Annotated in this window: 57 protein-coding genes and 1 pseudogene (1 of these 58 cut by a window edge); 13 read left to right on the top strand and 45 right to left on the bottom strand. The window is 44.2% G+C overall.

Going from position 1 to position 57,550, the window contains the following annotated elements; genetic code table 11:
- Positions 1-280: the end of a GGDEF domain-containing protein gene (locus tag AB4585_RS18295; protein ID WP_372170519.1), read on the top strand. It extends 962 nt beyond the left edge of the window; the window shows 280 of its 1,242 coding nt (coding positions 963-1,242); its start codon lies off the left edge, out of view; it ends in the stop codon at positions 278-280.
- 144 nt (positions 281-424) lie between these two features.
- Here the strand turns inward: AB4585_RS18295 and AB4585_RS18290 are convergent, their stop codons facing one another.
- Both AB4585_RS18290 and AB4585_RS18285 read right to left on the bottom strand, forming a co-directional pair.
- The gene (locus AB4585_RS18290; protein ID WP_372155454.1) at positions 425-1,435 is read right to left on the bottom strand and encodes a Solitary outer membrane autotransporter beta-barrel domain; all 1,011 of its coding nucleotides are present in this window, start codon (positions 1,433-1,435) and stop codon (positions 425-427) included.
- A 78-nt stretch (positions 1,436-1,513) separates the two neighbouring features.
- Positions 1,514-2,464 carry a diguanylate cyclase gene (locus AB4585_RS18285; protein ID WP_017060107.1) on the bottom strand — a complete coding sequence of 317 codons (951 nt, stop codon included), beginning with the start codon at positions 2,462-2,464 and terminating at the stop codon, positions 1,514-1,516.
- A 152-nt stretch (positions 2,465-2,616) separates the two neighbouring features.
- On the opposite strand from AB4585_RS18285, the gene AB4585_RS18280 reads away from it, so the two are divergent.
- A complete protein-coding gene (locus AB4585_RS18280; RefSeq protein ID WP_017060108.1) occupies positions 2,617-3,054 on the top strand; it encodes a DUF3069 domain-containing protein in 438 nt (145 codons plus the stop codon).
- A 311-nt stretch (positions 3,055-3,365) separates the two neighbouring features.
- Here the strand turns inward: AB4585_RS18280 and modC are convergent, their stop codons facing one another.
- From modC to AB4585_RS18260, 4 genes are read right to left on the bottom strand one after another with little or no spacing between them, the layout of a single operon-like run.
- Positions 3,366-4,472 carry a molybdenum ABC transporter ATP-binding protein ModC gene (gene modC, locus AB4585_RS18275; protein WP_017067812.1) on the bottom strand — a complete coding sequence of 369 codons (1,107 nt, stop codon included), beginning with the start codon at positions 4,470-4,472 and terminating at the stop codon, positions 3,366-3,368.
- Positions 4,469-5,167, bottom strand: coding sequence for a molybdate ABC transporter permease subunit (gene modB / locus AB4585_RS18270; RefSeq protein WP_017060110.1), 699 nt, complete (start codon positions 5,165-5,167; stop codon positions 4,469-4,471). The genes modC and modB overlap by 4 nt, the downstream gene beginning before the upstream one ends.
- Positions 5,168-5,926 (bottom strand): molybdate ABC transporter substrate-binding protein, encoded by a 759-nt coding sequence (modA, locus tag AB4585_RS18265; protein WP_017060111.1) that lies wholly within the window; start codon positions 5,924-5,926, stop codon positions 5,168-5,170.
- A gap of 56 nt (positions 5,927-5,982) precedes the next feature.
- Positions 5,983-7,449: a cobyric acid synthase gene (locus AB4585_RS18260; protein WP_372170516.1), complete on the bottom strand. Its 1,467-nt coding sequence runs from the start codon at positions 7,447-7,449 to the stop codon at positions 5,983-5,985.
- Between the two features lie 286 nt (positions 7,450-7,735).
- Here AB4585_RS18260 and AB4585_RS18255 point away from each other — a divergent pair, with 286 nt between their 5' ends.
- Together AB4585_RS18255 and AB4585_RS18250 are read left to right on the top strand one after the other, a co-directional pair.
- Complete coding sequence (locus tag AB4585_RS18255) at positions 7,736-8,113, top strand: YgiW/YdeI family stress tolerance OB fold protein (protein ID WP_048608277.1); 378 nt, start codon at positions 7,736-7,738, stop codon at positions 8,111-8,113.
- A gap of 98 nt (positions 8,114-8,211) precedes the next feature.
- Entirely contained in the window at positions 8,212-8,736 is a 525-nt protein-coding gene (locus tag AB4585_RS18250; protein ID WP_017060115.1) for a hypothetical protein, read from the top strand.
- A gap of 137 nt (positions 8,737-8,873) precedes the next feature.
- Here the strand turns inward: AB4585_RS18250 and AB4585_RS18245 are convergent, their stop codons facing one another.
- The 5 genes from AB4585_RS18245 to nrdD form a co-directional block, all read right to left on the bottom strand.
- Positions 8,874-10,481 (bottom strand): ABC-F family ATPase, encoded by a 1,608-nt coding sequence (locus AB4585_RS18245; protein ID WP_080582218.1) that lies wholly within the window; start codon positions 10,479-10,481, stop codon positions 8,874-8,876.
- 324 nt (positions 10,482-10,805) lie between these two features.
- Positions 10,806-11,492 (bottom strand): ATP-dependent zinc protease, encoded by a 687-nt coding sequence (locus tag AB4585_RS18240; RefSeq protein ID WP_017069095.1) that lies wholly within the window; start codon positions 11,490-11,492, stop codon positions 10,806-10,808.
- Positions 11,493-11,503: 11 nt separating this feature from the next.
- Positions 11,504-12,688 carry an amino acid aminotransferase gene (locus AB4585_RS18235; RefSeq protein WP_017060118.1) on the bottom strand — a complete coding sequence of 395 codons (1,185 nt, stop codon included), beginning with the start codon at positions 12,686-12,688 and terminating at the stop codon, positions 11,504-11,506.
- Positions 12,689-12,953: 265 nt separating this feature from the next.
- A complete protein-coding gene (gene nrdG, locus AB4585_RS18230; RefSeq protein ID WP_136974584.1) occupies positions 12,954-13,421 on the bottom strand; it encodes an anaerobic ribonucleoside-triphosphate reductase-activating protein in 468 nt (155 codons plus the stop codon).
- Positions 13,422-13,576: 155 nt separating this feature from the next.
- Entirely contained in the window at positions 13,577-15,697 is a 2,121-nt protein-coding gene (gene nrdD / locus AB4585_RS18225) for an anaerobic ribonucleoside-triphosphate reductase (RefSeq protein WP_017064570.1), read from the bottom strand.
- Positions 15,698-16,000: 303 nt separating this feature from the next.
- Here nrdD and AB4585_RS18220 point away from each other — a divergent pair, with 303 nt between their 5' ends.
- Positions 16,001-16,876: an endonuclease/exonuclease/phosphatase family protein gene (locus AB4585_RS18220; RefSeq protein WP_017064569.1), complete on the top strand. Its 876-nt coding sequence runs from the start codon at positions 16,001-16,003 to the stop codon at positions 16,874-16,876.
- A 163-nt stretch (positions 16,877-17,039) separates the two neighbouring features.
- Here the strand turns inward: AB4585_RS18220 and AB4585_RS18215 are convergent, their stop codons facing one another.
- From AB4585_RS18215 to AB4585_RS18195, 5 genes are all read right to left on the bottom strand, one after another.
- Positions 17,040-17,471 carry a DUF6691 family protein gene (locus AB4585_RS18215; protein WP_372170513.1) on the bottom strand — a complete coding sequence of 144 codons (432 nt, stop codon included), beginning with the start codon at positions 17,469-17,471 and terminating at the stop codon, positions 17,040-17,042.
- Positions 17,471-17,932 (bottom strand): YeeE/YedE family protein, encoded by a 462-nt coding sequence (locus AB4585_RS18210; RefSeq protein WP_010429747.1) that lies wholly within the window; start codon positions 17,930-17,932, stop codon positions 17,471-17,473. The genes AB4585_RS18215 and AB4585_RS18210 overlap by 1 nt, the downstream gene beginning before the upstream one ends.
- Positions 17,933-18,134: 202 nt before the next feature.
- Positions 18,135-19,367: a glycosyltransferase gene (locus AB4585_RS18205; RefSeq protein ID WP_102394371.1), complete on the bottom strand. Its 1,233-nt coding sequence runs from the start codon at positions 19,365-19,367 to the stop codon at positions 18,135-18,137.
- A gap of 97 nt (positions 19,368-19,464) precedes the next feature.
- Positions 19,465-19,929, bottom strand: coding sequence for a GNAT family N-acetyltransferase (locus tag AB4585_RS18200; protein ID WP_029235379.1), 465 nt, complete (start codon positions 19,927-19,929; stop codon positions 19,465-19,467).
- 22 nt (positions 19,930-19,951) lie between these two features.
- Positions 19,952-21,049, bottom strand: coding sequence for a ketoacyl-ACP synthase III (locus AB4585_RS18195; protein WP_372170525.1), 1,098 nt, complete (start codon positions 21,047-21,049; stop codon positions 19,952-19,954).
- 122 nt (positions 21,050-21,171) lie between these two features.
- Between AB4585_RS18195 and trxC the strand changes: the two genes are divergently transcribed.
- Positions 21,172-21,606, top strand: coding sequence for a thioredoxin TrxC (gene trxC, locus AB4585_RS18190; protein WP_017060125.1), 435 nt, complete (start codon positions 21,172-21,174; stop codon positions 21,604-21,606).
- 126 nt (positions 21,607-21,732) lie between these two features.
- Here the strand turns inward: trxC and AB4585_RS18185 are convergent.
- Together AB4585_RS18185 and AB4585_RS18180 are read right to left on the bottom strand one after the other, a co-directional pair.
- Positions 21,733-23,412 (bottom strand): annotated as a pseudogene (locus tag AB4585_RS18185) (GMC family oxidoreductase).
- Complete coding sequence (locus AB4585_RS18180) at positions 23,405-25,009, bottom strand: long-chain fatty acid--CoA ligase (protein WP_372170511.1); 1,605 nt, start codon at positions 25,007-25,009, stop codon at positions 23,405-23,407. Before AB4585_RS18180 ends, AB4585_RS18185 begins: the two are co-directional and overlap by 8 nt.
- Positions 25,010-25,378: 369 nt before the next feature.
- Here AB4585_RS18180 and AB4585_RS18175 point away from each other — a divergent pair, with 369 nt between their 5' ends.
- The gene (locus tag AB4585_RS18175; RefSeq protein WP_017070970.1) at positions 25,379-26,404 is read left to right on the top strand and encodes an AraC family transcriptional regulator; all 1,026 of its coding nucleotides are present in this window, start codon (positions 25,379-25,381) and stop codon (positions 26,402-26,404) included.
- 57 nt (positions 26,405-26,461) lie between these two features.
- Here the strand turns inward: AB4585_RS18175 and AB4585_RS18170 are convergent, their stop codons facing one another.
- Complete coding sequence (locus tag AB4585_RS18170; RefSeq protein ID WP_017060129.1) at positions 26,462-26,701, bottom strand: hypothetical protein; 240 nt, start codon at positions 26,699-26,701, stop codon at positions 26,462-26,464.
- Between AB4585_RS18170 and AB4585_RS18165 the strand changes: the two genes are divergently transcribed.
- On the top strand, positions 26,673-27,824 hold the full coding sequence (locus tag AB4585_RS18165; RefSeq protein ID WP_029235229.1) for an MFS transporter: 1,152 nt from the start codon (positions 26,673-26,675) through the stop codon (positions 27,822-27,824). The two genes, AB4585_RS18170 and AB4585_RS18165, sit on opposite strands and share 29 nt — an antisense overlap.
- Positions 27,825-27,958: 134 nt before the next feature.
- On the opposite strand, the gene AB4585_RS18160 is transcribed toward AB4585_RS18165, so the two are convergent.
- Positions 27,959-28,852 (bottom strand): helix-turn-helix transcriptional regulator, encoded by an 894-nt coding sequence (locus AB4585_RS18160; protein ID WP_372170510.1) that lies wholly within the window; start codon positions 28,850-28,852, stop codon positions 27,959-27,961.
- 50 nt (positions 28,853-28,902) lie between these two features.
- Between AB4585_RS18160 and AB4585_RS18155 the strand changes: the two genes are divergently transcribed.
- Positions 28,903-30,300, top strand: a complete 1,398-nt coding sequence (locus AB4585_RS18155; RefSeq protein ID WP_136978233.1) for an MATE family efflux transporter — start codon at positions 28,903-28,905, stop codon at positions 30,298-30,300.
- Between the two features lie 108 nt (positions 30,301-30,408).
- On the opposite strand, the gene AB4585_RS18150 is transcribed toward AB4585_RS18155, so the two are convergent.
- Positions 30,409-30,804, bottom strand: coding sequence for a nitrous oxide-stimulated promoter family protein (locus AB4585_RS18150; RefSeq protein WP_017060975.1), 396 nt, complete (start codon positions 30,802-30,804; stop codon positions 30,409-30,411).
- A 3-nt stretch (positions 30,805-30,807) separates the two neighbouring features.
- Positions 30,808-31,323: a GNAT family N-acetyltransferase gene (locus tag AB4585_RS18145; RefSeq protein WP_372170507.1), complete on the bottom strand. Its 516-nt coding sequence runs from the start codon at positions 31,321-31,323 to the stop codon at positions 30,808-30,810.
- Positions 31,324-31,420: 97 nt separating this feature from the next.
- Between AB4585_RS18145 and AB4585_RS18140 the strand changes: the two genes are divergently transcribed.
- On the top strand, positions 31,421-31,630 hold the full coding sequence (locus tag AB4585_RS18140) for a DUF2986 domain-containing protein (protein ID WP_017060973.1): 210 nt from the start codon (positions 31,421-31,423) through the stop codon (positions 31,628-31,630).
- Positions 31,631-31,744: 114 nt separating this feature from the next.
- Here AB4585_RS18140 and AB4585_RS18135 read toward each other — a convergent pair whose 3' ends face one another.
- From AB4585_RS18135 to AB4585_RS18095, 9 genes are all read right to left on the bottom strand, one after another.
- A complete protein-coding gene (locus AB4585_RS18135) occupies positions 31,745-32,668 on the bottom strand; it encodes an ABC transporter substrate-binding protein (RefSeq protein WP_065584939.1) in 924 nt (307 codons plus the stop codon).
- A gap of 2 nt (positions 32,669-32,670) precedes the next feature.
- Positions 32,671-33,546 (bottom strand): metal ABC transporter permease, encoded by an 876-nt coding sequence (locus AB4585_RS18130; RefSeq protein ID WP_050622353.1) that lies wholly within the window; start codon positions 33,544-33,546, stop codon positions 32,671-32,673.
- Positions 33,546-34,280 (bottom strand): metal ABC transporter ATP-binding protein, encoded by a 735-nt coding sequence (locus tag AB4585_RS18125; protein ID WP_372170505.1) that lies wholly within the window; start codon positions 34,278-34,280, stop codon positions 33,546-33,548. The genes AB4585_RS18130 and AB4585_RS18125 overlap by 1 nt, the downstream gene beginning before the upstream one ends.
- Positions 34,280-35,215, bottom strand: coding sequence for a metal ABC transporter solute-binding protein, Zn/Mn family (locus tag AB4585_RS18120; RefSeq protein ID WP_104216034.1), 936 nt, complete (start codon positions 35,213-35,215; stop codon positions 34,280-34,282). Before AB4585_RS18120 ends, AB4585_RS18125 begins: the two co-directional genes overlap by 1 nt.
- Positions 35,216-35,246: 31 nt before the next feature.
- Positions 35,247-35,810: a DUF6162 family protein gene (locus tag AB4585_RS18115; protein ID WP_372170503.1), complete on the bottom strand. Its 564-nt coding sequence runs from the start codon at positions 35,808-35,810 to the stop codon at positions 35,247-35,249.
- Entirely contained in the window at positions 35,807-36,142 is a 336-nt protein-coding gene (locus AB4585_RS18110; protein ID WP_372170501.1) for a hypothetical protein, read from the bottom strand. Before AB4585_RS18110 ends, AB4585_RS18115 begins: the two co-directional genes overlap by 4 nt.
- A 116-nt stretch (positions 36,143-36,258) precedes the next feature.
- The gene (locus AB4585_RS18105) at positions 36,259-37,095 is read right to left on the bottom strand and encodes a DUF4198 domain-containing protein (protein WP_017062544.1); all 837 of its coding nucleotides are present in this window, start codon (positions 37,093-37,095) and stop codon (positions 36,259-36,261) included.
- A 118-nt stretch (positions 37,096-37,213) separates the two neighbouring features.
- Entirely contained in the window at positions 37,214-37,732 is a 519-nt protein-coding gene (locus AB4585_RS18100) for a DUF2271 domain-containing protein (RefSeq protein ID WP_017062545.1), read from the bottom strand.
- Between the two features lie 71 nt (positions 37,733-37,803).
- Entirely contained in the window at positions 37,804-38,433 is a 630-nt protein-coding gene (locus AB4585_RS18095) for a PepSY-associated TM helix domain-containing protein (RefSeq protein ID WP_017062546.1), read from the bottom strand.
- A gap of 343 nt (positions 38,434-38,776) precedes the next feature.
- On the opposite strand from AB4585_RS18095, the gene AB4585_RS18090 reads away from it, so the two are divergent.
- Positions 38,777-39,097: a hypothetical protein gene (locus tag AB4585_RS18090; protein ID WP_017067850.1), complete on the top strand. Its 321-nt coding sequence runs from the start codon at positions 38,777-38,779 to the stop codon at positions 39,095-39,097.
- Positions 39,098-39,226: 129 nt separating this feature from the next.
- Here the strand turns inward: AB4585_RS18090 and AB4585_RS18085 are convergent, their stop codons facing one another.
- From AB4585_RS18085 to AB4585_RS18055, 7 genes are all read right to left on the bottom strand, one after another.
- Positions 39,227-40,405, bottom strand: a complete 1,179-nt coding sequence (locus AB4585_RS18085) for a lipopolysaccharide assembly protein LapB (protein ID WP_102320786.1) — start codon at positions 40,403-40,405, stop codon at positions 39,227-39,229.
- The gene (locus AB4585_RS18080; RefSeq protein WP_008219721.1) at positions 40,402-41,022 is read right to left on the bottom strand and encodes an energy transducer TonB; all 621 of its coding nucleotides are present in this window, start codon (positions 41,020-41,022) and stop codon (positions 40,402-40,404) included. Before AB4585_RS18080 ends, AB4585_RS18085 begins: the two co-directional genes overlap by 4 nt.
- 19 nt (positions 41,023-41,041) lie before the next feature.
- Positions 41,042-41,446, bottom strand: coding sequence for a biopolymer transporter ExbD (locus tag AB4585_RS18075; RefSeq protein WP_004739212.1), 405 nt, complete (start codon positions 41,444-41,446; stop codon positions 41,042-41,044).
- Positions 41,443-42,003, bottom strand: a complete 561-nt coding sequence (locus AB4585_RS18070) for a MotA/TolQ/ExbB proton channel family protein (RefSeq protein ID WP_010429842.1) — start codon at positions 42,001-42,003, stop codon at positions 41,443-41,445. The genes AB4585_RS18075 and AB4585_RS18070 overlap by 4 nt, the downstream gene beginning before the upstream one ends.
- Positions 42,003-43,379 (bottom strand): MotA/TolQ/ExbB proton channel family protein, encoded by a 1,377-nt coding sequence (locus AB4585_RS18065; RefSeq protein WP_017062549.1) that lies wholly within the window; start codon positions 43,377-43,379, stop codon positions 42,003-42,005. The genes AB4585_RS18070 and AB4585_RS18065 overlap by 1 nt, the downstream gene beginning before the upstream one ends.
- The gene (locus AB4585_RS18060) at positions 43,379-44,146 is read right to left on the bottom strand and encodes a DUF3450 domain-containing protein (protein WP_017062550.1); all 768 of its coding nucleotides are present in this window, start codon (positions 44,144-44,146) and stop codon (positions 43,379-43,381) included. The genes AB4585_RS18065 and AB4585_RS18060 overlap by 1 nt, the downstream gene beginning before the upstream one ends.
- Positions 44,147-44,339: 193 nt before the next feature.
- Positions 44,340-46,436 carry a TonB-dependent siderophore receptor gene (locus tag AB4585_RS18055; protein WP_372170498.1) on the bottom strand — a complete coding sequence of 699 codons (2,097 nt, stop codon included), beginning with the start codon at positions 46,434-46,436 and terminating at the stop codon, positions 44,340-44,342.
- 559 nt (positions 46,437-46,995) lie between these two features.
- On the opposite strand from AB4585_RS18055, the gene AB4585_RS18050 reads away from it, so the two are divergent.
- Positions 46,996-48,300 carry a dicarboxylate/amino acid:cation symporter gene (locus tag AB4585_RS18050; RefSeq protein WP_017062553.1) on the top strand — a complete coding sequence of 435 codons (1,305 nt, stop codon included), beginning with the start codon at positions 46,996-46,998 and terminating at the stop codon, positions 48,298-48,300.
- A 184-nt stretch (positions 48,301-48,484) separates the two neighbouring features.
- Here the strand turns inward: AB4585_RS18050 and AB4585_RS18045 are convergent, their stop codons facing one another.
- The 3 genes from AB4585_RS18045 to AB4585_RS18035 form a co-directional block, all read right to left on the bottom strand.
- Positions 48,485-49,870 (bottom strand): sensor histidine kinase, encoded by a 1,386-nt coding sequence (locus tag AB4585_RS18045; RefSeq protein WP_017064547.1) that lies wholly within the window; start codon positions 49,868-49,870, stop codon positions 48,485-48,487.
- On the bottom strand, positions 49,867-50,532 hold the full coding sequence (locus AB4585_RS18040; RefSeq protein WP_017062555.1) for a response regulator transcription factor: 666 nt from the start codon (positions 50,530-50,532) through the stop codon (positions 49,867-49,869). Before AB4585_RS18040 ends, AB4585_RS18045 begins: the two co-directional genes overlap by 4 nt.
- Before the next feature lie 80 nt (positions 50,533-50,612).
- Positions 50,613-51,086, bottom strand: a complete 474-nt coding sequence (locus AB4585_RS18035) for an NYN domain-containing protein (RefSeq protein ID WP_010429860.1) — start codon at positions 51,084-51,086, stop codon at positions 50,613-50,615.
- 323 nt (positions 51,087-51,409) lie between these two features.
- Between AB4585_RS18035 and AB4585_RS18030 the strand changes: the two genes are divergently transcribed.
- On the top strand, positions 51,410-51,907 hold the full coding sequence (locus AB4585_RS18030; protein ID WP_050546503.1) for a DUF4174 domain-containing protein: 498 nt from the start codon (positions 51,410-51,412) through the stop codon (positions 51,905-51,907).
- Between the two features lie 51 nt (positions 51,908-51,958).
- Here the strand turns inward: AB4585_RS18030 and cobA are convergent, their stop codons facing one another.
- The 4 genes from cobA to nirB form a co-directional block, all read right to left on the bottom strand.
- On the bottom strand, positions 51,959-52,735 hold the full coding sequence (cobA, locus tag AB4585_RS18025; protein WP_017069122.1) for a uroporphyrinogen-III C-methyltransferase: 777 nt from the start codon (positions 52,733-52,735) through the stop codon (positions 51,959-51,961).
- 328 nt (positions 52,736-53,063) lie between these two features.
- Positions 53,064-53,879 (bottom strand): formate/nitrite transporter family protein, encoded by an 816-nt coding sequence (locus AB4585_RS18020; protein ID WP_017062558.1) that lies wholly within the window; start codon positions 53,877-53,879, stop codon positions 53,064-53,066.
- Between the two features lie 123 nt (positions 53,880-54,002).
- On the bottom strand, positions 54,003-54,326 hold the full coding sequence (nirD, locus tag AB4585_RS18015; protein WP_017069123.1) for a nitrite reductase small subunit NirD: 324 nt from the start codon (positions 54,324-54,326) through the stop codon (positions 54,003-54,005).
- A gap of 14 nt (positions 54,327-54,340) precedes the next feature.
- Positions 54,341-56,914 carry a nitrite reductase large subunit NirB gene (gene nirB, locus AB4585_RS18010; RefSeq protein WP_017062560.1) on the bottom strand — a complete coding sequence of 858 codons (2,574 nt, stop codon included), beginning with the start codon at positions 56,912-56,914 and terminating at the stop codon, positions 54,341-54,343.
- Positions 56,915-57,550: the final 636 nt, after the last annotated feature.

The following is a 57,550-nucleotide window of genomic DNA, read 5'->3' as shown; positions in this document are numbered from 1 at the left end:
TTCGGAACAAGTTAAAGAGCACCTTCAAGCTCTGATTTCCGAAGTTCAAAACTACGACATGACGATTCGGAATAGCCATGAGCGCCCCGACGATCATGAAGTGGGTATGAAAAAGCGTGGCAAGAACGGTAAACCATCGGAAGTGGTGAATGTGACGGTGAGTATTGGATTGTCTGATAGCACAACCACCAGACATCCTGAAGAGGTGTTGAAGCTTGCTGACCAAGCGCTGTATAAAGCGAAAGAAACCGGTCGAAACAAACTGTGTATTGACCGTTAACAATAGTTGATAGCGAAAGATATTGAGTGCTAGAGATCTAAATAGCTTAAGCCATTAATAGCGATCTGCTTCAATAACTATCACTTCCAAGTTCAACGAGCCTCATTGATTTGAGGCCGTATGGGCTTAACTGGAAAAAAGAGCTTAATCTTGGTTGAAGAATATAACCAAGCTGCCACCTTTTAAGCTACTTCCGTAGTTAATCGTAAAACCTATTCCCACGTTATCGACCCACTCATTAAACAGGTTTGGGTTAAGCAACCAACCAACACTGCCCTCGTAGTAAGATGTGGTGCCCATAGATGCCACGGTGTCACCACCAATATCAATTCGTCTTATACTCGAGTACATCGAAGTGATGTTCTTATCCCAACGCACGAGATCATAGAAAACCTTGGCTTCATTGGCGATATACCACCCTTCAGGATGACCGACATTGCCATTATTCGCCTCGCCCCAGCCGATGCCATTAAAGTAATGCCAACTGGTGCTCAATTTATACTTTCCCCAGTCATTCTTATCTTCGTACATCAGCTTGATTTTAGGCTCGATGATGTAAGCCCAAGCATCAGTATTGAGATATACGCCATCCAGTTGGTCTTGAATAGGCTTTAGCAACGAAGCGCGATATTCATAATCATTGCGGTAGTAAGAGATGTGGTTACCGATTGCAGAGCTGAAGCTCCAATATTCGTCTAGCTTGGACACATTCGCGAATTCGACGTAGCCAGACACTACCGACTCTTTTTGAAAATCGTTTCTGTTTGCTGCCGCGTACTCGACATCGTTCTCGATTCGCAATGCAGACAAGCGTAGCGTCACCTCTTGATGGTTGTCTTCGATGTAACTTGGTAATTCAAATGTGTAAGGCAAACTCAGGGAGGTGATGTTTTGGCGACGACTTACCGAATCATTCGAACCGATGTCTTCATTGTCCAAACTAAACACTTTATTGGGGTCAAAGTTATTGATACCAAAAGTGAAAACATCGGTGTCGTTGAGCAATACACTGGTGGCAAAGCTCTGCTCTAGATCCTTTCGAAAAAGATCAGATAGCGTATTGGCATTAACAGTGGTCGCCAAAGCGGTAAAAAATAGAGGAACCGCAAGCGTCCAAGATGTGTTAGTCATAGAAAATGACTTCGAATGTGGCATTTCTTTTATCACTTAAAGCACTTCCTAGCTCAAACGCTATTAGAAGTATAAATTCAAATATCTAAAAGAGCTCGCCAACTAACGCGCAAGCTCCAAAATGTTACGTTGTACAAAGGTATTTCTACCACTTTGCTTCGCTTGATAAAGCGCTTGATCGACCTTTTCGTAAATAGACGCAATAGATTCGCCACCTTCTGGCACAAATGACAACACACCTTGTGACGCTGTCACTCTATCCGATACCGTTGAGTGTTCATGAGCGTAGTTCATCTCATGCAATGCCTCTTTAACTCGAGTCGCGTGTACCTTAGCGCCTTCACTGTCTGTATCGCTAAGAATCAGAACAAACTCTTCACCGCCATAACGACCTACAAATTCTCCCGCACGAACAAACAGCTGTTTCAAGGTATTAGCAAGCCCTTGTAAGCACTTATCCCCTTGAATATGACCATAATTATCGTTGTAAGGCTTAAAGAAGTCTACATCTAGAAGTATGACTGTCATGGATATATTACGTCTTCCGTGCCACGCTATGCTCTCTTCAAGCTTAGTATCCATATATCGACGGTTATACAATTTGGTCAGGCCATCTTCGTTGGCTTGTTGCTGCAGAAGGATGTTCAGTTCTTCGAGTTTGGCTGTGCTTTGTTTTAGCTCTCGTCTCATGTGCGCGATACGTTGCATCGCAATCAGCTTAGAATTCAAAACAACCTTGTTTACTGGCTTGATCAGGTAATCATCGCCACCAGCGTCAATCGCTTTTGCGATCATCTCAGGTTCTTCGTGACCACTAAGAAAGATGATGGGAACCCATTCTGGGAATCGGCTTCGAACCTCATTCGCCACTTCAAAACCATCCATATCAGGCATGCTGATATCAAGTAACACGAGTTCAGGATCAAAATCAGAATAAACACTCAGGGCTTCTTTTCCGCTACCGACAGCTTCTACAATATGACCCAGTTGCTTGAGTCGGATAGCAAGTTGCATCCTGTCTAGTTGAACGTCATCAACCAGCAATATGCGCATTGAAGATCCCTTTTCTATCATCACATCACCTTTATCTAGTGTTGAATATTCAAAGTAGCTCAAATTTGGGCTTAAATCATGCCCTAATCTCTATATTATATTGACTTTTTTACAGATCTTTTTAGCATTGTTTCTTTTTAAAGAGAAATACTATGTCAGACGCTACAAACAACGAACAACAAGAAATCGATTTAACCACCATCTCACCAGAACTTCGTCAAGTTATCGAATTTGATGGCGTACCAAAAGAGATGCACTTTATGGTTACTTCTATTCACGAAGTGTCTGAAGAAGCAGTACGCGAAGCTTGGGATAGTCTTCCAGCAAGCGCACAAAATGTTTTAGACAACTTCGAGCAGTTCCACGCTCTAATCTCAGTTAGCCAAGCTTTCGCTGGTGTTAACGTGATGGAAGAGTTCCCTACTCTTAAACTTCCAGAAGACATGTCTGACGAAGAAAAAGAAGAGTACCGTGCTCAACTGCTAGACCAAGTTCTACACAACTGTGTAAAAGACATGGTTAAACAAATCAAGAAAGCTCGTCGTGATGCAATCTTGAAGCGTGATTTCAAAGAAGTTTTTACTAAGTAAGTCGCTAGTCGCCTAAACTAGGCTAAGCGCTAACAGTACTACTTAGAATTAAGCCGCATGTTTCTTTAAACACGCGGCTTTTTTATATCCGCTATTTTCTGTTCGTCGATCGTTACGTCTGTATGTTCTTGTTGCTAATGTTCATATGATTCGACAAATCATATGCTTTAACACTCATATAGTGTGGCGCAAAACTGGCAGTTATACCGTATAAAAATGACGCATGTATCCATTCATGGAATCAAGATCGAATTTTCAGAACCTATAACAGGCAGTATCGCGGCAATATCGAAAAACTGACCTTGTCAGGTTTAATGCGTTACCGCGATATCTCTTTGAGCGACACTCACACCTTTAATTTGAGCGTAAACACGCTGCCCGATTTCTAGATTTAACTCATCCAGCGCCCACAATGTAATGGTTGCCCATAGGTAGCACCCAGACTCTAACTCTAGCTCGACCGCGACACTCTGCTTATTTGTGCCTTGTTGGTGCGTCTCTACGCTTTTAATGGTGACAGGAAGGATGTTACGTATAGAAGTCCCTTTCGGCCGTTCTAGCGTGATAGAGACATCATTTGCCCTAACTTGCAGCCTCACTGTCGTACCAAGCTCACTCGATACTTTCTGAACCCATAACGACGTCGACTTTCCTAGCATCAGGCGAGACAGCGCATAATCGTCATTGTGTTCCGCTAATGTCGCTTCAAACAACGAGCTTTGCTCTGAGAAAGATTGCCAAGGTTGCATGGCTCTCGATGCCCAAACCTCTTCCGTCACACCCGACGAAATCACTTTGCCTTGGTCAATAATCACAAGGTGATTTGCCAAGCGTAAAATTTCATTGAGGCTATGAGTGACATAGATGATCGGTATTTGGACGGTTTCGGATAAGTTTTCCAGAAATGGCATCACTTCGCGCTTACGAGGCAAGTCGAGAGACGCTAAAGGCTCATCCATCAACAAAATGCTCGGCTTTGATAACAAAGCGCGGCCAATCGCCACACGTTGCTTCTCACCGCCAGACAAACGAGCTGGGTATCGGTCAAGCAATGAACCCAAAGACAACAGCGAGACTATTTGCTCAAAGTGCGCTTGATCGACGCTTTTCATACCGTATTTAAGGTTCGCTGCCACCTTCATATGTGGAAACAATCGCGACTCTTGGAACACATAACCGACGTTGCGTTTGTGAGTCGGCAAATTAATGCCATTTTCACTATCGAACAGTGTGGTTCCAGATACGCTGATCAGACCTTTATCGGGCTGTTTAAGGCCACTGATTGCATTGATAAGTGAGGTTTTACCCGCGCCAGAACGACCAAAAATTGCCGTAATGCCGCTACTTGGTAATTCCAAGTCGATATCAAAGAACGTTTCACCAAGTTGTTGTTGATATTGGAGGATCAAAGCACTCATGCATTGCCTCCCAAGCGTTGTGCTGACTTTTTGTTGAGCCACTCAGATAGCATCAATGAACCCAGCGCTATCACAATAGAAATGACACACAAACGCGCGGCTTCCATTTCAGCGCCAGGGGTTTCAATAAAGGTATACATAGCCAAAGGAATGGTTTGAGTTTCACCGGGAATATTTGAAACGAAGCTGATGGTCGCGCCAAACTCCCCTAGGCTTCTTGCGAATGAAAGCATGGTGCCGGTAATGACCCCTGGGATCATCAAGGGTAAAGTGATCGTGAAAAACACACGAAGAGGTGAAGCGCCTAATGTAGCAGCCGCCTCTTCAAGCTTACTGTCTACGGTTTCTAGGCTCAATCTAATAGAGCGAACCATCAGCGGCAACGCCACAACCACACAAGCGAGTGCCGCGCCCTTCCAGCTAAAGCTGAATACAATACCAAACACGTCATTGAGCCACGAACCTATGATACCTTGCCTGCCCATCATCACTAGCAGTAAATAGCCAATAACCACAGGTGGAAGTACCAAAGGTAAATGGACAATACTCTCAACAATGCTCTTACCTACAAATTGTTTCTTAGCAAGTAGCCATGCTAAGCCAATACCGATAGGGATAAGCCATAAGATTGCAAACCCAGCGACTTTTAAGCTCAGCATTAAGGCTTGGTATTCGTATTCCGATAAATACATCATTTAACGCACTTCAAATCCAAAACTGTTCAAGGTGTCTTTCGCTTTTTCGCTCTTTAGGAAAGTATAGAACTCTTCTGCCACAACTTTATCACTCAACTTCGCTACAGGGTAACGTATTGGTGTGTGCAGATCTGATGGGAAGGTCGACACTAGGTTTACTTCTTTAGAAAGCAACGCATCCGTTTTGTAGACAATGCCAAGCTTAGCTTCACTGCGCTCGACTAAGGCTAAGGCCATACGAACATTGTTACTTGGTGCCAATCGAGTTTTCACATCGTCCCATACACCTAACGTTTCTAACGCTTCTTTTGCATAGATACCAGCAGGAACCGACATGGTGTTACCCACTGCAAGCCTTTCATTAGTAAGAAGTTTAGCCCATTGTTCACCTTTTGATAGGTCTAACGTTACCGATGTCTCTTTAGGAGCAATCAGCACCAGTTCGTTTTCACATAGGTTTGTGACATTGTCACTATAAACCAATTTACGATCGACTAAATGCGTCATCCATTTCTCATTTGCCGAGATAAAAATGTCTGCTGGTGCTCCTCTTTCGATTTGTCGCACCAAAGACGATGTACTCGCGTACACAGGAATCACATCGACAGAATGGTCTTTCTCAAACTCTTCAACCAACAGATTAACCGCATTGGTCATCGACGATGCAGCGTAAACTCGTAGCTTTTCCGCAGCAAAAAGATGACTAGAACTCAATGCCGAAGTTAAAGCCATGGTTAAAAGGAAGACTCGCTTTTTCATTGTTATCACTTATCTATTGTTCGTTTAAGTTCTTTAGCTAACTTCTAAATGGCGGCTTAAGCTGTTAACTCTGGCCAAAGCAGATCAAGATTTAAGTACTCTTCGATGGCATCAGCGATTCGATTAATACCCAGCTCTTTAAGCTGTTCGTGGTCAATCGCGGTCACATCGTTGGCTCCTGCCCATTCGCAAATAAGCGACAACGCATCACTGTTGTCGAATACGCCATGCAAGTAAGTACCAAAAATCGAGTTATCTTGATTCACAGCGCCATCTAGGCTGCCAGATTCTAACTGAACCGGTAAGGCTGTTTCTTTGACATCAGTCCTACCTACGTGGATTTCATACCCTTTTACTTGTGCTGTTTTGCCATCCAGCGTCATGGTGCCGCGTACGTTGGTTAAGGTTTTCTGCTGTGTAAGGGTCGTTTCAGTATCCAGATACCCTAACCCTTCGCTGCTGCCGGGTTCCCCTTCAACGCCATCAGGATCGTGGATGATGCTACCTAACATTTGGTAGCCACCGCAGATACCCATCACTTTGCCGCCTAAGCGCAGGTGGCGTTGAATATCTTTATCCCAGCCTTGTTCTTTTAGGTAATCCAAATCTGCTCTTACCGACTTTGTACCCGGCAAGATAATTAAATCAGCATTGTTTACACGTTCGCCTTTACCGACATAACGTAAATCAATCGAAGGATTCAATCTTAACGCGTCAAAGTCTGTATGGTTGCTGATTCGGGTTAGCACTGGCACCGCCACCTTAAGCTTAGCTTCTCCGTAAGACTCTTGAGCAGAGGTAATGGCATCTTCCGCTTCTAAGTTAAAACCATGCAGATATGGCAACACACCAATCACAGGCTTGCCGGTTTTTTCCTCTAGCCAATCTAGGCCAGATTGAAGCAGTGCGATATCGCCTCTAAAACGATTTATCACAAAGCCTTTTACACGAGCTTGTTCAGATTCAGACAATAGAGCTAATGTCCCGTAGAGATGCGCAAAAACGCCACCACGGTCAATATCAGCAACGATGATCACAGGGATGTCCGCTTTCTCAGCAAATCCCATGTTAGCGATATCATTTTCACGAAGATTGATTTCGGCTGGGCTCCCCGCACCTTCAATCATCACGCTTTCATATTCTTCAGAAAGTCGGTCAAACGAATCGATAACTGTATCCATCGCCACTTTCTTGTAATCATGATAACCCGTCGCTTCCATGTTGCTCAGCGCTCGGCCTTGCAAAATCACTTGCGCGCCGGTATCTGAGTTGGGCTTTAGCAATACAGGGTTCATGTGAACGGTTGGCTCTATATTACAAGCTTGCGCCTGAACCGCTTGAGCACGGCCAATTTCGCCACCATCTTTTGTCACAGCACTGTTCAACGCCATGTTTTGTGGCTTAAAAGGTGCCACTTTGATTCCTTTCCTTGCCAAAACACGGCATAAACCTGCCACCAAAACACTTTTTCCGGCATCTGACGTTGTCCCTTGAACCATAAGGGCACTTAATGGTGCTCGCATTTGTACTTAAATCCTTAATTTCTTAATTTCTTAATTTTCAATTTATAGCTGTGGGCAATATTTCTCTGCGACCATCTTAACGTCATTGCCGAGTAGATGCTCAATAAAATGAATGGAAAATGAATGTGTTACTCACTCTGGATTCAACCCCAGTGTTGTTTAATAGCTCCATCGAAACGAAGCTTGTGAACGATAACAGGCGCTTCAACAAAAAACGTACTAACGAAAAGAAACGTTTCAAATTCAGAAAAACGTTTCTACTAAAAACAACATTAAGGGATTCACCATGAAAAAAACTGTATTAGCTATCGCATCTACTATTATCCTTGCTCCTACTTTCGCAATGGCTAGTGACCACAACAGCAACAAGCACGAAAGCGCTATTGCTTATACTGGCCCAATTGAAACCGTTTCTGTTGCGACACTACTTGCCGACACAAGCATGTTCGCAGAGCAAGAAGCAATTGTGGATGGCAAGATCGTTCGTCAACTTAAGAATGACACGTTTGTCTTCTCTGATGGCCAGAGTGAAATTCAAATCGAACTTGATGATGATATCCGCCTAGCACAACCACTGACCGCTGATACAAAAGTTCGTATCTTCGGTGAATATGAAGGTGGTAAGACACCTGAAATCGAAGTGGACCACATCCAGGTTCTATAAGCGATTAATATAAAAATACCGACTTCAAATAATTGGCCTGCATATTGCAGGCTTTTTTGTATTATACTGCCGCAAAATACAATTTATATGGAGTCACCATGCTAGGTTGCACGAATAAGACTGTCCTTTTAGGACTCGCTGCACTGTGTTCATTCTCTGCGTCTGCAAACAACTTTAACTACAACACATTCGAGCTGCGCATGGGTACTAGCCCAAGTACTTTCGGTGGTGAAGTCACAACAATGTTCACTCAGAACTCTCATTTTGTTGCTCGTATCGATTCAGAATTTGAAAGTGATTGGGATGCAGCGGTAGGTATGGGATTCAACGGCCCAATCAGTCAATTTGCTGACGTTACTGGCCAAATGTTACTGCACAACATTGAACGGAATGACGATAACCACATCAAAACAGAAATTAACCTTGGCTTGAGAGCTTGGTTAATGGCAAACGTTGAAGTTAACGCACGCCTTGGTCAACTGATCGACAACGATGACACTCGTTCAATTTTGGGTATCGGTGCTCGTTTCCATTCAACTGATCAACTGTCTGTTGGTCTTGATATGCGCAATAACGGCACATATGGCCACCAAATCTTAATGTCGGCTCGATTCGGATTCTAATCTAGATTTCAATTACTGAGTAATAAATAGCTAAACGTATTACATAGAAAAGCCCCGAACATATTAATGTTCGGGGCTTTTTTGTTTGTTAGTTTCGCTGGCTTTTAGTCGTTCACGACCTGAGCCAGCGACTTGCTTTATAAGCTAACCATCAGCATCTTTTTCTGGTGATCTAAGTACTCTTCATAAGTACCTTGGAAGCTCACTAGCTGTTGATCTTTTACATCGATGATGTGTGTTGCTAATGAAGAAACGAACTCTCGGTCATGGCTTACGAAGATAAGCGTGCCAGTGTAAACCTTCAACGCGTCGTTCAGGGCTTGGATTGCTTCCATGTCCATGTGGTTGGTTGGTTCGTCCATTACAAGCACGTTGATGTCTTGCATCATTAGCTTGCCGAATAACAGACGGTTCTTCTCACCACCAGAACAGTTACGCGCTTTTTTGTTCGCATCGTCAGCAGTAAACAATAGGCGACCTAGAATGCCACGTACCATAAGGTCATCGTGCTTCACTGTGCGCCATTGTGAGATCCAATCGAAGATGCTCAGGTCGTTATCAAAGTCAGACGTACTATCTTGTGGGCAGTAGCCTACAGATGCGTTTTCAGACCATTTTACGATACCTTCGTTTTGCTCTAGCTCTTGAACTAGGCAACGTAGCAGCGTGGTTTTACCTACACCGTTCTCACCGATAACCGCAAGACGAGTACCCGCTTCAAGCAGCAAGTTACCACCGGCAAACAATGTTTCGCCATCGAAGCCGTGACCAAGGTCTTGAAGTTCAAGCGCTTGACGGTGTAGTTTCTTACCTTCGCCAAAATCAATAGATGGGCTCATACGGCTCGATGATTTCACTTCATCAAGCGTGATCTTATCCATTTTCTTGGCACGAGAGCTTGCTTGTTTTGCTTTAGATGCGTTAGCACCAAAACGGTTTACGAAATCTTGAAGCTCGCTGATTTCAGCCGCTTTCTTAGCGTTGCTTGCTAAAAGCTGTTCACGAATCAAGCCAGATGCTTCTAGGAAGTACTCGTAGTTACCAGGGTAGACACGTAGCTCACCGTAGTCGATGTCTGCCATGTGTGTACACACAGAGTTCAGGAAGTGTCTATCGTGCGAAATGATGATCATTGTACATTTACGCTGGTTTAGCTCTTCAGCAAGCCAGTTGATCGTGTGAATGTCCAAGTTGTTGGTTGGTTCATCAAGAAGCAGGATATCTGGGTTTGCAAACAGAGCTTGTGCCAATAGCACACGCAGTTTCCAACCTGGAGCTACTTGCTGCATCAAGCCGAAATGGAACTCTTCTTCAATACCCGCTTGAATTAGGATGTCGCCAGCACGGCTTTCTGCTGTGTAGCCATCCATTTCCGCGAATTCGCTTTCAAGCTCAGCGACTTTCATGCCATCGTCTTCGCTCATTTCTGGCAAAGAGTAAATGCGGTCACGTTCTTGTTTTACTTCCCACAGCTTTCTGTCACCCATGATCACAACGTCGATAACGCTGTACTGTTCGAAAGCGAACTGATCTTGGCTTAGCACACCCAGCTTTTCTCCTGGAGTGATAGAAACGTTGCCCGAGCTTGGCGTTAATGCGCCACTTAGGATTTTCATGAACGTTGATTTGCCGCAACCATTAGCGCCGATCAAACCATAACGGTTGCCGTTACCAAATTTAGCAGAGATGTTTTCAAACAGCGGCTCTGCGCCAAATTGCATTGTGATGTTCGCGGTAGATATCAAAGAACTAATTCCTAAGCGTGTACTGACAGATAATTATTAGGCTATTTCAAGAACCTAAATAAGAAGTACGAAAGTATGGATTAAACAAAAATCGAAGCGCGGATTATATAGAGATCTCGATCACGTTGTCGAGGCTAAACAGTAAACGAATAGTAAACATAGACCATTTAGATGCTTTTCATACGTTATGGGGTGTAAATAAAAAAATCCCCACCAGCAGAACTGGTAGGGATTTCATTTATCAACACTAAAAGTCTTTTAAGCCCGTCACCTTTGAAACTATAGCTCTTCAAAACGAAAAGCTTTGATGACGAGCAGAACTTGTTATTTAGTAATTTTCTTCTGAACGTATTTTTTGCTCACGTCGACAACCGCAACATCTCTAAAGAAGCTTCTACCCAACAGAAGTGGGAAAGAAAGATGCGTTCGGTCGGCTAGCGTAAATTCAGTTTTGTCTTTTAGATCGCCAATTTGAATCGAAGCTACAACCACAGCGCGTCGTTGTGTGCCTTCTGCGCTTGATTGCTTGATCTTAACCCAGCGTTCTACTGGTAAGCTGATCTCTTCAGTTGTAATTCCGTCGTGTTCAATCTTGAACTTAACCCAGTCTTTGCCGTCACGTTCAAAATCAACAATATCAACTGCACTGATTGAAGAGGTTGTTGCACCGGTATCGACACGTGCTTTAAACGCTTCTTTTAAACCAGGAACAAACACCCACTCTTCTTCACCAAGAATCAGTTTGCCGTCACTTGTTTTTCTAACCTTCTCTACTGGTTTTTCAACAGGTGCAGGTTTTACTTCCGGCTCAGTTGGTTTTACTTCTTCAGGCTTCTCAGTAGGTTCCGTTACTTTCTCGCCTTCTGTTGCGTCAGTTTTTGAAGAGTCATCCACAACAGGTTGTTCGATTTGAGGCTTTTGCTCTGGCTCAACAGGAGCTTGAGTTGTAGCCGAACAAGCAAACAGGCCACCACTTAGCATTAAAACTACAATCGCTTTCCAATTATACATTCAGTCACCTTCTATTTTGAAACGTTTGCTATCGCTTTTGCTACATAAGGAATATGAGATTCGGAAAGGCCTGCGATATTGATGCGTCCATCACCAACACCATAGACTCCATATTCTTCACGTAATTGATTCATTTGAGTTTCTTTAAAGCCTAGTACACTAAACATGCCTTTATGGCTTTCAATGAAGTCAAATTGTGACGTGTTATAAGTATTTCGCAATTCATCACATAAACTTTGGCGCAGATTTAACAAACGTTGCTGCATTTCACTCAATTCTTGCTTCCAAATCGAGGTTAGCTCTTGATTCTGAAGAATTGTTTTAACCAAAGCTGCACCATGATCTGGCGGCATTGTGTAAGTTGAACGAGCAAGCGTTAGAAGCTTACCTTTAGCATTGCCAACGTGTTCGCTGTTTTTGCCAATCACGATAGCGGCACCCGTTCTTTCACGGTATAAACCGAAGTTCTTCGAGCAAGATGTCGTAATCAACATCTCTTCGACGTTGTTAGCCATGTGTTGAAGACCTTTTGCGTCTTCTTCTAAGCCATCACCAAAGCCTTGGTAAGCAATATCAACGAACGGCAAGAAGCCATTTTTCTGCGATAGTTTGGTAATTTCCTGCCACGCCTCAAAGTCGATATCCGCACCCGTTGGGTTATGACAGCAACCGTGCAGTAGTACCACATCTGATGGACCCGCTTTTGAAAGGTCATCCAACATTCTTGCAGTATCAACTTGCTTCGTTTCAGGACTGAAGTAATTGTAATATCGAACTTTTAAGCCTGCCGCTTCCATCACCGGTTTGTGGTTAACGTAGCTTGGGTTTGAAATCCAAACCGTGGTGTCTGGTTGAGAAACTTTCATTAAGTCACCCAACATGCGAAGTGCACCACTTGCACCCGGTGTTTGAATCGCAGCAACGCGATCCATTGCAGAAGTCCCTTTAAGCAGCAGATCAACCATGCTCTGGTTGAACTCTTCACAGCCTGCCAGGCCAACGTAAGCTTTGGTTTTCTGCGTTTCAACAACGATATCTTGAGCCATAGAAACGGCTTTCATGATCGGAGTTTCGCCTTGATCGTTTTTGTAAACGCCAATGCCTAAGTCGACTTTATCAGTACGAGTATCGCCGCGGTAAGCAACAGAAAGAGATAGAATTGGATCTAAAGTTGGTTTTGGTAGATGTGAAAACATGAAAGTCACAACCCTTTGAAATTCAAGTAATGACCTCCAAGTTATCATTTTATTTACAATTTAAGAAACAGAAATTCATCAAAGTTTTGATTTTTAGGAGATAACTCTAGTTGAATCCAGTACATCCTAGCAATCCCTACTCCAGATAGTTCAATATTCCATCAATTTACAAATTTAACTACGTCATAAAATAAAAAAGCCTCAGCAGAGGGCTGAGGCTAACTATTTGTACTAGTGTAGTATGTCGTAAATTTACGTTAGTCCACTAAAGCTGGAACCGATGGATGATTTGGTTTGAGCTACCACGCCAATCTAACATTGGATCCGCTTTATCTTGTTCGAAACGACCGTCAATCAGGGTATCAACGTATTCCAATACTTGCTTCTGTTTATCATCCAGCTCATCGAGCTCATAGCCAGTCCACATCCAGATGTCTTTGCCTTCACATTCTGCTTTTACACGCTGAACAAGCTTAAGCACTTCAGATACATTTGCAGGATGAAGAGGATCACCACCTGAAAGCGACAAGCCACGACGCTTGATTCGTGGATCATTGAGATCAGCGATAATGTGGTCTTGCAGCTCTTGAGTAAACAAATGCCCGGAGTCCAACCTTTGCGTTGATTGGTTATAACACCCGCGACACTGGTGTACACAACCCGACACAAACAAAGTGCAGCGTGTTCCAGGGCCATTTACAACGTCGATTGGGTGATATTGGTGATAATTCATAAGGCAGTATTGAAAACTCGTGATGGCTTAATGGTTTAACTCGAAAAGTAGCGAGAGTTGAAACAAATGAATTGGTATCGACATAGCGCCGATACCAAACATATTTCTTGAAACGTAGCTCTTCTAAGTAAGCTAGCTAATAATCTTAGAGCTTACTAAAGATGCTTCACGCGGCGTTTAACTTCTTCTTGCTTACCGAAGTTAAATGGTCGTGCATCTGGGCTACCAAGGTAACCACAAACACGGCGCGTCACCGATACTTTGGTTGAGTCATGGTTGCCACATTTAGGACACGTAAAGCCCTTACTTGTACAGTCGAACTCACCGTTGTAACCACATTCGTAACACTCATCAATCGGCGTGTTGGTGCCGTAGTAAGGAACACGTGTGTAGCTGTAGTCCCAAACGTTTTCTAGCGCTTCGATGTTCTTCTGCATGTTCGGGAATTCGCCGTAACAGATGAAACCACCGCTAGAGATTTCTGGATAAGGCATCTCGAAATCGATCTTGTCGTATGGGTTCACTTTCTTCTGCACGTCTAAGTGGAAGCTGTTGGTGTAATAACCACGGTCTGTTACGCCATCAATCACACCAAACTCTTTGGTATCAATGCTGCAGAAACGGCTGCATAGGTTTTCACTTGGTGTGCCGTATAGGCTGAATGCGTAACCTGTCTCTTTCGTCCAAGATTCCACTTCACGCTTCATGTACTCCACCAACTCAAGCGCTTTAGCACGCATTTCGCCATCGTCGTACAGGTGAACGTCAGTACCGTAAAGTGCTGTCATCGCTTCGTGGATACCAATGTAACCAAGAGAAACAGACGCGCGGCCGTTCTTGAAGATATCGGCAATAGAGTCGTCTGCTTTCAAGCGAACGCCACATGCACCTTCCATGTATAGGATTGGAGCAACACGTGCTTTCACGTTTTCTAGACGAGAAATACGAGTTTCTAATGCACGACGAGCCAGCTTGAGTTTATCATCAAGCAGTTCGTAGAACTTAGCCATATCTTGTTTTGCGTTAATCGCAATACGTGGCAAGTTCAAGCTAACAACACCTAAGTTGTTACGGCCTTCGTGAATCAACTCACCATTTTCTTCATAAGTATTCAAGAAGCTACGACAACCCATAGGAGTTTTAAATGACCCTGTCACTTCTACTACTTTGTCGTAGTTAAGAATGTCTGGGTACATACGCTTAGACGCACACTCTAGCGCTAATTGCTTGATGTCGTAGTTTGGATCTTGCTTCTGGTGGTTCAAACCATCTTTGATCGCAAATACCAGTTTAGGGAACACGGCTGTTTTACGGTTCTTACCCAAACCTGCAATGCGGTTTTTCAAGATTGATTGCTGAATCAATTTCGAGCCCCAGCTTTCACCTAAACCAAAACCAAACGTCACGAATGGTGTTTGACCATTAGCGGTGTGCAGCGTGTTTACTTCGTACTCCAGAGATTGGAACGCGTCGTAACACTCTTTCTCTGTGCGAGAGATAGCAAAAGCTTCTGGGCTATGAATGTCCCACTCTTTCGCTAGCGATAAGTGCTTCTCGTAGCTCGCCATAACGTAAGGTTCAAGAACCTCATCGATGCGGTTAATCGTTGTGCCGCCGTAGATGTGACTCGCCACTTGCGCGATGATCTGCGCGGTTACCGCTGTCGCCGTAGAAATAGACTTAGGTGTGTCGATTTCCGCGTTACCCATCTTGAAGCCATGCGTTAACATGCCTTTCAGATCGATAAGCATGCAGTTAAACATTGGGAAGAACGGTGCGTAGTCTAGATCGTGGTAGTGAATATCACCACATTCGTGAGCATGTACGATATCACGTGGCAAAATGTGAGTTTTCGCATAGTGTTTAGCCACGATACCCGCCAGCAGGTCACGCTGAGTTGGGATTACTTTGCCATCTTTGTTCGCGTTTTCATTGATTAGATCAACGTTGCTTTCTTCGATCAAACCTTCGATCTCACGAGTTAAAGCGCTTTGCTTCTCACGGGCGATGTCGCGGTCATGACGATATTCAATGTAGGCACGAGCCAGAGACTTGTATGGTCCCTGCATTAGCTCGTTCTCGACCATGGTTTGAATTTCAGAGATATGAACTTCATCGTAGTCTTCGAGCTTCAACTCAACTGCTAATGCCACATTCAGTGCATAAATAGCAATTTCCTTATCGGCTTTGTCTGATGCTGCTTCCACTGCAGCTTGGATGCGATCTCTACTGAATGGAGCTCTTGAGCCATCACGCTTGATTACGATTGATTTCACCACTTCTCCTTACTCTTGAGGTATTCACAGACTTATCCACAAACACACTATATAGAGCGATTTATCGTTTAACTAACACTAGATATTGTGGCGTATTTAACGAGAACCACCAACTTTGAGTATTGATTTGGATCAATAAAAAGAGAACGCTGACTAAGATCAATTCAATATTATTACGCTAGTTCTCAAGTCGAAAAGAAACAATGTAACAATAAAAAAACTCCTAAAAAGAGTTGAATTTTTGGTAAGTGTTGTAGGATAACGGCTCATCAATATTGGCAGACAAAATTAGGGATATTTGGCATGAAACGACTTCAAAACTGGATAATGTTAGGCTGCTTACTCAGTAGCCAGACATTTGCTGAACCTTTGACCATATCCAGTTGGAATATCGAATGGTTATCAACCAACGAGGCTGTGAATAAGTTTTCTGACAAACGTGATCAAGCTGATTTCGACAAACTCGCAACTTATTTTCAATCCTTAGACGCAGACGTGGTTGCGTTTCAAGAAGTCGATAACGTAAATGCCATTCAGCGTGTGGCTGGTGATCAATACAAGATATTGATGTCTGACCGGGCGCTATCTAAGAACAGCAACCGCCAATTTAAAGAAGTGAACCAATACACGGGATTTGCAGTTCGTAAAGGAGTAGCCCTCACCGACTACGCTGACTTTCCGCTTGAAACCACATCCAACAGTAAACTTAGGTTTGCCAGCTATATCGTTGTAGAAACAAACTTTAAACCCATTCACATGTTGTCTGTGCATTTAAAGGCAGGTTGTAGCGGAGCGTATAAGTCCAACCGCGATTGCTCTCGTTTAAAAGAGCAAGCTCAGCAACTGAACAAGTGGATAAAGCAAAGAGAGCGCAATAACGAAGACTACGCCATTCTTGGCGACTTTAACCATAACCTCGCTTACTCACGAGATTGGATGTGGAAAGAGTTATCACAATATACTGATGCGCAGTTAGCGACACGAAAGACCCGTGCAGATTGTAAGGTACGCTCTAACCGCAACAATTATCGCACACATCAGTTCCGCTCTGTTATTGATCATATTGTGGTGAGTGAGTCGCTAAATGCTTCTCCTGCAAAGCAGAAGGTATTTGAAACACAAGATGTTCTGGACTACAAACTCAGCGACCACTGTCCAGTTTCAACGACTATTAAATAGTAGATTTTAGATAACAGCAGATTGTAGATAACTGAAAATAATAGAAACAGTAAATATAGAAAGAGGCTGACTGACTTTCGTGCTGAAAGCGAGTCAACCTCTATGCTTGGTCAGCTCAGAACGGATAACGTCAAAGCCAATGTAATCAGCTATAAGCTTGCTACTAACACGTTTTTTTCATACGATCCGCCAGCCACATTCCCACCAGCATGCTTATCATAAACACCCACACCGTCGGGTTGCCGCCACTTAGGCTGGTTACCGCAGGGCCTGGGCAAAAGCCTGCAATCCCCCAGCCTAAGCCAAACGCTGTAGATCCAAGAATCAGCTTTCTGTCTATCAACGGATTGTTACGGCTATCTAACGGCTCGCCATTGATGGCTTTAGCGCGCTTTTTAATGACCAGATGATAAAACGGTGCAAAGACCAATAGCGCGCCACCCATGACGAATGCCAAACTAATGTCCCAGTTACCGGTAATGTCTAAGAAGCCGAGTACCTTCTCAGGATCAACCATCCCTGAGATGATCATGCCAGAGCCAAAAAGAATACCTGCGACCAAACCGATAACGATAGTAAATGAAGCGTTTTTCATTATGCCCCCAAGCCAGTCAGATTCTTGATAAACACGGTTACGATTGCCACACCCATAAATACACAGGTCGCAACAATAGAACGTTTAGATAAACGCGCCATTCCGACAATGCCATGCCCGCTAGTACAACCGTTCGCTGTTTTAGTACCAAAGCCCACCAGAAGGCCAGCAATAATCACTAAAGCGAGATTCATCTCTTCTAACTGCGGAAGTTGGTAGCCCGTCGGAATTAATAGCCAACCACTTGCGACCATTCCCACAACAAAGGCGATACGCCAGTGTTTTTCGGTGTTTGCTGTATCCGCATCTTTACGTTCTTTGTTGCTGGTGCCAGTTGGCAATAATCGGCTGACAATGCCACTAATGCCAGCAACTCGACCAATCCCCAACATTAAAACAATGGCCGACACGCCTAACAACATGCCGCCGAAAAAAGCATCCCAAGGAATCAAACTAAGCACAAACCTCTCCTATCCACAAACATCATAAACTCATAACAACCTATAAATTAGAGTTTACTAATAAATATAAATTAGTCAATGCTAATGTACTGCGAGTATGTGTCGTTTTGTAAGTCTGGAATTAACAAGCGCCCTGCATGAAAAAAGCCCCTAGGTGTTAACCTAAGGGCTTAAGATTTATTCTGTCTTTGGTAAAGAACAGCTATTTGACCTTGTTCTTCTCAGCAATCCATTGCGACATGTACTTAGTGCTCGCCATACTATGGTGCTTAAGCATTGAACCAAAGAAATTATTCAGTCGATGCGCATCAAGCTCAGAACCTAGCGCAGTCAGTCGCTCGATCAATTTGTCGCCCAGTTGATTCTGTTCATAGTGCGCTTCAAGAATTGAATGACATTGGCTTTGAGCTTTAAGCCATTTCTTTTCATCTTTATAAAGAGCGACAGCTTGTTCAACAAACTCATCAATATCATCTGACACTGCGCCCGGCCATTGCAGTTCACCTTGCGGTAGCATGCCTTCACTGCCGATCTCGCTGGTTACATTCGGAGTTTGCAGCTTCATCGCATCAAGTAACTTGCCTTTAATGCCAGCGCCAAAACGTAATGGCGCAACACAAACACGTGCATCTTCCATCACTTCTTGAGCATCTTTAGCCCAACCTTTGATATGGAAACCGGTTTTTGGATTATGCAAAGCGGTTGCTTTCGGCGGCGGATAAGATCCGTAAATATGAAGTTCACTATCAGGCAACTGCTTACGAATCTTCGGCCAAATCTTCTGTAACTGAAGCACTGCATCCCAGTTAGGCGCATGTCTAAAATTACCTATCGTCATGAAATGCTTACGTTCTTCAAAGCTTTTCGTGCTTTCAGGCAACGTGTTGAGATCAACCATGAACGGCAGGTGATGTAATAGTTTTGGATCGATATTGAACTCAGATTGGAGCAATTCCATCTCGTAACTTGAGATGATCAACGAAAGATCACAGCGCAGGATTGCAGCGATTTCACGTTTCGCCAAGTCACTGTACAGGTGCTCTTTCGTTAACTCTGTCTCTTTCTTAACAGCTTCATGTCGAGCATTGCGTAGGAATTGTAAATCTTCAGTATCCAGTAGCTTAAAGGCATTGGGACATACCTTCTCGACGCGCCAGCCGAATTGCTCTTCCATCATAAAACGGTCAAACATCACAACATCGGGCTGCAGCTCTTCAATGTAATCGTCAAAGCTATCGCAATTTAACTGTATAGATTGGCTTGTGATGCCCTCTTCAGAGAGATCAATCATGTGCTCGGTTTCTTGAGCGGGTGTTGCAAATTCAACTGACCAACCTTGTCTCTTAAATAGACGTAAAAGAGACATCATATGGCTGCCAGCCGCCGATGAATTCGGTTCTGGCCAAACGTAGCCAATTGCTAAAACTTTCTTCAAAATACTTCCTAAGAAATAACAAAAGGGCCACAGAAGCCCCTAATAAAACGTTAATCGAGTTATGCCGCTGATAATAATGGTTCTAAGAACTCAGCGATCAGATTCGTTCACCTACATTGCGAGCTATCATAAGCACTTCATCGGCTGAGTAAAAGTTTGAAATCGTGGTTTCGACTTGAGCGCCCAATGTCGACTGATAGAGCTTTTGTGCAAAGTTATCTGCTCTGGTGGTCACTAATACATGTTTTAGTGTCGAGCCCTGCTCTGATAGCTTCTGCTTCACTTGAGGCAAAGAGTCTAGAATCAGCTTTTTGCCCAATCCTTGCCCCTGAGCACTCGGTAACACAGCAAGTTGTTCTAGCTCCAAAACAGCTTCAGGCCTAAACCCACTCTTTTGAACCCAAATAATGTAGCCGACAATCTCGCCATCGCTTTCAGCAACAAAGTTAAGAAAGCGTGGCGCAGCATTTAAGTTACATTGTAACCAATTTTTTGAGTTTTGCTGTCGAACAAAAGTAGCTTGGTGAACTAAAGCCGCTCCATCGAGGTCGGCTTCTGTCATAAAACGAACTTGCGCCATGCTGCTACTCATTCTCAGAATTAGGACGCGTTTTACAGTGTAAAATGGCTCTCTCTAGAAGTTCTAATGCCGAGCTATCTGCTTCTGGAAGCTTAGCGTCCGATTGACCTAACGGATCAACACGGCTACCCCACTTAATATGGCCTGCCCCCCAAGTTAAACCGGCACCGAATGCCGCCACAAGGATGTTTGAGTTCGGTTTAACAAAGCCTTGCTCTAACGTTTCACACAATGCAATTGGCACAGTCGCAGCCGACGTGTTGCCATAGTTTTGAATGTTCACAAACGCTTTCTCACGTTCAATGCCCGCCATATCACACAGAGTTTGAATAATTCGGATGTTCGCTTGGTGCGGAATCACAACATCGATGTTTTCAGTTGAGATGCCAGTGCGACTCAATACTGTATGTGCTGCAGCGCCCATTCCTTTCACTGCACGCTTGAAGATCTCTTTACCAACGAAATCAAAATCCCAGTAACCGTTATCAGCAGCAAAGCGGTCCATAGACGTACCGAATTTTGGTACTGCTAGAATGTCACGGCCCTCTGCGTCACAACCGATTTGAGCTTCTTGTAAACCCACTTGTTCTTCAGTACGCGATAAAACCACAGCGCCAGCGCCATCACCGAATAGAACCGCAGTATCACGCTTGGTCCAGTCGATGAAGAATGAAAGACGCTCTGCACCCACAACGATCGCATTGCGGTAGTTGCCCGCTTGAATCAATCGAGTTGCTGTTTCAACACCGTAGATAAAGCCTGTACACGCTGCATTAAGGTCAAAAGCTGCTGCGCTCTTGATGCCTAAGTTCTGTTGAACTTTAGACGCGGTATTTGGAATAAGAGAGTCTGGACTGCACGTCGCTACGATCACAAGATCGATATCTTCGGCTGTTAAACCAGCACACGCCATTGCATGTTGAGCAGCAACGGTCGCTAGCTCAGAGGTATTTACATGACTGATACGGCGATTTTCGATACCAGTTCGAGTACGAATCCACTCGTCAGACGTATCAATGAAAGTGCTTAAATCATCATTGGATAGCACGGCTGGTGGCAGACACTTTCCCCAGCCCGTAATTTCAGCGTAAAATTTTGTCATCATTTACCTGTTTATTGTTTGTTTTTATTTGAGTATCTTATTCTTGTTTTAAACAGTATAAGCGTTCCGTACATGATTCGTAAATCGCGTTAGGCACGGAGACGCAATAAAAAGAGAAAGTTATGTCTACATTCAACACACGTTGCCCTTCTTGCGGTGGCGTAAACCGAGTTCCTTCAGAAAGAATTTCAGAAAGCCCTACTTGTGGTAAGTGCAAAAACGCACTTCTAGACGGTGCACCAATCGAAGGTACGTCACTGAATTTCCAATCAATTTTGAACAGTTCACAGCCTGTCGTTGTCGATTTTTGGGCGACATGGTGCAACCCATGTGTAGGTTTCGCACCTGTATTTAGCGATGTCGCTAAAGAGCGCGCTGGCGATGTTCGATTTGTTAAAATTGATACCGAAGCTCAACAGCAACTGGCGGCTATGTATCAAATCAGAAGCATCCCAACGGTGATGGTGTTCAAGAACGGTCAACGTGTTGATACGATTAACGGTGCACTGCCAAAAGGTCAATTTGATCAGTGGCTTAATCAAGCACTAACTAAGTAATACTATTGGTTAAGCTATTGATTAAGCTATTGATTAAGCTATTGATTTAGCATTACTTAATTCTAAGTAAGCACACAAAAATAGGTTAGAGAGTCTTACCAAATCAAGACTATCTAACCTACTGTTTTATTTATGGTTATCACTTAACTTCTTGAATAAAACTACAGCTTCGCCTTTCGCTTGAATATTAGATTCTTGCTTGCCAAACCCGTATTGCTGTTTGATTTGATCTGCGACTTTCTCAGCAATCATAATGGTTGGTGCATTGGTGTTTGCCCCAATCAGTGTCGGCATCACAGAAGCATCAATGACTCTCAAATTATCCAATCCATAAACTTTGAGATCTTTATCTACCACAGCTAAAGAATCGCTACTAGGTCCCATTTTACAGGTCCCGATCGGGTGATACTGAGTGTCTGCACGATTGCGAATATCTTGCTCGATAGCCTTGTCATCACTGGCGTCCACAGGGTAGAAAGCATTGCCTCGGATATCATCAAACGCGGAACTCTCTAACATTTGATACTGCTTCTTCCAGCCCTTAATCATGATCTCCATGTCTTCAGGATGACTGAAAAACGCAGGATCGATCTTAGGCGGATCATAGGGATCATTACTATTGAGCGTTACGGTGCCGTAGCTCTTCGGTCGCAATAAGGTGACATGAGAGGTAAAGCCATGACTGGTATGAATTTTTCTAGCATGGTCATCTACAACAGCGACCACAAATACAAACTCTAAATCCGGTACAGCGATATGATCTTCGGAACAGAGAAAGCCTATTCCCTCTGCAAAATTACTGCTCATTTTACCGCGGCGTTCTTTGTGCCATAGTGGTAAGGCTTTGGTCATTTCAGAGGCCATTTACAGCGAGATACCAAAAGTTTCACGCTTTTCACTGCATTTATACGAATGTACTAAGTCGATATGATCTTGAAGGTTCTTGCCCACTCCAGGTAATTCATGAACCTGTTCGATTCCATGTGTCTCTAGTTCAGTTTGAGCACCGACACCAGACAGTAACAGCAATTGGGGAGAACCAAACGCGCCAGCGGAAAGAATCACTTCTTTGTTGCATCGTATCTGATAACGCTTTCCGCTAGAACCATATTCAACACCAATCGCCTTCTTGCCTTCAAACAAAACCTTATGTGTGGTGGCTTTAGTCACGACCTTGAGATTCGATCGTGAAAGGTTTGGCGTTAAGTAAGCCTTGGCAGCACTGCATCGTTCACCATTCAGCTGTGTTACCTGCGTCGGCATCGCCCCAAACTGAGCAGCGCCGTTAATATCCTCATTGCGAGGTACACCTATCGATTCACACGCCGTTAAATAACGTTCCAACATAGGGCTTGGCGATCTAAGATTGGCCACATTAAGAGGACCACCTTGGCCATGGAACTCATCTTGGTGGACTTCGTTGTTTTCTGCTTTCTTAAAGTAAGGCAAACAGGATTCATAGTTCCAGCCAGCATTGCCCAAGCTTTCCCATCTATCGTAGTCATAGCGATGTCCACGAGCGTACATCATGGCATTGATAGAGCTAGAACCGCCAAGTGTCTTACCTCTAGGCTGATAGCCTTTACGACCGTTCAAACCCGGCTGTTCAACCGTTTCGAATGCCCAATTATTGAGTTTGGTTGGCATCATCGCCACCACGCCAACGGGTGTGTGAATGAATGGGCTGGTGTCTTTACCACCCGCTTCTAACAAGCAAACCGTCACATCCGGATCTTCCGACAGCCGAGAAGCCATCACACACCCAGCTGAACCACCGCCAACAATAATAAAATCATAACTATCCATTTGCCATCTCCGCTATTTCTAGTGGGTGTAACTCACGCTTCAAGATTTTTCCGGTTGCTGTCATGGGTAAGGCTTTACGAATGAATACCTTACGCGGGTATTTGTAGTCGGCGAGTTGCTCACGACACCATGCTATCAAGGCGGCACTATCACATTGCGTATGTTCGTGAAGAACCACATGCGCGTGGATCTCCTCGCCTAAATGTTCATGATGCTCGCCTACCACCGCGACCATTTCGACATCGGGGTGACACATCAACACTTCTTCGACTTCACGTGGATAAACGTTGTACCCACCACGAATAATCATGTCTTTAACACGGTCAACAATGAACAAATTGCCATGCTCATCGACGCGACCGATATCTCCCGTTAAGAACCAACCATCACGAATAGATTCAGCTGTCGCCTCTGGCCTTTGATAATAGCCTTTCATCACACTTGGGCTTTTAATGCAGACTTCGCCGAGTTCACCCATAGCGACAGAGTTGCCTTGTATATCAGTAATCTTGATGAGGTGGCCACATAAAGGCTGACCGACACTACCCGATAAACGATCGCCATCAATATGATTAAAGGTCGCAACCGGCGCCGTTTCCGAGAGCCCATAACCTTCTAAGACTGGTAATTCAAAACGAGATTCAAACTGTCGTATAACCTCAAGCGGCATAGAAGCACCGCCAGAAACACCTAACCTCAAGCTGTGTTTAACCTGTTCAGAGCGTTTGCTTGTGTTTTCTAAACTATCAGAAGACTCTTCTCCCGCCTTTAATAGCGCGATATACATAGTAGGAACACCCGCAAACACGCTGACTTTATGGCTAATGATCTGTTCAATAACCAATGACGGTTCAAAACGAGAAATCAACACCATGGTGGACCCTGTTAGCACACTCGCGTTCATCATCACCGTCTGACCGAAGCTATGGAATAAAGGCAGTGTAGCCATTGTGGTGTCGCTGTACTCCAATCTCATTAGATACTGTGACGACATCGCATTGGTTTGCATGTTGGTGTGGGAAAGCTCAGCCCCTTTTGGTTGACCCGTCGTGCCAGAGGTATAAAGGATCACAGCGGTATCATCGCCATGACAAGCCACAGACTCAAAAGGAGTAAAAGGTTGTGCCAACCAATCAGCGATTGATTCATGCTCCTCATTACTTTCTAAAGTAGTGTCTGTGTTTGTTGGGATAGGCATCTCGACAAAGTGTTCACAGTGGTTTGCCTGCTCAAAACCTTGTAAACCATAGCGACCAATGGGAAGCTCTTCACTGCCGTCAAAACATAAATAGGCCTTCGCGTTAGAGTCATTAAGGTGATAAGCGATCTCTCTGGCCTTGAATAGCACGTTCAAAGGTACGACTACACAACCCGCTTTTAGAATCCCGTAATAGGCTATCGGAAAGTAAGTCACGTTCGGGCATGACAACGCTACCTTATCTCCGTTCTGCAACCCAAGTCTTTTCAAGTTAGCAGCCACGTTTCCAGAAAGTTGTTCTAACTGAGAAAAACTGATTTCATCCGATCCCATACGCAGAGCGGCTTTAGTTGGAAAAAGCGAAGCGCTACGCTCCAAATTAACAGCAAGATTGTGCATCCATGATCTCCTTGTGCGGCTTAGACTTGTTTGTGACGGTCACCGTAGACGTTCTAATCGTTGTAATAAGTCTCTTTCTTGTCATCACGAGCCTGCACATTGGTGTGTCATGTAGATAAGAGTCGTTATTGAGCAAAATGTTTGAGACGCTCCAATGTGCAGCCCAATAAATTACAACATTTCGATAACATTTCGAACGAGTTTCAAAAAGACAAAAACCGGTGATACTCGGACACAGCCTGCGCTAGCACAATAAAACCTTGCACACATAAACCAAAATTTGGAACAAGCTTGCGAAAGTGAGAACAAGCAACAGGCGTAAATGTTAAAAGTTCGGTTAAGATATCGATATTCAACAAGAGGCAGCTTATGGAATACACCGCAGTTTACGAACCCGACATGCAAGCATTCGGCATTCTGGATCTTCAGTTGCTGCATCGTTACCTGTCGCCTGTTCTCAGTATCGAAGAGTTGCTCGAAGGAAGTAACATCGATGCTCTCCAACTCAACACACCCGATACACACATCACTTTGGCGCAAAAGCTTGCTGTGTTCAGTAATGCGTTAGCGAATTCCAACGAAGACGGATTGGGGCTTAAAGTTGGCCAACAAGCGAGGTTCAGCGATTTCGGCGTGCTCGGTTATGCGGTGTTTAGCAGCGAAACACTACTCGATGCCTTTTTAATCGGGTTTAAGTATCTGCAACTTGCTGGCCCTGTCCTCAGGAAAACCATGTCTGTAGAAGACAACATTGGTTACTTTCGCGCAGAGCAACTTATCGAACTCGATTCTTTACTGCCCTTTTGTTGTGAATACTGGTTCTCGGCGATACACAGTTTGTGCGAAGAGGTCTTACAGCAGCCCTTTCCTTCTCAAGTGATCCGCTTCCCCTATCCAAAACCTGAATACGGCGATCTATACACAGAGATTTTCCGCTGCCCGGTTGAATTCAATAGTGACCGGCTTGAATGGGAGTTCGACGCAACCACCTTGTATTCATCTCTTCCTACCGCCAACCCCATCACTTTACAGATGTGCTTAAAATCGTGTGATGACATGTTGGCAAAAGTCAGTGCACCCAGTAGCCTCAAAGAGAAAGTCTCTCAGATGCTGATTGAAAGGCCAGGATGTTACCCTTCTATAGAATCCATTTCTTCAGAACTGGGCATGTCTTCTCGAACTCTGCGTCGTCACCTGAAAGCAGCCGATACCAGCTACCAGAAGATACTGGACCACGTTCGTTTTCACCTTTCTCGACACTACCTTTCTTCAACTCGAATGAGTATTGAAGAGATATCTGAACGAGTTGGCTTTTCTGATAGCGCTAACTTTCGTCATGCCTTTCGTAAGTGGAGTGGTAACTCGCCACGTCAATACCGTAAAGAAACGGTCTAACACTTAAAATCCCACTCAATCCAAATCATAAAAAGACAATCACGCTGCAATCTTTTTCTAAATTAAACCACCAATGAACAACGGCTTAACGACTTTTTGCCCGCATAAAATCTCGCCAAACCACCAAATATCGCAACCGTATTTTAGTTTAGTTGGTCGATAAATTTCTTTTATCTTAACGACCATTTTTATTTGTTTTACCCAATTCAGTTTCTCCCCCATAGTCGCGGAAAATTCATCGTTTCTTTTACTATCAGAGGCTCCTGCATTGGACAACATCCAACCAACAACTCGCATAACTGTTCCTGTTATTGCATTGTCTTTTTACGCGATCGCTTCAGGCTACTTAATGAGTTCATTACCATTAATGCTGTCTGAGTATGGCTTAGACAAAGATCTATCGAGTTGGTTAGCGAGTGCATTCTATGCAGGTCTACTGGCTGGTACATTATTGATTGAACGTGCCATTGCGCGTGTTGGCCACAAAGATGCGTTCGTCATCGCATTGAGTGTGTTCATCGCAACGATCCTTGTATTGCCATTGATCCCACACCAAGCAGTATGGCTACTAGCTCGCTTTGTGGCTGGTGTGGCGGTTGCAGGTATCTTCGTGATTGTAGAGTCTTGGCTAATGAGCGGTGACGAGTCACAACGCGCAAAACGTCTCGCTATCTACATGTGTTCACTGTACGGCGGTTCTGCAGTTGGTCAGCTTGGTATCGGTTACCTAGGTATTACTGGTGGCGTACCTTTCATCGCAATGTTCACCCTTCTGTTTGGTGCGATCATTGTGCTGATGTACGGACAAGCAACTCCACCACAGATCCACGATGCGCAATCTTTGTCTTTAAAGCAGATCAGCAAATTAAGCCACAGCGCGCTAATTGGCTGCATTGTTTCCGGATTAACGCTAGGTGCGATTTACGGCTTGATGCCAGTTGAACTTGCTCAACGTAACATTGCACACGAAGACATTGGTGGTTTGATGGCTTTGGTTATCATGGGTGGTATGGCTGTACAGCCGATGGTGACTTGGTTATCTCACCACGTAGGACAAGTGTTATTAATGGCTTTGTTCTGCCTGTTAGGGGTTGCAAGCATTGGTGTGCTGACTATCAATCACGATTTCTACGTACTAGGCATGAGCTTGTTCGTATTAGGCATGGCCACATTTGCGCTATACCCAATCGCGATTAACTTAGGTTGCCGTAACCTTGACCCAAGCTACTTGGTGTCAGTGACTCAAATCATGCTACTTTGCTACAGCATCGGTTCTGTTGCGGGACCAATCGTTGCAGACAGCTTTATGGATTCACAAGCAGGATTGTTCACTTACCTGTTCGCGTCTCTACTTGCTACAACGATCTACATGTTGATTGCTAGCCTAAAGCGCTCTCACCTACAGATTGCAGGCGAGTAAGCTTAAATAGACAGACACTAGATGCGTGTCATTAGGGCTCCGAGTTCAGACTTTATGTCTAAGCGAAGGGCTCTTTTCAACTCATGCCTATATGTAACCTTCTTCTCCCACACTTCTCATTTCATCGTGCAAGGCTAACCAAGAAGTCGATGGCTCTTTCGATATTGACTGGGTGACAAACCGAAATGCTTTTTGAAACGATGCGAAAAGTTATAAGGATCTTTGTAGCCTAAGCGATTAGCAATCATAGAAACTGACCAATCTTGATATTTCAGTAGACTGGTGGCTTTGTCCATACGTAATTGAATCAATTTACTGCGTGGTGAGAGGTTGAATAGCGTCTTGGTGACTCTATTGAGTTGCTCTTCACTGATAAACACTCTTTCAGCCATCCCTGCCACTGTCCATGGCTGATGCAGACTACTTTCAATTTCGTTATAGAGCGCTTGAACACGTGCAGTGGTGCTGGTCGACTTAGGCTCAAACCCCGTCAATGTTCGGATAATTTCACTCAAGAGTAACTTACGGTAACTGGCTCTACCGCCTATCTCAAAGTAAACCAAGTTCATTAATGACCAGATCTGCTCACACTCTCCAAAAGGCACAATCCCCTGTCCTAAACTTGCTATGTGCTGCCATTGCTTGGTGTCAGGCGTCAGCATCCACGCCATTTTCCAATAATTATATTGAGGATCGAGTTCAAAACGAAATGGGGTTTCAGCAGGAAGCACCACGAGTGTATAAGGTGTAATCGCTTGGACCGATTTTGCGGTTGTTAGAATGCCGCCACCTTCCATAGTGAAAATCAACGTATGAACATTAACGGATTCGCGCTCAACCCAGTAGCCATCATATAGCTTCGCCATGCCGCCCATATAGACACCAAAGCTTTTCATCTCTGGAATATCTTCAACGGTCAAAAAACGTTCTTTGCACTGTTCAGCGAGAAAAACATCATCATGCCAAGTTGATTTTGGTCTCATTGAATCAATGACGGATTCGCACAGGTTTTGTTGTTTTTTAAACATGTTGTTACTTCGCTCAAATCACTATAGTTCTGCCATAAATCGGAGAGCTTATGACAACTAACATCAACCCTAACTCATCTATGAATAACAAGCCAGAGAGCATCTTACCTCGTATCGTTAAACTGGGTTTACCTGTTGCTTTACAAAGTGCGCTTGTCGCTATTCTTGCCCTTGCTGACGTATTAATGGTCAGTGATTATGGTATGGAAGCAGCTGCGGCTGTGGGAATTGCATCAAAATGGCACTTCGTTGCTATTATGATTATGGCAGGGTTGGCCTCAGCAAACGGAACATTAGTCGCTCAATACTGGGGAAAGAACGACCGAAAAAGCGCGCGAACGGTATCATCTATCGCAATGGTGTTTGGCTTAAAAGTTCTGCTGCCTGTTACTGCAATCATCACTCTTGGTTCTCAGTTTTTAATGATGTTGCAAACCAGCGATCAAACCGTGATTGAACTTGGCGCGACTTACCTATGGTATGGCTTCCCCGTTCTACTGCTGACTCACATTGTCGTCGTGGTAGAAGCAAGCATGCGCTCATCAGGTGACACCGTAACCCCGCTGCTATTAGGCGCGGTGACCATTGCACTCAACATTGCGCTTAACTTCGTTCTAATCAAAGGTGCCTTTGGTATTCCCGCTATGGGCGTAGCAGGTGCAGCACTAGCGACGACACTCGCTCGCGCAATTCAAGTCGGCTTGATGTATAGCTACATGCGCATGCGTAAACATTGGTTGTTAACCACGCCTAGCTCACCACATCGTCCATCATTGTGGCTATCTTACCGTCGTATTGCTTTGCCACTAACGATGAATGCCGTGTTATGGGCAATGGGTACTATGGCATACCAAATGATCTTCGGTCACATGGGCACAACGGAACTTGCTGTGTTCTCTATGCTCGCGCCTTTTGAGTCGCTGTGTTACTCGATATTCTTTGGTATTTCTGTAGCGTGTTCCGTGTTGCTTGGTCACTCACTCGGTCGTGATGAGTTTGATGACGCTATGAGTATGGGTCTGACGTTCATCAAAGCCGTGGTTGGTTTTGGTGCGGTTGTAGGCTTGCTATTGTTTATGGGTAAAGAGCACGTTCTGTCATGGCTAAACCTGACCAAAGACGCTTTATACCCGCTTGCTTCACCTGCGATGATGATCATGTGCTTTGCGGTCGTGATTCGCATGCTCAACATGGTGATCATTAACGGTATTATTCGTGCTGGTGGTGATAATGCGTTCTGCCTTCGCATGGATTTCATCGCGATGTGGATGGTGGGCATTCCAGTATGTGTTTACGGCGCGTTTGTCGCTGAATGGGACTTTAAATACATCTATGGTCTAATGTTGGTAGAAGAAGTCGTGAAATTGACCATCTGTTCACACCGTTACTTGAGCCGACGCTGGATCAACAACCTAACGGTGACCTACGAAGAGCCTCAAGCGGCGTAAGTTTCAGTTACCTGGCTATATTCAAACTTAGATAAAACGTATCTACATAAAAAAGGTCTGAGAAATCAGACCTTTTGCATTTCTTTAGAAATTACTTTAAAGCGCCACTTACTTCTTGTTCATTCGGATATGGCGGTTCGACACATTCGGCAACGGCTTTTCAGGCACTTTCCGTTTCTCATGAATCAGATGTCGAATCGCTAATATCGGATGCTTAAGTAGCATTCTTGGCCCGGCATAGCGCATCACCAATCGCATTTGCTCTTTCGGGTCTGGTTTATAGCAATGAATCGGACACTTATTACAGGTCGGTTTTGCTTCGCCATAAGGACATCTATCCAGTCGTGTTTCGGCGTAACGCAACAGTTGCTCACACTCCTCACATAACGCGTTATTCTGACGAACTTCACCGTGGTGATCTTTGCAATAGATGTGCACCATCGCAATAACGGTTTTGTACTCCGTTGCGAGCTCACCTTGTAGAATATTGTTATGTTGGAACATGTTTTAATTACCTAATGAGAAACCGTACAGGTTGAGATTAACGCTTTCGCTTATCACATCTTCAACTCGCTCGAACACAAAGCCTAACTTAGTCAGTAGTGTGATACTTCGAATGTTATCAGAGGTAGTGATGGCAACTAAATGATCGATATCAGCATTCTGCTTAGCTTGTTCAATTATCGCCTCCGCGGCTTCTTGGGCAAAGCCTTGACCATAAAACTCAGGAGCAAACCCGTAGCCAATATCATGCGACGCTAAGGTGTCTCTTTTTATTAATCCGCAGATACCAATTGGCGTTGAAGTTTCTTTGATTTCAACCATCAACAAACAGACACCCTTCTCTTCATGCATCTTAAGAATGTTGTTTTCAATGTACTCGACAGCCTTTTCAGTGTCGTTGATTTCCATATCACCAATGTAACGCAGGAAATCTTCTGAGCTGTATAGTCGTTGAATAAACGCCGCATCTTGAGGTGTGATCATTCTTAATCTTAAACGTTCGGTCTCGACTGACTGCATAGTGATATTTTCCTTGCTGAATACCATGTAAATATTGAGTTCTAGAGCTAAAATGATTATCCTCCACCGCCTAAACTAAATACAAGGCTATGCAGCAATGAACCGTAAGAAAAAAATCAATCAAATTCTAAAAAAGAAGCAGAAACAGGCGAATTCTAAACTGCATAGTAGCAACAAGCCTCGCTACATCTCTAAAGCTGACCGTGCAAAAATGGAAGCTGAAGAACAAGCGAAAGCAGCTCAAGAGCAAGCTGAAGGTTCAGTAGAAGCAACTGTTGAAGCTGAAGAGACAAAAGCTGCAGAGTAAGTTTATACTCGCAGTCCTCTTGTCTGACACTCTTTTCAGAGCCAACAGACAAGAACAAAAAAGCAGCCTCAAATTGGGCTGCTTTTTTGATCCTACCATTTTTAATCGCGCTGGTTAGCCTTTGAATGGCTGCACTTCCCAACGGGCAAACGGTGCTTTTGCGTTGATTCCCGCTCTGCCCCAACGATCAACAGAATCCACTACCAAGATACGCTCATTCGGTACCAATGATTTAATCAAGTTGCTTGGCTTTTTCGCTGTAACTAACCATAGAGCATCATCTTCCGAAAACATCTCTTTAAGCTTGGCTTTGTCCTGCTCTGTCCATTCCAGTTCAGCTTTGAACATGCGTTCTTCAACAAACAGTTGGCTGCCAGAGGCGAAATCTTCCAAGCTTTCTGAAAGCAACAATACTGAATCTACGTCATTGTCGAGCAATACTGCTTGCTGCTTGTTGATCAGTTCACGAACATCTAACATCACACGTTGTAAGTTGCTATCAATCGTTTCAGCTTGCGCAGGCCACAACAACTTAAAGTCATCAGCCACAATTGCCGCCATACGCGTTAGATTGGTTGGGTTTAACCACGCGTATTTAGACACTTCACCATTTGATAACGTCAGCGCAGCTACACCTTGCGCGCGCGGTGTAATCGCTTGAGCCGCATCCACTTCAACCAAACGGATATTGCCCTGTCTTGCGTATACAAATGTAGGATCAGCTTGCCAAATAGATGACAGCGTTAATGCTACGGTCGCCTTTTCGCCGGATTGAAGGACTTTGCTTGCGCCTTTAGTACCAAACCAGTTTGGCAGACGATCAATGCCGTAGCGCTTTGGTGGCAGATATTCGGTGGTAATGTCTGTGCCTTTGGTTAGCTCTGTCGCCAAAGCATAAGTCACAGGCGTACTGGTAAGGATATCCTCGGCATTAGCACTGATAGACACCATTGAGCCGGCCAACCATAGGCTGCTAACGGCACCAACTTTAGTAATAGCCTTCACTGTTCTTGAGATACGATTAATTAAAGAGGTCATGATTATGCCTTTCTTATAATCCGGTATAGCGTTGCCGCTAGGAAAAATGTCGCTGAAACGATGATGATCGAAGCGCCCGAAGGTACTGGTAGTTTCAATTCCATAGGTAAGACGGTTCCAACTAAACACGCGACTGTTGCCAGTAATGCCGACAGCAATACAAAGCTGCCCATGCGTTTAGTTAACAAGCGAGCTGTCGCACCTGGGATCAGCAATAATGCACCAACCAGAACAGCACCTACGATCTTCACCGCTGCAATCGTCACTAAGGTGATCATCATGACAAACAAGTAGTCGTAGAAACTGGTGTTATAACCACGAACCTTGGCAATATCAGGGCTGATACAGGTTAGAAGAATACGGTTGAACGTCGGTATCAAGAGCAAAATAATGATCGCGCAGCTGCCTGCGAGAATCGCTAAGTCTTGGTCTGTTACCGTCAAAATCGAACCAAATAGTACGTTCTCAAGCATGTGGATGTTGATCTTACGCGCCACGTACATCAGCAATGCCGCACCCACTGCCAGTGCTAAAGCAAGGAAAACGCCAACTAAAGTATCGTATGGCACATTGGTTCTGTTTCTTACAAAGTGAAGAAGCAGCGCGAAGATCATACAGAAGCTAAACAGACCAATAATTGGGTTTTCTGGTGGCTCGCCAAGCAACACACCTATAGCGATACCGGTTAATGCCGCGTGGCCTACCGCTTCAGAGAAGAAAGCCAAACGCTTAGCAATCACCAAAGTACCCAGGCCACCTAGTAACGGGCCCAGTAACAATGCAGCAACCAGTGCATTGACCATGAACGCATACATGAAGCTGTCAGATAACCAACCCGCTTCAACACCACTTACGGCAAGTTGTCGTAGCCAATCCATTACGCAACCTCCTTCGATTTGGTCATCGCAGAGCCACTGCTGTAGTGCTGGAACAGGCTCTCGATTTTACTTGGGTGTAAGACTTGTTCGTGTGGGCCACTATCAACCAAGAATCGATTCACAACATGTACGTTCGCTTCGAGTCGACGCACTGCCGTGACATCGTGGTGTACCGCAAGGATCGTACGACCTTCACTAACACATTCACGAATTAACGATTCAAGATAACGAACGCCCTGCTCGTCCATACCCGTGGTTGGTTCATCCAACACCAGTAGACTTGGGTTATCTAATAGCGCTTGGGAAAACAGCACGCGTTGCTGCTCACCACCCGATAACTGTCCCATGCGGCGGTCGCTACGAGTAGCCATACCAACGCGATCTAATTGTGCGAGTGCAAGATCCAATTGCTTAGACTTACGACGCCAAAATAGCGGAATTCGAGTTTGGTTAAGCAACACGAAATCCATGACCGTCAAAGGCAAGCTCGATTCGAAGGTCGCTTTTTGTGGAACATAACCGATACTTGGCTTTTCTGGCCAATGAATATTGATTTGCCCAGAGAAAGGCGTCAAACCAAGAACAGAGCGTAGCAGAGAGGTTTTACCACCGCCGTTTGGCCCCATGATTACATGGCACTCACCCGCTTTAAGTTCTAGTGAGATATCGTCAAGAATGACGTTGTTGTCATATTGCAGACCGAGTTGATTGATTGAAATCGATGGACCTAACATTATGCGTTCCCGCTTTTAGCTTGGTTCGCCGCCGCAAATTTCATTGCTTCGATTAATGTCTCGAGATTCTTCTGCATCTCAACTTCGACTTTGTCGTCTTCATATTCGCCATGCGTCATGTGAGAGAAACGGTAAAGCTGAACACCCGTTTCCGCTTCAATCGTGTCAACAAAACGGTTTGGCATGTTTAGCTCGTAGAACAACACGTCAATGCCCGATGCGCGGATCTTTTCGATCGTTTCTTGCAACTGGCTCGCACTTGGTTCAACACCGTGTGCAGGCTCAATCACCGCCGCAACATCCACACCAAATTCTTGAAGGATGTAGCCATACGCATTGTGCGTGGTCGCCACCTTCATACCTGAAGTATCTAACTCACCTAATGACAACATCGCATCGCGCTTCATAAAGCGAAATTGCTTTGCGTATTTACGTGCATTCTTACGATAAAAAGCCGCGTTGTCAGGGTCGAGCTTAGAGACCTCACTCGCGATGGTGTAAACCTTTTGAATTGTTGTCGAAAGCCCAACAAAGGTATGTGGGTTAACGGCACCTTGACCAACAGACTGACCAAGAGCAGGAAGTAGAGGCACTTCTTTGTTTGCTTCGATCACGACTAGGTCATCACGTTGCGCGGCTGAAATCACTTTAAGCGCGAAGTCATCGTGACCAATACCGTTTACCACGATGGCGTCCATCTGGCTCAATCTCTTCAAGTCGTTCGGTTGTGGCAAGTAGTTATGCGGATTAAAGCCGGCATCAACCAAAGGAAGGATGTTCACTTTGTCGCCTACTACTGCTTTTACGTAGCTGTAGTAAGGTTGAAGCGTGATACCAATCGTCAGCTTGTTGCTGTCGATCTTATATTCTTTTGCCAATGCATTGGGTGCCATGAACACCGCTAATAACGACATGAACAGAGTCATAATTCGCATAGTAATTCTCTTATTATTAGTGAGCATCGCTTTAATGATGCTGTTCAATTTCTGATTCGTTCACGACCATTTTCCAACCCGTAGACTCTAGCGTGTGTTGGTCAAAAGTAGCGGGCTGTTTCGCTACACCGCCCAAGAAGATCCAGATTTCAGGAGAAACGCTGTTCGCATTTAAAATAAAGGAATCCGCAAAACCATGATCGGTAGGCGTAGCTTGTTCACTTGGAGTAGAAAAGTAATAACCACGCTCGTCCAGTACCCAAGCATGAGAACCTTTGCGCTTCCAACTCTGATCTTCTACAAACGGGGCAACCCATTCATCTTTAAGTGATGCAACACTCGGCCATTCACCATCTGAGTCCATGCGCAGGTCACGGATTTCTTCATGCGCTAAACGCAGCTCTGATAGCATCGCCAAGTTTTCTTGTTCAACATCAGTCACTAGAATTTGATGATCAAGCACTGCTTTAACGTGGGATTCAGCCTGATGAAATGGGATTGCGACAGTTGCAAAGCAAAGGATGAACACAATGATCAGTCCTACCCATTTGCCCTCTCTGCCGCCCGTATCAGCACGTACGCTTTGAATCATCATTTTTCACTGATCTCTACAACATCAACTTCAACTGGAAACTCATGACCTGAATCGAACACAAGGTAGAACTCAGTGTCAGGATGTGGGAATTCAACGATAGAACGTTTATCTGTCATCTCTTTTGCAATCAAGTTGTCTTCGTAATCGTACATCTCAACTGCGTAATCAATCGCTTTGCTGCCATCCGAATAACCCGCTTCACAAGCAACAGTCTTACCTTCAAACCAGCAGCTCATCAGTGGAAAGTGTGCTTGCGCAGGTAATGCAGCGAAACCAAGTCTCAATGCTAAGCAAGGAGTCATTAAAGCGTTAAGTTTTGTTTTTATTGTCATGGTTCGTACCCTAGCCACAGTGCAAATTCTCAGAAGTAAACTGAGCGATAAAGGGCTCAAATGAGCCCTTAAGTTTTTTTGATTCTTAATCAGGGATCTAGCCCCGATATCACAGACTATTGAAGCAGCGCTTCGAACGTTAGGTGAACATTCGCGCTTGCTTTGTCTGCCAGTGGGTTGTCAATCAACTCACCTTTGTAGTTCGCTTTCATTACGTAACGACCTGCTACGTCTGGAGTAAACGTGATTTCACCGTTCTCATCACTCACCACATCAATCTGCTCTTGGTGGTTGCGGTAAAGCGTACCTTCACGAGTAATCTCCGCTTTCACGTCTTTCTGGATTTCACCGTTGTAGAAGAACTGGAATGTCACAGGTTCGCCTTCAACGATATCTGAAGGGTGTGTCACAGGCTTCATTTCTAGAAGCTTGCCTTCAATTTTGAACACTGAATCCGTTGGCTTACCTACCGTGATGTAGCTTTCTGCACGAGTGAAGCTGATCTGCGTTACCACGTCACGTGATTTTTCAGGTAGAACTGAGTCACGCTCAGCTTTGTTTGCTTTAATCCACTTCACCGTGTCACGGCGACCCGCTTTGTATTGCGTGTAGTAAGACGGCTGGTTGTTGATCGCCACTTTGTGTGTACCTTCTTCTTCAAAATAGAAGTCGAAGATTGAACGACGCTTGCCACGAATAACGAAGTTAGGACGCTCGCTGCGGCCATCTGGCATGATGACATGAGCATTTTCGCTGCCAGCAGGCTTATCAAAAACAAACGTACCGTGAGACGCAGTAACATCGAACGTTAGCCAATCACCACCTTCTTTAGATACAGTAAAGTGAGATGGCAAAATCCAACGTGGGTGAGCTTGTGCCGTTGTCGTTGCTGCTAGGCCGAATGCCATCACACCCGCTAGAGCAAGTGCTTTGATTTTTGTCTGTTTCATCATGTTCAATTCCATTATTCATAATTGTTAGCCGTGTCGCTCTATCTGAGCCTACGATGACCACTGTCTATTCTGTTCAGCTTGGTTTTAGTTCGTACTTACTAGTTACTGTTCGCACTTACTATTTAGCGATGTAGTTCAGGGTGATTTCACCCGTCTCTTCCGTTGCTTTTAATTCGTAAGATATGTTTGAATCTGCGAGTGATACTTTTTGGCGAAGGTAATTACGGCCACCGTGTTCACGAACCACTTCGATATGAACCGTGTACTCGCCTTGTTCTAACGTTTCACCGCTGTCGCTCTTACCATCCCACACGAAACGGTACTGGCCAGCAGGACGTGTTGCAGACGTCACAGCATCAACCAGTTCACGATCGTAACGGCCAACCTTTCTCCACCAGCTGCGCAGATCCTTAAGCCATTCGTCTTTACCGACCCAAAGCTCGATGGTTTTCACTGACTTTCGTTCGCTATTCTCTACCCACACCGCCACATAAGGACGTGCATACATAGAGGTATCAATCTTTGGAAGCTCAAAGCTGACATCCAGTTTTGCCGTATCAGGAATCGCTTGTGCCATACCTAGGCTTGGCAAAAGAGATAAAGCAAGAAGCGCCTTGCTCCAGTTCATTTTTTTCATTTTTAACAACCTTTTAAATCCGTTTAACCTTAAGTTCGCTCTTCAATCCGATTCATCAATCGAATCAAGCGTTAAGGCACGGCGACAAAATAGATAACCAATGAGATTGCAGACCCAAACACCGTCCATTTGATGGAAGTATTAAGCGTCTTTTTCTTAGGTAACAGTAAGCACACGCCAGTAAGCACAAAGAAGATCATCAATAGCGCAGTGATATCGATAAACCATTTCCATACTTCACCGCTGTTACGACCTTTATGCAGATCGTTCAACAATGCGATAACGCCGTAATTAGTGGTTTCGACTTCTACAAACTCAGACGTAACGTCAACAAAAACGGAAGCGTTGTAGCCGGGTCCTTTGAAGTCCATAGATACCTCACCGATGAGCAACTCACCATCTTCAATCTCTGCATAGATGTCCAAACCAGAAGGAACGCCGGAGAGGTTGGCTTCTTCGAACAGAAACGTTTCAAAGGCTGTCTCGTCAGCTTTTAAACGTCCGTCTTGAACCGTAAATAAACTTGTAGGAAGCGTTAGCGTAGAGCGTTGGATATTGGGTTGGCTTGATTCAAATAACTCAGGTCGGTTCAGGGTGATACCGGTTACTGAGAAAAAAAGAACCACGAACAGAAGCGCCATAGAAATATAAACATGAAGTCGACGAGCCCATGACTGAACCGCCCTACTTTTTAACGACATACAAACCAATACCTATAAATTTTATGGCGACAATTTAGTTGATAATCATTCGTATTGGCATTCAATTTACATTGTTTACGTTTGCCGAGTGGCGTAAGGAAATTTACATAACATTACATGGGAAGTAATCGAACTGTATGCATATTCTTGCTAACGTGTACTAAAGGGATTTGATTCGTTTTATTAGAGGTTATTGATAACAGGGTCAAAGCTCAAAAAAGCTCAATCTCAACATGCTTGATTGAGATGGGTTTAAGGTAACAGTCGTAGCTTTAAGGATAGAAAGTTGGGACTATTTGATCACTGGTTTGATGATAGCTAATGAAGCTTAAAAGGATTTGAAATGCGTATTTTTGTTTTGGCTTTTGCTGCGCTAGTGACGGCGTGCACCAGCCAAATAATCAGCACGGAAGAACATATTCAAGAATACATCGGTTCAGACATAACCGATGTACAAGAACGTTATCTCACCGAACGGTCACGCCCTATCAGTTTTTGGGCGTCTCGAAACTATGCTTGGATTGAAACCAAGAAACCGTTAGACAATGGTTATACAGTACACGCATTCAAAAACCCTTATCGTGACTGCACCATTAATTGGGTTGCTGATACCAGCGGCGTGATTCAAAGTGCTACGTCCAGCGGCACGATGTGCGAGCCTTAACTGCCGCATTGGAACGATAAAGTTCAAAAAGCTTTAACCGCCAAAATTAAAAAGGGTGTCATTTGAACCATCAAATGACACCCTTTTCTCTATATTACTTTCTCTTGTCTTCTGTTGTGCTATTCGCAGTTAGACGTTGCCGTTATCACTCACTGTTCTTAGCTGAGTCAGATATTTAATCCAACCTTTTGCCTCAGAAGAAGGCTCAATGTTGTTCGCACGTTTCGCTTGAGCAAGAGCATTATCAAGATTCTTTAGCTTGTACCATGAACGTACTTTCGCTAAAGCAACATCAGCTTGCTTGTTCTTGTCTTTCACTTTATCCAAAACAACCAGAGCACGATCGTAGTAACCTTGTTGAACCAGTAACTGAGCCACATTCCAATGATATTGCGTGTCTTTTCTAGACGCTAACGTCCACACTTCAATAGCACTGTCCCACTCTTTCGCTAACTGCCAGTAGGTTGCTTGCTCAGCCAGAAGTTGAACATCGCTGTTCGCATCATCTAACTTACTAATTTCTTGTGCTGCGCGCTCTGGAATGCCACGTTTCGCGTAAAGCTGCGCTAACAAGCGGCGATCTGAGTTCTTCAGCTCAACACCTTGTAGATCAGCCAGTGCTAACGTGTTCAATGCATCACGATTACGATCTAACCTAAGTTGAATACCAACCAGTTGACGCCACCAGTTATCTTTCTCGGGTTGAAGTTCAATCAAGCTTTCCAGTGTAGGAATCGACTGTTTCCACTGCTTTAACTGAAGCTGTGCGCCCAGTTTTAGCGATAGAGGTGATAACTCTGGTTTTGAATTGAACTTGTCGTGATTACCGATGGCCACTAGGACTTTCGACCAGTTTTCGATTTGGTATTCCGCTTGTGCAATTCGCATCCAAAGCACGTCTTTCTTTTCTGCCTCTGGCGCTGTTTTTACTAACTCGTAGTAATGTGGAAGCGCGTTTTTGAACTGTTGATCGTTTAATAACAGATCCGCAAGCATACGCTTCGTTATCCAAGCTTGTTCATCCACCAGCAAATTGGTATCGACGGCGTATGTAAGCTGCTTAATCGCCTTATCGGTTTTGCCATCTTGCCAGTAAAAAACACCTAGCATACGAGCTACGTACGCTTTGTCGTAGCCCTTAGAAAGCTCTAAACCTGCTAGTACGTCAATGGCCTGTTTAACCTGTTCATCTTGAGCAAGCTTATGCGCCTTTTGAACACGAATGGCAGTATATTGGGTTAGCTCTTGTGCCTGTGTTGTAAGGGGCATTAACAACAAGCCCACTAATATCCATATATGTTTCATCATTTTGCCAACTTAAACTCTAGTTTCACGGTTTGACCAACCTGAGCTATCGCTTTTCCATCGACGACTTTCGGTTGATATTTCCATTTTTTAAGTGCTCTCATCGCTTCACGTTCAAACATACGACGTGGGTTTGCGTCAGTGACTTGAATGTCAATTGGACGTCCCGTTTCATCGATAGTAAAAGACATAATCACATGGCCTTCAGCTCCACGCTTAAGCGCTTTCGCAGGGTAACGAGGTTCTACTCGATACAAAGGCATAGCCTGTTGGTTTGACCCAAAATCAGAGAATGTCGGTGCGTTAATCGCTAGGCCATCAATGGATGTATTCAAATCCAATGAAGGCAGAGAAGACATCGAATTCAGAGGCGTAACTTCAGCTTGTGACTGAGATGTTTGCGCTTCCGGTGGCGGCTCTGGCATTTCTGGTTTTTCCGGAACTGCACGTTGTCTTCTTTGAACTTCTTGTTCTTGTTCCACCATCACCATGTTGAAACTTAACGTCTCGCTATCGTCTGGTGAACGTTGGTGGCCATTATCGACCATCCAAGCCATGAAAGAAAACAGCGCTAAGCCCAACGCACCCGCTAGCGGTAAAGCAAGAAATAGGCGAATCATTTATGAAGATCCTCCAAGATCATCGCTTATCAGCAGCAAGCGCAATGTTTTTAACACCAGCACCTTTCGCGGCATCCATCACTTTAACAACAGTGCCGTTGTAAGCGTGTTCATCCGCTTGAATAACCAAAGAAGCATCAGGTTGTTCTAGCAACAAGTGCTCTAACGTCGCTTGGACACGTTCAACATCTACGACACGCTTGTCGATGAAAATGTCGTTTGCAGAAGTAATCGCAACAAAGATGCCTGCATCCTTTTGGCTTACTACGTTAGAAGCTTGTGGGCGATTGACTTCCACCCCTGATTCACGAACAAATGAACTGGTCACAATAAAGAAAATAAGCATGATAAAGACAATATCAAGCATCGAAGTAAGGTCTATTTGAGCCTCTTCGTTTTTAGAATGACGTCGACCGAGTCTCATCGTTGACTCCTTAAAGATTTTTCTAATTTCAATTCTAAGCGGTTACATACTTTCGCTAAGCGAGCGTGAACGAACATGCCCGCTAACGCTGCAACCATGCCTGCCATGGTTGGCAGTGTTGCTAACGAGATACCTGAAGCCATCAATTTAGGGTCACTGCTGCCTTGTGTCGCCATAACATCAAAAACAGAGATCATACCGGTTACAGTGCCTAGCAAGCCCAACATCGGGCAAATAGCGACTAACAGCTTAATAAAATTCAAGTTTTGGTTAAGCAAGATACTCGCTTGCCCTAACCAACCTTCACGAATAGCTTTGGCATGCCAAGAAGAGTGATCTTCTCTTTCATGCCATTTCGCTATCCAAGCTTGGCGTTGCTTAGGAAAGTAGAACGCAAGATAAAGCACACGTTCTACCACAAGCACCCAATACACTAGGACGACAGCCGCTAGCCACCACAGGACGAAACCGCCCTGCTCCATAAAGCTTGATAAAGACAGCAGCCAGTCACTCGTTAACCAACTCGCTGGTAATAGAGAACCCGACAAAATATCCATTACGCAGCAGTCCCAACTGGTGAAACAACAGCGTTTGATTCAACGGTCTTTTCAGCCTGCTCAGCAACAAGACCAATACCTTGCTTCTCAAGAATATTGCGAATGTTTTCTGCTTGAGTGCTAAGAATGTTGTGTGCCAGTAGAAGAGGCATTGCCGCAACCAGACCAAGTACCGTAGTTACAAGCGCCATCGAGATACCACCCGCCATAACTTTAGGGTCGCCATTACCAAACTGAGTGATCACTTGGAATGTTTCGATCATGCCGGTTACTGTACCTAAAAGGCCCAACATTGGTGCTAGTGCCGCCAATAGCTTAAGCATCGATAGACCTTTCTCTAGGTGAGTCTGCTCATCAACTACCGCTTCTAAAAGTCGCAACTCTAACGCTTCAACCGTTTGGTTTTGTTCCTTGTTGTACATCGCAAGAACACGACCTAGTGGGTTATCACCCGCTTGCTCAGGGTTCTTAAGTTGCGCGCGAATTTTCTGGCGTGCGATAGCAAGAGAGACACCACGAACTAATGCGATGATTAGACCAATAGCTAGTAGGCCAAGAATCACTTTACCAACCACACCACCCGCTTGTAGACGGTCAGTTAAACTTGGCGTAAGTGCTAATTGCTCTAGCATAAACCCGCGAGAAGGATCGACAACCACGTTAGATACTTCACCATTCGCTAACGAAGAAAGTGACGCTAACGTTGGACCATTTTGTGGTTGCTTAAGGTAAGCGATCGCATCTTCACGCTGAGTGTTCCAGCTAACATAGCCTTGCTCTGTCACAAGACCAATCGAACCTAGTCGGTAAGCGTCAACCTTGTTTGTATTGCCTTCACCATTAATGAATGCAATTTGAGATTTGCTAAGCTCAGAACTCGCTTGGATCTGTTCAACCATGCTCATCCACAAACCGGTCAGCTGTGGCATTGAAGGCAGTGATTTAGCATCAATGATTTGATCAACAGTTGCAGTGTGTTCAGCACGATCAACACTATTCACGGTTGAGCTAAGCTCTGCGCCGAGTTCTTTTGCGTTTTGACGAACGACACCGAACAGCTCGCCTAAGCTACCGGTTTCTAAACGCAGCTTCTCTTCTAAGCGAGCAAGCTTGTTTTCGTTATCACTGAACGTTTGAGTCAGAACATCTGTCGCACCTTGGATAGACGTACGCTTCGCTTCAAGCTGAGCTTTGATCGCTTTCAGTTCTTGTTCTGTCTTTTTGAAATCAGCTTCACGCACTACGTTGTGAGAAGCTTGAGTTCGACTCTCTGATTTTGCTTTATTAACTAGCTGAGCCGTCGTATCTGATGCAGAGAAAGCTGAAAATGAAAGTGATGTAATGCAAAGCAATGCTGCTAATGGCTTTAAGTTCATTACTTAACCTCCGCAACAGTTAAAGAAACAGGTAAAGTAATTAGGCTTGGCGCCGCTTGTTGGCTTGCAATGTCGTAAGCTTTATCTAGCTCAGATTTCATTGAAGAATCTAGCTCTTGCCACTGATTTTGTGTTTGATTCCAAGACCAATATTGGCTGCCATTTAGGTTACGAGCCACCAAAGAGATACGACCTAGGTGCAACACGTCAGCTTCAATCGTTCTGTCGTTGCTCAATGCAACGCGGCCTTGGTAAGCACCGAGCTTGATGCCGTAGTCCATCTCGATTTGGTAAGCTTCCAGGATACGACGATACTTCTCAGCATCACTCACATCAGCACGAGTCATCATTGCTTGTAGCTTTTCTACTCTTTCTAGACGCTGTTCTTTCTTAATCGGCACGTCTTTCTCTACCAACTGTTCAAGACCATCGATCATTTGATACATCAATGGCACAACACCTTGGCGTGTGTATTTGATTTCTTCGATCTGCTCTTCAATGCTTTGAGCTTCTTGGTTTTGGCTCTCAACTAATGCAGCAAGGTGATCGTGATAGATTTCTAGGTTTTTAACTTCTTCTTGCAGACGCTCAATCTCAGCTTGCAGCATTAAAGTCGCTTGTGAGCTTTTATCAATAACCTTTTGGCTCGAAGCCGACGCGTTATTGGTCTTGTTTTGAATTGATTGAGCTTGATCCAAGCTGTTTGCCATAGAAGACGTTGCAACCAAACTGATGGCAAGCGCTAGGCTAGTTTTTAAAAGATTCATAATTGTAGTCATTTACTATAGAAGAAGGTCAAATACATTTTATTGATAAATACTATTATTGATAAGCACTCTCATTATCATTAAAAGTCACTCGCATTACTAGGGATATTTTACTGAATAGCAGAATCACGAAAGGAGAAAGCCGAAACTTTCCCCTTAGTATTTAGGCTAACAATAGTACCCTACTAACAAATTAGTATTTTACCTGTAAAGTCGCCATGTAGTTACGGCCTTCGCCGATTACTACGTCTTCAGCAAATTGGTGGTTTGAAGATGTTGAACCGCCACCCGCTAGGTATTCTTTATCAAATACGTTCTCGACTGTTAGACGCGCTACGAAATCAAGAGAATCGTCGTACTTAAGCGTGTATGCAGCACCCATATCTACACGTGCGTAGCCGTCTTTCTTGAATATGTTCGCGCTATCGCCGTAACGAGAACCTTCGTAGATAAGACCCAGGTTCACATCAACTTCGTTTGTTGCTGCATAGGTAGACCAAACGCTTGCTGCAAACTCAGGTACGTCTACTGGACGGTTACCTTCATATGTTTCATGGTTCGTGATTTCAGCATCTAAGTACATTGCAGAACCAGACATTGAGAAGCGCTCTGAAATAAAGCCTTGTGCGGCTAGCTCAGCACCACGGTGAACTTGTTCGCCACCTTGTGTCTTCGTCCAATCGCCTGATGAAGTGTCTTCTACATCCATTGAAATGTTTTCTTGGGTAATATCGAATACCGCACCAGAAACGAATAGACGTTCGTCCATCAGTTCCCACTTAGTACCGACTTCGTAAGACACGCCCGTTGCTGCGTCAAGAAGTTCGCCATCGTTGGTGTAGTTGCGGTTTCCGCTAGACACAACACCTTGTGGTTCGAAACTTTCAGAGTAAGAAGCGTAGATACTACCGTTTGATGCTGGGTGGTAAATCAGGCCAAGCTTAGGCGCTACATTTTCTTCTGCTACGCCATCACTTACTTTACGGTCGAAACGAGCACCCGCAAGAACTTGCCATTCATCATTAATAGTAATCAAATCTTGGATGTAGAAGCCCCAAGTATCGTAAGTACTCATCTTACCTAGCGATGTTGGACCCACTGACGGCGCTGGTACTGTTGCACCTGGTGCGTATTCAGCGCTGCTGAAGCGATCCATACCACGGTAATAGCTGTAGCCTAACCAGTTAGCACCGAATAATAGTTGGTGCTCTGTGCCCGCAAGATCAGCGGTTGTTGTTAGATCAACGTAAGCCGTTCTGAAACGCCATTTATCATGACGGTAGTTACCGCCTTGAGTCACGGTGCCCGTACCATCAGGATTCATATTTGAAAAGCTTGGGTAGCTTTCCATATCAATACGTTCGAAATCTTGGTAGTTGAAACCTGTTTTTAATGACCATGTATCAGTCAGGTTAGCAGCAATATCAAAACCAACGTTCTCAACATCATTCTCGATCTGTGACCACTGTGCATCCCAGATGTGCTTGTCGCTACCTACTCGGTTGCCGTCTAGCGTGTATAAAGCGCCAGAATCTACGCTACCTTCGTCGTTAGTTTTGTCGTAATGAACAGAAACTGTCACGTCTTCAGTTACATCGTAATCAACGAATACACCACCAACAAAACGTTCTGTTTGTGGTTCAGTTCCGTCACCATAAGTTCTCCAAGAGCCGTAGCTTTCTTTAGATAGAATCGCGCGACCACGTAGAGTTTCAGCGTCGTTCAAAGCGCCACTTACATCTACCGTTGTACGAGAATGGTCATTAGAACCAATATCTTGGCTAACACTTACTTGCGTATCGTAAGTTGGCTTTTTGCTTACCATGTTGATCAAACCACCTGGTGCAGAAATACCGTAAAGAAGACCAGAAGGTCCTTTTAGTACTTCAACACGCTCTAGCAGTTCGATTGGTTGACGGTAGTGAGACCAATGTTGCTGGCCATTTTTAAGGAAGCCCGAAGAGCTTTCTACCGAGAAACCACGTAGAGAGAAACGTTCACGGTTACGGCTTGTACCGCCAGCACTTACACTCGCGTCATTCTTAAGCACGTCACCAAGCGTTGTTGCACGCTGTTCATCGATGATTTGCTCATCGATTACTAAAACTTGTCCCGGAGTCTCTAATTGAGTCGCCTCCATGCGCATTGCTGTTGTGTTCGTGTCGGCTTTATAACCGTAGTCACGACCTTCAACAACCATATGCTCGTCTGTTTTTACTGTTTCTGCCAATACTGCTGGTGAAGCTAATACTGCGCCGATCACTAAAGCCAATGGGCTCTTTGAAAACATGTCCTTTACTCCGCTTTTATTCTTTTAGACGAACACTTTGTTATTTATTCGATGTGTTCGCTGAACCGTTGCCGGTACCACTGAATTATTTCGGGAGTGAATATAAGTGATAATTATTACCATTTGCATTAAATTTACATTCTTTGCATTCGTAAAGTTTTGTAAAGGCCTGTCGGTGAGTCATATTTGAGGAGTTCAACAAAACCATTCAATACAAATAGTTAAGGCTCATGGACGTAAATCGACTGGTTATCTTCACCGAATTTTTTGAAACAACGGTATTTGTTCAGTCAATTGAAGACGTGAAGATTGATAAGAAAATCATCTCTTCTTATTTACTACCTTTGAAACGACAAATTTATGTATAAAACCCTCGATAGATGTAAATTAATAGTGAATTATTTTGTTTTTATTTGTTTAATTTACACAATTATCAGTGATTTTGATCACATCTATAATTCCAAACTCATTTTTTGTTTTTCGAATTGATTATCCGACTGCTAATCTCCTGCTCACTTTGAAAAGGTATCAAAGTTATAAATAATAAGGAGTGTTCTAAATGAATACCAAGAAACCTATGTCTCTGACTGGTCGAGTAATCCTCGGTATGGTCGTAGGTATATTAACGGGATTCGCCATTCAATCCCTTTTTGCAGACAACGGATTTGTTAACAACTACATCGTTAACGGACTCTTTGAAGTGGGCGGACAAATCTTTGTCGCCAGTTTAAAAATGCTTGTTGTGCCTCTAGTCTTCGTTTCACTAGTGTGCGGTACAAGTTCTCTTAAAGACTTATCAACTCTTGGCCGTATGGGTGGCAAAACGCTTGCACTTTATATCGGTACTACTGCCGTTGCCATCACTCTAGCATTAACTATCGGTAACCTGTTCCAACCTGGAGCTGGTGCGGATCTTACTGCTGCGAGCTCTTTCAAATCAGCGGATGCCCCTTCTCTGGGCCAAGTAATCATCGACATGTTCCCAACCAACCCTATTCAGGCGATGGCTGAGGGCAAAACGTTACAAGTTATCGTATTTGCAGTGTTGTTTGGTATCGCAATCAGTGCAGCGGGCAAACCCGGTGAACGTATCGCTGCAGTTTTCTCTGATCTAAACGAAGTGATCATGAAGCTAGTTGCGCTACTAATGAACCTTGCTCCTTACGGCGTATTCTTCTTGATGGCGAAACTGTTCTCTGGCCTTGGCTTAGGTGCAATTTGGAACCTAGCAGAATACTTCTTAGTGCTTGCTGGTACCCTGCTGTTGCATGGCTTGGTGACTTACAGTGCGATGCTTAAAGGATTCACAGGTCTTAGTCCGATTACGTTCCTACGTAAGATGGAAGATGCAATCATGTTTGCATTCTCAACAGCATCTTCGAACGCAACAATTCCAGTAACTATGGAAACGGCTAAGAACCGTATGGGCGTAGACAACAAAGTCGCTTCTTTCACAGTACCACTAGGTGCAACTGTGAACATGGACGGCACTGCAATCATGCAAGGTGTTGCGACGGCGTTTATCGCGCAAGCGTACAACATCGACCTTTCAATGGGTGATTACCTAATGGTTATCCTAACGGCGACACTGGCGTCTGTTGGTACTGCAGGTGTCCCTGGTGTTGGTCTTGTTATGCTAGCGATGGTATTGAACCAAGTTGGCCTGCCGCTTGAAGGTATTGCTCTAATCATGGGTGTTGACCGCCTTCTTGATATGATTCGTACCGCTGTAAACATCACAGGTGATAGTGCCGTATCTATCATCGTTGCTAAGTCTGAAGGCGCTCTAGACGAGTCTCGCTTCAACGACCCAGCAGCAGGTGAGAAAGAAGAAGAAGTTAAGCTAGCTCGCCAACAGGCATAGTCTCGCTTATCTTATGCTCTTGTCTTCAAGCTCAGGCGTAATTAATGGCTACGCCTAGCCCATACCAAAGCGCATAAAGAAAAACGCCACTGCAGATGCAGTGGCGTTTTTATTGGGTATCGCTTAAGTCAGTACTACTGAGTTGGGACAGTTATCAATTTAAGGTAATTATCAATAGGGAAAGCTAATCACCGATTGGGAACATCAAGTTCACTCTCAGCCCCCCACCTTCTCTATTCTCAGCAGTTACATGTCCATTCATCACACCCATCGCTTCTTTAACAATCGCAAGGCCCAGACCGTAGCCACCAGACCGTTTGTCTCTTGCTGATTCAATACGAGTAAACGGGTCGAATATACCTGCAATCTTGTTATCAGGAATACCATCACCGTCATCTTCTACAGATATTACACTGTAACGTCTATCCATTACCTGTTCGTATGTCGTCACGACCACATGAGCGTTCTCACCCGCGTATTTAATGGCATTCCCGACCAAGTTACCAATGACTCGAAGCAGTAGCCTCTCATCAACGTTCACCATTGATATCGGCGTCTCTAGGGAACCAATCAAAGTTTGATTCGGTTTTAAATCGTTTTGCATCTGCGCGATCAACATTGAACAATAGTGCTCAAGGTGCATTAAACTTAACTTGGAGTCATAGCGAGAGGTTTCTAAGCGGCTAAATTCAAGTATCTCACCCACCAGCTTATTCATCTCTTCTGTTTCATTTTCCATTCGTTCTAGCAAACCAATGCTTTTATCATCAACCTTGCTGCGCAGCAGGTGTAGTGCGAGGTTTTGCCTTGCTAATGGTGTTCTTAACTCGTGTGAGACATCACGAATCAAACAACGTTGCTTTTCAGCCAGAGATTTAATCTCAAAGGTCATATAATCAAAATCGTGTGCAAGCTCGTTGAATTCACGCGTGGTGGAGTTCAACTCCGACACCACACTGACCGTGAAGTCACCTTGAGCCAGTCTGCGGCTCGCTTCTCTCAATCTATCCAACGGTTGCTGAAGGCTTTTGGCCATGATAATCGAGAACAGAGACAATACGACCAATGCAATCAATGCTTTAAGCATATAGGAATATGGGGCAAAAGATTTAGCGGGATGAAACTGGTGCGGTAGTTGGATAACCAGTGTTTTCCCGTTATCCAGTGGCAGACCGAAGATCGGCTTACTCACTCGATCACTAAGTTGGTGATCTAACGTTCTTAAATATTTGAGCTTAAATTCAAAATGTGGGTGCATGTGACGATGCGTGATCGGACGATTGTCTTTGTCGATGACGAACAGATAATACTGCTGAGCATTACCCCAGTCCGCGAGTTCATCCATGTCCCCTTCTTCAATCAACACATTCGCTTGGTAAGCAAGGTCGAGCATCTCCGCTTTAACCGATTCTGGCACTTTAAGCAGCGCTTTCATCAAGGCTCTTTCTGCGACACCTTGCAGAATCAAAATACTCACCAAAATGACGGTCAGGTAACTGAACAGTTGGAAAGTGAGTCCGTCTTTACGCTTAGCAATAAAATCAGGGCAACGCAGCAGTTTTTTACTCATGCTCCGACCGACTCTAGGTAACTGTAACCTTTACCACGAACGGTTTTTATATGTTGTTTAGACAAACCTGCCTGAACGAGCTTTCTACGTATATTGCTGATATGCATATCTAAATTACGATCGAAGGGACACAATTCTTTCTTGAGTACATGGATTTGCAGATCAGATTTTGAGACGACAATACCGTCATTTTTGACCAAATAATCAAGCAAGTCTTTTTCAGTGCCAGTTAATGGCAAACGAGAGAGTTGTTCACACAAGCCGTGATTAGAGGAAGCTAAAGATTGTCTTTGGCGTTCAAAACCCACTCGGCGCAAGATCACCTTAATACGGGTTAAGAGTTCAGGAACATTGAAAGGTTTAGCGATGTACTGGTCGGCGCCTGCTTGGTAGCCATCGAGCATTGAGGCATCGTCGTTAAGCGCGGTTAGCATAAGAATGGGAGTAGCAAAACGCTGACAAATACGTCTTGCTACTTGAATGCCGCTTAGGTTCGGAAGCATTACATCGAGTAGAACCAAATCGACAGGGTGAGATTGAATAAACTCAAGCGCGGATTCACCGCAATGAACAGTATCAACGTGATACCCCTCATTTTCTAACACTTCACCCAGTAATTCACACAACTGAATATCATCATCAACAACTAAAACGCGAGACATTACACATACCGATAAATAAGAACTGTTTGCATTCTAATTATCGTTATTATTGATTTCAATTATAAAGTGCCCGATTTCCTCTATAGAAGAAAATCTTTTTCAATCGGTACAAATTTTGATGCAGAATCGATAAGATTTTGAGCAGTTAACCCGGGAACACCATACACTTCAACAGGCTTGCCAAAGCGCTCTTTGATTCGCTCTACAAGGATTTCGAAATCACCGTCTCCTGATACCAAAACAATCGTATCAACCGTCTCAGCAAGTTCTATCGCGTCTAACGCAATACCCACATCCCAATCGCCTTTTGCACTGCCATCTCGACGCTGAATAAACGGCTTTAACTTCACATTAAAGCCCACACCACGAAGGATATGATGAAATTGACGCTGCTTTGGATCTTGGCTTGAGATTGCGTAAGCATTAGCTGCAATAACGTTACGCCCTTCCGTGGCAACATACCAAAACTGGTTATAGTCGAAGTTAGAACGGTATTTGTCGCGCGTCGTGTAGTAAACGTTCTGAACGTCGACCAAAATTGCTATGTTTTCCATAAATTCATACCTTTAGATTTTCCGTATACCCTATTCTATTCAATTGTAAAATGCGAGTCGCTTTACTCAATAAAAATGAACCTGCCAGCTATCGTTAACGTAAATCTAATATCTTTAGCGTAAAGCTAAGTGTCTTTACGTAATCCTAACTATGCTTATTGTAAGTGGATTTGTTTTGAGCGTTTCTTAGGTGGTTCTGATCTTCACCTTCTTCTTTACGTAGCGTTCAAATCGTACTCAGGCTTAGAGTTTTTAAAGGGAGGTTGGCAATGCTGCACCGACAAACACACAATTCGATCGTAAGCATCGACACAACCAAAGCGATGCAAACTTTAAATCAACCATCAAACTCTGGTAGCTGGTTTAGTTTGCTTAAACTACTGACCATCAGCACGGTAATAATCATGAGCTTAACCATCAATTCAGTACTCGCCTACCCCGCTTATTCTCACTCAAAGCCTTTGCCACACCGCAGTGTGATTTATTTCGCTCCAAAGGAAGATTCAATCGTTAAAGAGTTTCTGAACGAAGTGTTGCTCAATAACTGTCAATTGGACGAACGAGATGTCGTCATTATGGTTATTGCTGAGAGTGGTTACACAGTCCCAACTTGGTTAGAAGAAGAGTTTAACTTAGAAGCAGTCACCAGTATTTACGAGATCCCGAAAGGATCACATACCGCTGTTTTGATTGGTAAAGACGGGAAAGAGAAGCACCGATGGAGTGGCAAAACAGATTGGAAACAGATCACCAATATCATTGACGAAATGCCGATGCGCCAACAAGAAATGCAGCGACAAGGCAGCCGCTGCAGTATTTGATTCTTGATGGACTCAGTAGTGGCTTAGAGATCCAATTAGAAGGTCAAACGATCAAGCTTGTTTGTTAAACCAAGCAAGTTTTTCATGGAGCTGAGCCACGCTGCCTACAACAATCAGCGCTGGGCTCTTTGCGACGCTCGCAAGGTCAGCTAAATCACGTAACCCACCTCTAAACACCTTTTGTTCTTGGCGTGTACCGTTTTCGATGATCGCAACTGGCATGTCAGCTCGCATACCATTATCGAGTAGATTCTTCTGAATGTTCGGACTCTCTTTCAAGCCCATGTAAAACACGATGGTATGGTTGTGCTGAGCAAGAGATTGCCAGTCAATATCTTCGCCATCTTTCTTCAAGTGACCTGTAATAAACTGCACGCTTTGTGCATGATCACGGTGCGTCAACGGAATGCCCGCATAAGCCGTTGCTCCGGCAGCAGCTGTGATGCCCGGAATCACTTCAAATCTCACGTCATTCTCAGCTAACGTTTCACACTCTTCACCACCACGACCAAAGATAAACGAGTCACCACCTTTTAGACGCACTACGTGTTTGTTCTCTTGAGCTTTGGTCACTAATAGTTGGTTGATCTGATCTTGCGGTACGCAGTGATGATCGAGCTTTTTGCCCACATACAACATTTCCGCTTCTGGATTAGCCATCTCCAAAATATCTTTTGATACCAAACGGTCATAAACCAACACGTCTGCTTGTTGAATCACTCGTGCCGCTTTTAACGTAAGTAAGTCTGGGTCGCCCGGACCTGCACCTACTAATGAAACAAATCCTGTGTTTCCTGTTTTAACATTCGATGGCGATACTTCTGACATGCTTTGCTCCGAAAGTTAGCTTGTTATATTTCAAGCTTAATTCTGTATGACGATTCATCGTTGTATGAATCACCAATATCCCTACTTCTTAGACTATCAGTTGTTGCCATAAAACTTTACGATTAATTCTAATCAAGATAGAAGTTTATATAACAAAACAATCTATTACGTTGGAAAACCCTGACATTTGCACCATCATCAAGCACACATTGCTCGCCTTAGGTGCACGGTTATCAAAGTAGAGAGTGTTAAGATCAAAAAAGCCCCAAATCAACAGCTTGGGGCTTAACACACATTATTAGTTGCTCATTAACCTAGAACTATCTAATTACTTAGCGCCTAGAGAAGGAGCTGTTTTAGCATGAGTTAGGTATAGAGGAACACACGTCATTAATAGACCACCAACGATGTTACCTAGGATTGTTGGGATAAGGTTGAAGTTCAACCATGTCGCGATACCAAAATCAGCTCCAAGAATCATACCTAGTGGGAATAGGAACATGTTTACCACTGTGTGCTCAAATACGAGTGCGAAGAAGATGAAGATTGGGAACCACATCATTGCTACACGGCCAGATACTGTGCGTGCAGTCATGTTGCCAATCACACCTAGACATACCATAAGGTTACAGAAGATACCGCGTACGAAACACGTGATCCATCCGTCCATACCCATGTTTTCAAAACCTAGGCTACGACCTGTAGAAACAGCAATGAACTTTTGAGCAACAGCGTTTGGTTCTAAAGAGAAGTTACCCGTTAGTGATACTGCAACAAGGAAAGCAACAATCAAAGAACCGATAAGGTTACCAAGACCAACAATACCCCAACAACGTAGGATACGACCCCAAGTAATACCTGGGCGGTTGTCAAATTTCGCTAAAGGTGCAAGGCCGAATACGCCAGTTACTAGGTCATAACCCATTACACTTAGAATGACGAAGCCAACTGGGAACACAAGTGCGCCAACAAGGCCAATACCGGTTTGAACCATTGCTGTAATAGCAACAACAACCGCTAGAGAAAGGATGATACCAGCCATAGTGCTTCGAATCAGAAGATCGCGAGTACTTGTTTTCGTTTTCGCTTCACCCACATCAATCATCGTTTGAACGAATTCAGCTGGTTTGTAATCAGGAGACATAAGGTTGTCCTTAAAAAGTTTAAATTAAAAGTTAAAATTGGATAGGAAAAGGCTCTAGTTGCCGAGTTAAGGCAATATTGAGAACTAGAACCCTTGAACTATCAAATCTTACTCATCCGAAGATTAAGCAGAGATTTCTACAGCGCCTTTGGCAACACGAGCTTTGTACGCTTTCACGTTGAAGTTCTCGTCTTCCATGCACACACCTGTTGCTAGGTTAAAGCGTTGCTTCTTAAGTGGGCTTGCTACCCAAAGCTCTTCTTTGTGCTCAACAATCAAGCCACGTGATAACACGTTTGACTGGAAGTAAGGGTCTGTGTTGCTAATCGCGAATACTTCTTCAGCTTTCGTTGGGCGGAATACAGCTACTTGCTCACCACCAACCAACGCACAAACACCTGTACCTGGGATAATGTCTTCGATCTTACAAACTTTGGTAAATGCCATGATGTCGTCTCCCCTTAAACAGATTCTACGTGAATGATGTCGCCCTGATGCTTTGAAGTAATGGCTTCAGGGTGTTTCTCAGTGAATGTCGCAGGACGGTGTTGTTCACGACCATCTTCAACAAACACAACGTTATCATCGCGGTCATCAGCATTGATGAAGTGTGCAAAGCGCTTAAGTTGAGCTTCGTCGTTGATTGTATCTGTCCATTCACAAGCGAAGTTATCAACTAGGCCAGCAATGTCAGTTTCAAGTTGGTCATTGATACCAAGCTTGTTGTCTACAATCACTTCACGTAGGTAATCAACACCACCTTCTAGGTTGTCCATCCATACCGAAGTACGTTGTAGTGGCGCAGCCGTGCGGATGTAGAACATCATGAAACGGTCGATGTACTTGATTAGCGTTTCTTGGTCTAGGTCGCTTGCCAGTAAGTCTGCGTGACGAGGTTTCATACCACCGTTACCACATACATACATGTTCCAACCTGCGTCAGTCGCAATAATACCTAAATCTTTACCTTGAGCTTCAGCACACTCACGAGTACAGCCAGACACACCAAACTTCATCTTATGAGGAGTACGGATGCCTTTGTAACGGTTCTCGATCATCACGCCTAGGCCAACTGAATCTTGAACGCCGTAACGACACCAAGTAGAACCTACACATGTTTTCGCCATACGAAGTGCTTTTGCGTAAGCTTGACCCGTTTCGTAACCTGCAGCGATTAACTTCTTCCAGATTGCTGGTAAGTCATCTTTCTGAGCACCAAATAGGCCGATACGTTGTGCACCTGTGATCTTGGTGTACAAGTTGTATTCAGCAGCAACATCAGCAAGAACGCTTAGTGCTTGAGGTGTTACTTCACCACCCGCCATACGAGGGATTACAGAGTAAGTACCGTCTTTTTGCATGTTACCTAGGAAGTTGTCGTTGGTATCGTGCAGCTTCACTAATTCAGGCTTAAGGATGTGTTCACCCCAACAAGAAGCAAGGATAGAACCTGCTAGAGGCTTACATACTTCACAGCCGTAGCCTTTACCGTATTTCTCTAATAGCTCATCGAACGTTTTGATTTCTTCGATGCGAATTAGGTGGAAAAGCTCTTGGCGAGAGTATGCAAAGTGCTCACACACGTCGTTCTTCACTTCAACACCAGCTTTAGCAAGTTCAGCGTTTAGTACTGAAGTCACTAGTGGAATACAACCACCACAACCAGTACCTGCGCCTGTTACTGCTTTGATATCACCGATTGTGTGGTGACCTTCAGCAACCGCTTGAGCGATCTTGCCTTTAGTCACATCGAAACAAGAACAGATAACAGCAGACTCAGGAAGAGAATCCGCGCCAAGTGTTGGCTTTTCAGCACCAGCATGAGCAGGAAGAATCAATGCATCTGGGTGTTCTGGTAGGTCGATTTCGTTCAGCATAAGCTGTAGAAGATCACCGTAGTCAGACGTGTCACCAACCATTACTGCACCAAGCAGCTTCTTGTTGTCTTCAGAAACGATTAGACGCTTGTAAACTTCTTGTTCTTCGTTTTGGTAAACGTAGCTCTTACAGCCAGGAGTACGACCGTTCGCATCGCCGATAGAGCCTACTTTCACGCCCAAAAGCTTAAGCTTCGCAGACATGTCAGCACCTTCAAATGTGCTTTCGTTACCAACAACGTGGTCAACCGCTACCGTTGCCATTTTGTAACCAGGAGCCACTAGGCCGTAGAACGTTTGGTTCCAAGACGCACACTCACCGATTGCGTAGATGTCTTTGTCTGTCGTTTGACAGTGATCATTAATCTCGATACCGCCACGTGGTGCAATACCCAGCCCCATTTGACGAGCAAGTTTGTCTTGTGGGCGAATACCAGCAGAGAATACGATGAAATCAGTTTCTAGCTCTGTACCGTCTGCAAAGCGCATTACGTTACGAGCTTCAGTGCCTTCAGGAGCAATCTCAAGCGTGTTCTTACTTGTATGTACGTTAACGCCCATACGTTCGATTTTTTGACGAAGTTGGTTACCACCCGCTTGGTCAAGCTGCTCAGCCATTAGCTTTGGAGCAAACTCAACAACGTGCGTGGTTACACCAAGAGCTTTTAGTGCGCCTGCAGCTTCAAGACCAAGCAAACCACCACCAACAACCACACCAGATTTAGAATTCTTAGCGGTTGCTTCGATAGCTTTCAAGTCTTCGATTGTGCGGTAAACGAAACAGTCTTTACCTTCGTTACCTTTGATTGGCGGAACGAATGGGTATGAACCTGTAGCAAGGATTAGCTTGTCGTATTGAATTTCACGACCAGTACTTGAGTAAACTGTTTTCTTTTCACGGTTAACGTTAATAGCACGCTCACCGATCAGCATGTTGATGCCGTGTTTCTCGTAGAAGCCTTCTTTAACTAAAGAAAGTTCGTCCGCAGTATGGTGTGAAAAGTAAGAAGAAAGGTGTACACGATCATAGGCTACGCGAGGCTCTTCACAGAAGACTGTGATGTCCATGTTAGCAACGTCTGTCTTCTCGACTAAATCTTCGATATAGCGATGGCCGACCATCCCGTTACCGATTACGACTAGCTTCATCTTGCTCATAAGAATTCCTGAAGGTTATATATTTCTTAACTGAGCGAATAATGAATTATGAAAGAAAATGAAAATATGATGTAAATCAATTACGAAATCGAACTACCCTAAAGGGGTAGGACAAAAGAGGTAGATCTGCTGATTTATCATACGAAGCAAACGAATAACCGTAGGTTTAATAAGGTTTAGCGGGGTTTTATATACACTTTCGTGCAGTAGATAAGATGTTGTAAAGTTTCACAATAGGTTAGCAGTAACACAAGTAAATGACAATCATTTTCATTTGTGGTCATAATAAGTGTAATAACTCATGAAAGCGTTACAGGATCATGAGCAACTATGTATAAATATGAAGAATTTAATGACGCAAAATACAGTCGCCCTTTTCCATTCCCCACTCATTCCACTCACAAACGGCGCAATTGGTTAACAGATGCTGTTGGTTGTTTAGCAAATGATAGGTTTACATAAGGAAAAGACCGGCACAAAAGTGATCTGATATAGCTTGTTCCTAGTGGTGCTACTGATTAGAGAGCATACGTGGAAGTTTGAACATAGCATGAGGGTTTAGAATTTCAGATAGCAAAAAGGCCAGCATTTCTGCTGGCCTTTCAACTTTGAATAGTGGAGGCGCCTCCCGGAGTC

The sequence above is a fragment of the Vibrio sp. 10N.222.49.C9 genome (assembly GCF_041474985.1).
Taxonomy (GTDB): Bacteria; Pseudomonadota; Gammaproteobacteria; order Enterobacterales; family Vibrionaceae; genus Vibrio; species Vibrio crassostreae_C.
The sequence above is the reverse complement of the archived record's forward strand: the minus strand, read 5'-3'. Positions and strand labels throughout refer to the sequence as shown.

Bases quoted from the DNA above. Each gene is read 5' to 3' on its own strand.
- AB4585_RS18290 (WP_372155454.1), bottom strand. From the start codon at position 1,435: ATGCCACATTCGAAGTCATTTTCTATGACTAACACATCTTGGACGCTT.
- AB4585_RS18285 (WP_017060107.1), bottom strand. From the start codon at position 2,464: ATGCGCATATTGCTGGTTGATGACGTTCAACTAGACAGGATGCAACTT.
- AB4585_RS18280 (WP_017060108.1), top strand. From the start codon at position 2,617: ATGTCAGACGCTACAAACAACGAACAACAAGAAATCGATTTAACCACC.
- modC (WP_017067812.1), bottom strand. From the start codon at position 4,472: ATGAGTGCTTTGATCCTCCAATATCAACAACAACTTGGTGAAACGTTC.
- modB (WP_017060110.1), bottom strand. From the start codon at position 5,167: ATGATGTATTTATCGGAATACGAATACCAAGCCTTAATGCTGAGCTTA.
- modA (WP_017060111.1), bottom strand. From the start codon at position 5,926: ATGAAAAAGCGAGTCTTCCTTTTAACCATGGCTTTAACTTCGGCATTG.
- AB4585_RS18260 (WP_372170516.1), bottom strand. From the start codon at position 7,449: ATGCGAGCACCATTAAGTGCCCTTATGGTTCAAGGGACAACGTCAGAT.
- AB4585_RS18255 (WP_048608277.1), top strand. From the start codon at position 7,736: ATGAAAAAAACTGTATTAGCTATCGCATCTACTATTATCCTTGCTCCT.
- AB4585_RS18250 (WP_017060115.1), top strand. From the start codon at position 8,212: ATGCTAGGTTGCACGAATAAGACTGTCCTTTTAGGACTCGCTGCACTG.
- AB4585_RS18240 (WP_017069095.1), bottom strand. From the start codon at position 11,492: ATGTATAATTGGAAAGCGATTGTAGTTTTAATGCTAAGTGGTGGCCTG.
- AB4585_RS18235 (WP_017060118.1), bottom strand. From the start codon at position 12,688: ATGTTTTCACATCTACCAAAACCAACTTTAGATCCAATTCTATCTCTT.
- nrdG (WP_136974584.1), bottom strand. From the start codon at position 13,421: ATGAATTATCACCAATATCACCCAATCGACGTTGTAAATGGCCCTGGA.
- AB4585_RS18220 (WP_017064569.1), top strand. From the start codon at position 16,001: ATGAAACGACTTCAAAACTGGATAATGTTAGGCTGCTTACTCAGTAGC.
- AB4585_RS18215 (WP_372170513.1), bottom strand. From the start codon at position 17,471: ATGAAAAACGCTTCATTTACTATCGTTATCGGTTTGGTCGCAGGTATT.
- AB4585_RS18200 (WP_029235379.1), bottom strand. From the start codon at position 19,929: ATGACAGAAGCCGACCTCGATGGAGCGGCTTTAGTTCACCAAGCTACT.
- AB4585_RS18195 (WP_372170525.1), bottom strand. From the start codon at position 21,049: ATGACAAAATTTTACGCTGAAATTACGGGCTGGGGAAAGTGTCTGCCA.
- trxC (WP_017060125.1), top strand. From the start codon at position 21,172: ATGTCTACATTCAACACACGTTGCCCTTCTTGCGGTGGCGTAAACCGA.
- AB4585_RS18180 (WP_372170511.1), bottom strand. From the start codon at position 25,009: ATGCACAATCTTGCTGTTAATTTGGAGCGTAGCGCTTCGCTTTTTCCA.
- AB4585_RS18175 (WP_017070970.1), top strand. From the start codon at position 25,379: ATGGAATACACCGCAGTTTACGAACCCGACATGCAAGCATTCGGCATT.
- AB4585_RS18170 (WP_017060129.1), bottom strand. From the start codon at position 26,701: ATGCGAGTTGTTGGTTGGATGTTGTCCAATGCAGGAGCCTCTGATAGT.
- AB4585_RS18160 (WP_372170510.1), bottom strand. From the start codon at position 28,852: ATGTTTAAAAAACAACAAAACCTGTGCGAATCCGTCATTGATTCAATG.
- AB4585_RS18155 (WP_136978233.1), top strand. From the start codon at position 28,903: ATGACAACTAACATCAACCCTAACTCATCTATGAATAACAAGCCAGAG.
- AB4585_RS18150 (WP_017060975.1), bottom strand. From the start codon at position 30,804: ATGTTCCAACATAACAATATTCTACAAGGTGAGCTCGCAACGGAGTAC.
- AB4585_RS18145 (WP_372170507.1), bottom strand. From the start codon at position 31,323: ATGCAGTCAGTCGAGACCGAACGTTTAAGATTAAGAATGATCACACCT.
- AB4585_RS18140 (WP_017060973.1), top strand. From the start codon at position 31,421: ATGAACCGTAAGAAAAAAATCAATCAAATTCTAAAAAAGAAGCAGAAA.
- AB4585_RS18135 (WP_065584939.1), bottom strand. From the start codon at position 32,668: ATGACCTCTTTAATTAATCGTATCTCAAGAACAGTGAAGGCTATTACT.
- AB4585_RS18130 (WP_050622353.1), bottom strand. From the start codon at position 33,546: ATGGATTGGCTACGACAACTTGCCGTAAGTGGTGTTGAAGCGGGTTGG.
- AB4585_RS18125 (WP_372170505.1), bottom strand. From the start codon at position 34,280: ATGTTAGGTCCATCGATTTCAATCAATCAACTCGGTCTGCAATATGAC.
- AB4585_RS18120 (WP_104216034.1), bottom strand. From the start codon at position 35,215: ATGCGAATTATGACTCTGTTCATGTCGTTATTAGCGGTGTTCATGGCA.
- AB4585_RS18115 (WP_372170503.1), bottom strand. From the start codon at position 35,810: ATGATGATTCAAAGCGTACGTGCTGATACGGGCGGCAGAGAGGGCAAA.
- AB4585_RS18110 (WP_372170501.1), bottom strand. From the start codon at position 36,142: ATGACAATAAAAACAAAACTTAACGCTTTAATGACTCCTTGCTTAGCA.
- AB4585_RS18105 (WP_017062544.1), bottom strand. From the start codon at position 37,095: ATGATGAAACAGACAAAAATCAAAGCACTTGCTCTAGCGGGTGTGATG.
- AB4585_RS18100 (WP_017062545.1), bottom strand. From the start codon at position 37,732: ATGAAAAAAATGAACTGGAGCAAGGCGCTTCTTGCTTTATCTCTTTTG.
- AB4585_RS18095 (WP_017062546.1), bottom strand. From the start codon at position 38,433: ATGTCGTTAAAAAGTAGGGCGGTTCAGTCATGGGCTCGTCGACTTCAT.
- AB4585_RS18090 (WP_017067850.1), top strand. From the start codon at position 38,777: ATGCGTATTTTTGTTTTGGCTTTTGCTGCGCTAGTGACGGCGTGCACC.
- AB4585_RS18085 (WP_102320786.1), bottom strand. From the start codon at position 40,405: ATGATGAAACATATATGGATATTAGTGGGCTTGTTGTTAATGCCCCTT.
- AB4585_RS18080 (WP_008219721.1), bottom strand. From the start codon at position 41,022: ATGATTCGCCTATTTCTTGCTTTACCGCTAGCGGGTGCGTTGGGCTTA.
- AB4585_RS18075 (WP_004739212.1), bottom strand. From the start codon at position 41,446: ATGAGACTCGGTCGACGTCATTCTAAAAACGAAGAGGCTCAAATAGAC.
- AB4585_RS18070 (WP_010429842.1), bottom strand. From the start codon at position 42,003: ATGGATATTTTGTCGGGTTCTCTATTACCAGCGAGTTGGTTAACGAGT.
- AB4585_RS18065 (WP_017062549.1), bottom strand. From the start codon at position 43,379: ATGAACTTAAAGCCATTAGCAGCATTGCTTTGCATTACATCACTTTCA.
- AB4585_RS18060 (WP_017062550.1), bottom strand. From the start codon at position 44,146: ATGAATCTTTTAAAAACTAGCCTAGCGCTTGCCATCAGTTTGGTTGCA.
- AB4585_RS18055 (WP_372170498.1), bottom strand. From the start codon at position 46,436: ATGTTTTCAAAGAGCCCATTGGCTTTAGTGATCGGCGCAGTATTAGCT.
- AB4585_RS18050 (WP_017062553.1), top strand. From the start codon at position 46,996: ATGAATACCAAGAAACCTATGTCTCTGACTGGTCGAGTAATCCTCGGT.
- AB4585_RS18045 (WP_017064547.1), bottom strand. From the start codon at position 49,870: ATGAGTAAAAAACTGCTGCGTTGCCCTGATTTTATTGCTAAGCGTAAA.
- AB4585_RS18040 (WP_017062555.1), bottom strand. From the start codon at position 50,532: ATGTCTCGCGTTTTAGTTGTTGATGATGATATTCAGTTGTGTGAATTA.
- AB4585_RS18035 (WP_010429860.1), bottom strand. From the start codon at position 51,086: ATGGAAAACATAGCAATTTTGGTCGACGTTCAGAACGTTTACTACACG.
- AB4585_RS18030 (WP_050546503.1), top strand. From the start codon at position 51,410: ATGCAAACTTTAAATCAACCATCAAACTCTGGTAGCTGGTTTAGTTTG.
- cobA (WP_017069122.1), bottom strand. From the start codon at position 52,735: ATGTCAGAAGTATCGCCATCGAATGTTAAAACAGGAAACACAGGATTT.
- AB4585_RS18020 (WP_017062558.1), bottom strand. From the start codon at position 53,879: ATGTCTCCTGATTACAAACCAGCTGAATTCGTTCAAACGATGATTGAT.
- nirD (WP_017069123.1), bottom strand. From the start codon at position 54,326: ATGGCATTTACCAAAGTTTGTAAGATCGAAGACATTATCCCAGGTACA.
- nirB (WP_017062560.1), bottom strand. From the start codon at position 56,914: ATGAGCAAGATGAAGCTAGTCGTAATCGGTAACGGGATGGTCGGCCAT.